The sequence below is a fragment of the Pseudoalteromonas sp. S2721 genome, assembly GCF_005887425.1.
Taxonomy (GTDB): domain Bacteria; phylum Pseudomonadota; class Gammaproteobacteria; order Enterobacterales; family Alteromonadaceae; genus Pseudoalteromonas; species Pseudoalteromonas simplex.
Genome location: NZ_PNCZ01000075.1, coordinates 1 through 57,671, shown reverse-complemented (window position 1 = coordinate 57,671; position 57,671 = coordinate 1). Strand labels below are relative to the sequence as shown.

The following is a 57,671-nucleotide window of genomic DNA, read 5'->3' as shown; positions in this document are numbered from 1 at the left end:
TGAGATTAAATCATCTAGCGATTGATAGATAAGACCATCTGCACCAATACTGGCGTTGATATCTTCAACTTCACGGCCATGAGCAATTAGCTCAGCTGCCGATGGCATGTCAATACCGTAAACGTTCGGGAAACGAATCTCTGGCGCTGCTGATGCGAAGTAAACGTTCTTGGCACCTGACTCTCGGGCCATTTCAACGATTTGCGCTGACGTTGTACCACGAACAATTGAGTCATCAACAAGTAATACGTTTTTACCTTTGAACTCACGGTCAATGGCATTCAGTTTTTGACGAACTGACTTCTTACGCATTTCTTGGCCTGGCATGATAAACGTACGGCCAATGTAGCGGTTTTTAACAAAACCTTGGCGGTATGGCAGGTTAAGGGCTGATGCAATCTCAAGTGCTACGTCACATGATGTTTCTGGAATTGGAATAACCACGTCGATGTCTTTGTCAGCCCATTCACGTGCGATTTTCTCACCTAACTTAGTACCCATGTTTACACGTGTTGCATAAACAGACATACGGTCAATTGTTGAATCTGGGCGTGCAAAGTAAACAAACTCAAAGATACACGGCGAGTAAGTTGCTTTTTCAGCACACGCTTGTGAGAAAAGTTGACCATCTTCAGTTACGTAAATTGCTTCACCTGGTGCAACGTCACGAACAAACTCAAAGCCATCTGTTTTTAAAGCAACGCTTTCTGATGCAAACATGTACTCAGTACCATTTGCAGTTTCACGCTTACCAAATACTAATGGGCGAATACCGTTCGGATCACGAAACGCAACAATACCGTGACCGATGATCATTGCAATCGTTGCATAACCACCGGTTACTTTATTATTCACTTCAGTAATCGCAGTGAAGATATCTTCAGCATCAAGTTTTAGCTTATTAGATTTGCTTAACTCATGTGCCACGATGTTAAGTAAAATTTCAGAGTCAGATGTTGTATTAACATGACGGCGAGCTTCTGAAAATAATTGCTGCTTTAATGCTTCTGCGTTCGTTAAGTTACCATTGTGCGCAAGTGCGATACCAAATGGCGAGTTAACATAGAAAGGTTGCGCTTCAGACGAGCTAGAAGAACCAGCTGTCGGGTAGCGAACATGGCCAATACCAATTGTACCTTGCAGACGTTTCATATGACGGGTATGAAAAACATCTTTTACAAGGCCATTGGCTTTACGTAAGCTAAACGTGTTGTTTTCAATGGTAATGATGCCAGCTGCATCTTGACCGCGGTGTTGCAAAACAGTTAAGCCGTCATATAACGCCTGATTAACAGGAGAAGTTCCGACTATGCCAACGATACCACACATTAAATTTATCCTCGCCGATTAACGGTTTACAGAATTTAAAAAGCTCGAGTTGTTTTCGAGGTACGAGAAGAACCACTCAACAACAAAGCCAAATTCTGGAATCAAAATAGAGTTGCCCCACCAATGCGTATTAGGTGCACCGGTAAAAGCATCAAGAAAGAAGAGTAACGCGCTTACGACCAACACGCCACGAAGAGCACCAAACACTATGCCGAAAACACGGTCTGTGCCAGATAAACCAGTACGTTGTACAAGTTCACCTAAAATATAGTTTAGTAACCCACCCAACAGGAGTGTCGCAAAGAATAATATGGCTATTGCGGCTGCATTTCTTAAAAGGGGTTCTGAAATACTTGTTAGGAAGGATGCTAAATATTGGTAAAACAAACTAGAGATGATAAATGCGCCAGCCCATACAGCTAATGACATTGCTTCTTTTACAAAGCCACGTATTAAGCCGATGATAGTGGATAGTGCAATAATGCCAAGTATGGCGTAATCAACCCAGATCATAAGAACCAACTAGTCGTTAATTTGGGGCGCATTCTATAAGAGGTATACTCAAAATGCCAGATCATTTTGTAATTTCAAACTGAGTAACTTTGCCGTTTAACTTGGTTAACTGCTTTAACTCAGTAAGCTTACTTTCTAACTCTTTCTTGCTAAGTGAAGGACCTACAAAGACTTTTGTCAGTGTGCCGTTCGGGGTTTTGATTGGACGCGTAAAGGTTTTGAAACCATTCGCTTTTAATTTTTCTTGCAGTGATTTCACATTAGGTGCGTGAGAAAAACTACCCAGTTGAATAACATAAGCCATTTGTGTGAGGTTTTCTTCTGGCTTACGGGTTGGCTCAGGGGTTTTAGCGACTGGCTTGGCAGGCTCTTGCACTGCAACTTTTGGCTCAGCTTTGTTAATTACCGGCTCATCGATAGAAGCTTCAACCATTTGCGGCGCAGTATCAATTTGCTGGGTTTCATTTGCGACAAGATCAGCGTCGTTTGCTTGCGTATCTTCAACCGGAATTTGCGAAGGTTGCTCGGCAGAGGCGACTTTATTATCAATCACCTCTTGCAAGTCTATCGTAGTGAACTCAGGGCGTTCAGGAATGGCTTTAAAGCCTTCTTTATAATGAACCTTCTCACCATCCAAAATGTTTGGAATGAAGACAATAGCCGCCACAACCACAATCGTGGTGCCTACTAAGCGATTAATAAACCCTGCGTTCACCGATTTCCTCTCTATTTTTTAAAGTAATTGATGGCTGCAGCCACAGTTATAAACGAGCCGAACACAATCACTAACGTGTTTTCATCAACATTTGGTAATAACGTATCTAGCGCAGTTTCAACACTCTCATAGTGCGTACTAGGCGCTGTTGATGTGGTTTCGGCTAGTGCTTTAGCAAGATTCTCAACTTTGTCGCCACGGAAACAATCTAAGCTTGCTAACGACCACTGGTCAACAACATTTGCCACGGCTGACATAGCAGCCACCTTATCTTTATCTGCAAGCATAGCGACTAATGCATGAATTTTAAACCCTTGATCTTTATACACGCTTAATTTGCGTGCCAAATATCGAGCTGACTCAGGGTTATGCGCAACATCGGTAAAAATAAGCGGCTGCTCACTTAACTGCTGAAAGCGCCCTTCTACAGTCAGATTCGCTAAGCAATCACGCACTTGTTGCTCGCTTGGTAGTAGCTCAAGCTTTGCAAGTAAGGTCAACGCGGTTGCTGCATTTTGACATGGGATAGCAGGCTTAGCTAAGCGCCAATCGTTACCTTGGTACCGCCAGTTAAAGCCTTCACTGCCTTCTGTGAATATGAAGTCACGGCCTGATAACACCATATCAGCGTTAATTTCATTACCATAATCAGTCACTGTATGCGGAATCGCTAAATCGCCAACAATAGCCGGTGTATTGGTACGGAAAATACCGGCTTTATCGTAACCAACAAGTTCTCGAGTATCGCCTAGGTATTCTTTATGGTCTAAATCTATGGTGGTGATCACACAAGCATGTGGGTTCACTATATTAGTCGCATCAAAACGGCCACCCAGCCCCACTTCTAGCAGCACATAATCAACGGCGTGACGTTTGAAAATAGCCAGTGCGCCTAAAGTACCGTACTCAAAATAAGTAAGCTGCGTGTCACCACGGCCTTTTTCAAGCATATCGAAAGCATCAACGTGGAATTGATCGTCAAGCTCTTGGCCATTAATACGTACGCGCTCGTTATAACGAATAAGATGCGGCGAAGCATAAGTACCCACACTGTAACCCTGTGCAAGTAATAAACTTTCTAGGCAACGGGCTGTAGTCCCTTTACCGTTGGTGCCTGCAATGAGGATTATTTTGCTTGATGTATCGAGTAAGCCGACTTGGTTTGCCACGCGTTCTACGCGCTCTAAACCCATTTCGATATTAGCAGGATGGACACTTTCTAAATAACAAAGCCAATCATCAAGGCTTGATGATTGGCTAGGAAGGATTTCTGTCATAGCGTTTAATCAGTTAAGCTGAAATTTACGCTACTCTATGCTCTTGTTCAGTAGAAGGCAAGTTCATAAATTTCGCTAAGATACGTGCAAGGGTGTCACGCATTTCACGACGGTCTACAATCATGTCGATTGCACCATGCTCTAGCAAGAATTCACTGCGTTGGAAACCTTCAGGAAGCGTTTCACGTACTGTTTGCTCAATTACGCGAGGACCCGCAAAACCGATAAGCGCTTTAGGTTCAGCAACGTTTACATCACCAAGCATTGCCAGTGATGCAGATACACCACCCATTGTTGGATCAGTTAATACTGAAATAAACGGTAAGCCTTTTTCGCTCATTTTTGCAAGTGCAGCACTTGTTTTAGCCATTTGCATTAACGACATAAGTGCTTCTTGCATACGTGCGCCGCCTGATGCAGAGAAACAAATAAGTGGCATGTTGTGCTCTAAGCATTGATCTACAGCTTCAACAAAACGAGCACCTACTACTGACGCCATTGAACCACCCATAAACGAGAACTCAAAAGCAACAGCAGCAACAGGAATACCTTTTAGGCGGCCTTTCATTGCTACAAGTGCGTCTTTTTCGCCGCTTGCTTTTTGTGCTTGGGTAATACGGTCAGAATATTTTTTAGAATCTTTAAACTTTAATACGTCTTTTGGTTCGTGCTCTGCACCAATTTCTTGGCGATCAGCATCATCTAAAAAGTTTTCAAGACGTTTACGGCCACTTAAACGCATGTGGTGATCACACTTAGGACACACGTTGAGTGCTTTTTCTAATTCTGCTTTATATAAAATTGAATCACAGTCTGTACACTTAGCCCAAACCCCTTCTGGGATTTCTTTACGACCTGATGATTTAGTCGTTTTAGGTAAGATTTTTTCTAACCAACTCATTTGCAACTCTCTTAATGCTGTTCTGTGTCGCAGTCTGTTTAATTGGAAACACTCGCTTGTGTTTCTGATAACAAATAAACAGACAGATTTTTTCAATTAAAACATGAATTACCCGCAGACGATATAAAAAACTGGTCTTAGTAGTAGTCCACTAAAGTCTAACCGTCTGAATCAGGTAAAAACAAAGGCCCTAATGGTGTTTTAGGAATGCCAAAATGTTCAGGGTAATCCACGTCAACTAAGTAAAGGCCAGCGGCTTTTGCTGTTGCACTTGCCTTAGCGCGCTCTTTTAAATCAAGTAATTCTTTTAACCACACAGGTTCATGCTTATGTAAACCTATGTCCATCAAACACCCGGTAATGTTTCGTACCATGTGATGTAAAAACGCATTGGCTTTGATATCAATGATCACATAATCACCTTGGCGTTTTACTGATAAATGGTGAATAGTACGATTTGCTGTATTTGCTTGGCAGTGTAGTGCTCTAAACGAAGTAAAGTCATGCTCACCTATTAAATACTGACAGGCTTCTTGCATTTTAGTTTCGTCTAATGGGTGATGAAAATGGGTCACCCCTTCACTCATGATAGCGCCGCGATAGGTGTAATTATAAATCACATAGCGATAACGACGCGCTGTGGCACTAAAACGAGCGTGAAAGTCTTCGCTTACAGGCTTGGCAAAGCGAATAGCAATATCTTTTGGCAGTAAGGTATTCATACCCATCGTAAACGCGACCATTTCACGCTCAGCGTGAGTATCAAAATGGATCACCTGCCCAGTGCCATGTACACCCGCATCGGTGCGGCCTGCACAAACAATTTCGACTGGATGATTACAAATACGCGACAACGCCGTTTCTACTTCTTGTTGTACGCTATTGACGTGTGATTGACGTTGCCAACCACTGTAACGCGCGCCGTTGTACTCTACTCCAAGTGCTACTCGCATAATGCTCTATTTACCTACTGTACTAAATGACGGGGCATTTTATGCGATCTACGAGCGCAATAAAAGCCACTGTCGTAGATCACATTGTTCTGGTTACTCAGATATCACACCAACTCGCTTAACTATTGTTGCGAGCTAGTATTAATCTTCTTCGATGTTATCGAGGCCCTTGGTGCCATCTTTAGCACGAAGCTTATGGTGGATGGCTGATTTGATCAGCATATAGCCGCTAATAGGTGCGGTGATCAGTAAGAAAATTGAAATCAAAATTTCTTTCACACTGATGCCATCGTGGGTGTAGCTAAAATACACCATGGCAGCAATTAGCAGTGATGCCATGCCAAGCGTTGTCGCTTTAGTTGGACCGTGCAAACGCATAAAAAAGTCAGGCATTTTCACAAGTCCGATTGAACCTATAAGAATAAAGCAACCACCAATTAATAATAAGATTGATACAATCCATTCACTCATCATTTGCTACCTTATTCAATAATATCGCCGCGCAGCAGGTATTTACATACCGCTACAGTGCTCACAAAGCCAAGCATGGCGATTAATAATGCGGCTTCAAAATATAAATCGGTGCCCATGCTCATGCCATACAGAATAATTAAAGCAATGGTATTTATGAACATAGTATCTAAAGCCAATATACGATCAGGTACTGACGGCCCAACAATTAAGCGCCATAGGTTTAACAATAAAGATATGGCTATCATTGCAAAAACAATTAGAAAAACGGTATCTAGCATCGAAAAATCTCCTTAAGCGGTGCTTCGTAGCGCTGCTTAATAGTATTAATTAACGCTTGTTCATCAGCTAAATCGAGTACATGAATCAATAAGTAGCGCTGCTGAATTTCTTCGCCCTCTTCGAGTGATTCAGGAATAGGATAAACCTCTGCGCTCACTGTACCTGGTGTTAAAGATACTGTGCTGGCCAAAATAGTGATTGGCATTTCATGGCTTAAATCCAACGGTACTTTGATAAAACCTGGGCGTAACTTTTTCGTTGGCCCAAGGATCAACAGGGCTACTTGTAAGTTAGCAGTCACAATATCGTACAGCACTAACAATAAGTGCCTAAACGCAAGACCTGGCCTAACAATAAGCGGCTGAGGATCACGAAATGGGAATGTGATCCACGGAATAGTAATGGCAAAAAATGCAGCTAAAAACAGGTGTCCTGGCGACACACTGTTATTTAACAACAGCCATACAATGAATAATAAAACACTGCGAAATGGTGTTGGCAACCAACGAAAGCGAGCTTCTAAACGCATTATTGGCCTCCTTGTAATACAGCGTTGATGCTAGTGTTGATATCAAACAACTGCTCTGATGTTGCTAACATATAGTCTGAAATCGGTCCTGCAAACACAACCATTAAAGGTGAACACGCAAGTAATGCAACTACAGATATCACTTTAACAGGATGTGCTTTAGTGCCTTCAATTGCTTCACTGTCTTTATGGGTGTGATCCCAAAATAAGCTAGTACCAGCTCGTGAAACCGCCACTAATAACGCTAAACTAGACACTAGATAGATTGGCCAAAACAACATGGCTTTTTCGCTATCTAGCGTGCTCTTTAAAATCCATACCTTGCCTACAAAGCCAGATAACGGTGGCATACCAACAACAGCAAGCGCAGCCACGACAAAACAAGTACCAAGTAAATATGGCTGTGCAACGGCGCGCCCTGCGACTAACCGGTCAGCAACTTTACCGCGCTGTTGAGCAATTAAATCAGCAATTAAGAATAGTGCTGCGCAAATAATGGTTGAATGCACTAAGTAGTATAGTAATGCCGCGGTTGCAGCAACATTTTGAATCGCAACCAGTGCCACTAAAGTACCGACAGATACAACCACCAGATTCGCAATAAGCTTTCTAAAATCTTGACTCGCTAATACACCAATACCACCCATTACAATGGTCGCTAGTGCTAAGCCCCATAACCAAGGCTGTGCCATATGAGCAAGCTCACCAGCATTATCACCAAATATTACGGTATACACGCGCAACATGGCATACACACCGACCTTGGTCATAATCGCGAATAATGCAGCAACTAATGGCATTGCACTGGCGTAGGTATTCGGTAGCCATAAATGTAACGGTAATAACGCGCCTTTTAACGCAAATACCACAATTAACAGCAAGCCACCAATTTTAGCAAGGTAAACATCATCACCCGTCAGCTGTGGTACTTTTTGCGCTAAATCAGCAATGTTCAATGTGCCTAGCACACCATAAAGTACACCCAGCGCAATTAAGAATACGCTTGAACCAATCAGGTTTAAAATGACGTACTGCAGTGCAGCTCGGGTACTATGTTTATTGCCGGCATGCATCAATAATGAATACGAAGCAATCAACAGCACTTCAAAAAATACGAACAGGTTAAATACATCGCCCGTTAAAAAGGCGCCATTTACACCTAACACTAAAAAGTGCACTAACGGATGGAAAAAGCTCCCTTTTTTATCATCGCCAGCACAGCTGTAAAGCACTACGACCGCACCAAGGAAACTGGTAAGTAGCACTAGTAGCGTTGCTAGCCTATCGGCAACCAGCACAATACCAAATGGTGCAGACCAATCACCAATTGCGTAAACAAGCGGGGCGGTACTATTAACGTGGAATAATAAATAAGCACTTACCAAGAGTGTGACAATCGACAATAAAACCGACGAAACACGGCGGATATGTAAGTTTTTACCACATGGCGGCATGAGTAAAATAACCCCTGCCAACATCGGAATTAAAATCGGTAAAGAAGCTAAATGCTGAATCATTTTTGCTCCTTCGATGACTTAACAAGATGGCCATCAACATGGTCATTACCCAAGTCAGCACGACCACGAATCGCTAAAATAACCACAAAAGCGGTCATCGCAAAGCCAATTACAATGGCGGTTAAAACCAGCGCTTGAGGGAGTGGATCGGCATACTCACTACCTGTACCAAGTACAGCGGCTTTGTTAATAGTTAAGCGACCTGAAGAGAATAAAAACAGGTTAACTGCATACGACAACATAGTCAGGCCGAGTACCACCGGGAAGGTACGAGCCCGCAATATTAAGTAAATTCCGCATGCAACCAGCACGCCGACGCATGATGCGTACAATACTTCCATTAAATATTTACCTCTTGCTTGGGTGTATCAGCAGTTAATTTACCTAAACTTGCTAAAATCATCAGCGTTGCACCTACAACAGTTAAATACACACCTAAATCAAATACGATAGCACTAGCAAGTTCTGTCTTGCCGACTAGCGGAATATCAAAATAATCAAACCAGGTTGTTAGGAATGGACGTTCAAAGAACCAACTTCCAATACCTGTAAACAATGCAATAGCAATACCTGACGCAATAATCTTACGATAATTTACGTCAAATCTGTCTGCAATCCAGTGCGAACCATTAGCCATATATTGCAAAATAAATGCAATCGCGGTAACCAGTCCTGCAATAAAGCCACCACCTGGTAGGTTATGACCACGTAAGAAAATATACGCAGACACAAGTAATGCTAGTGGTAACAAACTTTGTGAAATGCTCGACAGTAGAATTGGGTAACGCTCTCTTGCCCATGGGCGCCCTTCACTATCACTTGCTGGCATAAACAGCGGCAAGTTAATAAGAAGCTTATAAATACCTAACGCAGCAATACCCAATACGGTAATCTCACCTAGGGTATCAAAACCCCTGAAGTCAACGAGGATAACGTTTACAACGTTTGTACCACCACCGCCAGTTTTTGCATTAGCAACAAAGAAGTCAGAAATTGACTCAAGTGGTCTTGTCAGCAGTGCATAACAAATACTAGCCACGACCACACCAATTGCCGATGAAATACCTAAATCACGCAGAATACGCAGTGAGCTTGATTCTTTCGGAGTACGCTGCGGTAAAAAGAACAGTGCAAGCATCAGTAGCATTACGGTGACAACTTCAACGGTTAACTGAGTCAGCGCTAAATCTGGCGCAGAGAATCGAGTAAATGCAACAGACACCATCAGGCCTACGATTGAAATCATAATCAAAGATATCATTCGTGAGCGGTGCCAAATAACCGTTGCCAGCGCACCAATTATTAGTAAGCCAGCACCAATAGCATTATGGAAATCGATTGGCGTTAACTCACTTGCTCCTGCTAACTGGCGCATTTCAAATAAAGGCCAGCCCGCACACATAAGCACCACCGCAATCATTACAAAGGCATAGCGCTGTAACGAGCCATTTTCGATTCGTTTAATCTTTTCTTGTGACCACTTAATTAAGCTATATAAGCCACGCTCAAAGCCTTTCTTAGCATTCAAAGTTGGCAATGAAGCTTGGAAGTGGAACAGGTGCTTACGCTGCACATAAATCATCACGCCCACGCTTGTAGCAATAAAGCTCATTAACAGTGGTAAGTTAAAGCCATGCCATACTGATAGCTTATAATCAGGGGCTGCATCACCAAGCACAGCATAAGACGCCGCAGCTAAAATATCGCTTACTGCAAAGTGTGGGAACATACCAACGAGTAAACATAGCACAACCAAAATTTCGATTGGTACACGCATATAGCGCGGTGGCTCATGAGGCTGTTTTGGCAAATCGATTGGGTCGCCATTGAAAAACACGTCATGAATAAAGCGTGCTGAATACGCGACAGAGAGTGCACCAGCAATCGTCGCTAACACTGGTATTAACCACGACATAGAGCCAAGCACTTGCTGGTGTAGTGTTTCGGCAAAGAACATTTCTTTCGACAAGAAACCATTTAACAGTGGCACGCCCGCCATGGCTGCCGCTGCTACCATAGCAAGTGTGGCGGTATACGGCATAAATCGCCACATACCATTAAGTTTACGCATATCACGGGTGCCAGTTTCATGGTCAATGATACCCGTTGCCATAAATAACGACGCTTTAAAGGTTGCGTGGTTAATGATGTGGAAGATAGCAGCCACTGTAGCAAGCTCAGTGTCTAAACCTAAGAGTAATGTAATTAAACCGAGATGGCTGATTGTTGAATAAGCCAGCAAGCCTTTTAAATCATGCTTAAATAACGCGATGTAAGCGCCAACCAATAAAGTCGCCAGACCCGTCATTGCCACTAAGATAAACCAAGTATCTGTGCCTGATAGCGCTGGATAAAAACGCGCTAATAAAAAGATACCTGCTTTAACCATGGTTGCAGAGTGCAAGTAGGCACTGACTGGTGTCGGTGCCGCCATCGCATGGGGTAACCAAAAATGAAATGGAAATTGTGCAGATTTAGTAAATGCACCCAAAAGCACTAATACCAGCGCAGCTTCATAAAGTGCATGAGATTGAATAAGTGCTTTGCTTGCTAAGATAACATCAAGATTATAGCTACCAACAATATCACCAATCAGTAATAAACCTGCTAGTAACGCAAGACCACCGGCACCGGTAATAGCAAGTGCCATGCGTGCGCCTTTGCGAGCTTCTGACTTATGCCACCAATAGCTAATCAATAAGAACGAGCTAATACTGGTGAGCTCCCAGAAAAACCACAGCTGGATCACATTATTCGACATCACGATGCCGACCATTGCGGTCATAAATAGCATTAAATAGCAGTATAGCTTTGGCATTGAGTCGCTACTACTCAAGTAATAACGCGCATAAAAAATCACCAGGGTACCGATACCCAAGATCATATATAGAAAGAGTAAAGTTAAACCATCAAGTCGAAACGAGACTTGCATGTTTAAAAGAGGGATCCACTCAGCAGTGTAGCGAATTGTTTCGCCAGAAAAGACTGCAGGGGTATACGAAAATACAATTCCAAGGGCAATCAAAGGCGCTAACATGGTCAAAGCAGTGCTTTGGTTACGTGTTAGTTTTGAAGTGCAGGATGAAATAACACTGCCGATTAAGGATAACAGGGGTATCCAGAGCAAAGTCATAATTAGGAGCCTTTTAGTGTCATAAGAATATCAATACCGCTCTAGTTTTAATTAGTTGCGTACTGTTCATTTGGATGGTTAAAAGTTGGCTTAAAAAAAGCTTACAATGCGTATAGTTATACTGATCAGGTGCTATTTTGTCTATAGGAGACACACCTATTCGCACAACATTTAACCACTTTGCATACTAAAATAGCAATAAATAGACGATTAGTCAGAAAATTTATGCTCTTTGGAAGCTGTTGTAAACACTGGCTTTAAGCCTAAAAAGGCAAAATATTCAGAAAACCGAATCGGCTTTGTTAAGGGCTGGTTAATTTGTTTTTGCCAAAGCTCTCGGTATTGCTCAGACAGGCTCATAGTTTGGTATTGCATTATTGACCAATTAGGGCTTGGTTTATAGGCTTTTTTGTTGCCACAAGCGATACTTTTTTGCCACCCTTTTGGCGGAGAAACCTCATTTGCAATAAATAGATTTGGCGCAACTAGCCCCTGTTGATTACACAGCCACTGTTGTTTTTGCTCTGCTAAAACATATTCATCTTCAAAACCATTAAAATGCATTAGCTCATGTAGAAATACCGCGTAGGATTGCGATGAATTAATATGCATAATCCCGCCAAGCACATTAGCAGCCCCTTGCTTTGACATCATCACAATAAAGTCAAAACCTTCAGGCCATGAATACTCAGCCGCATTTTGCCAGTTACATTCAAGCGCCCCATCGTTGCCATCACAGCTAAACTTATCGGCAACATAAACAACCTCAGTAAAACAAAAGCTGCCTTTTGCAGGCTCAGGCGCTTTACTGTATTGCTGCTTATACTGCTTTAAAGTATCAATGCCTTTGTAATGATCTGTCATCATTAAAACATTAAATTGGCACTGACTGCTTGCCTGTACACTTGATGTTGATAAGGCTAATTGCTGTTGCTGTGCATAAGCTGGGTCAATTTGAGCTGGCGGCATTTGTTGCTGCAACAGCCAAGCTTGCTTGGCATCTCCGTCAGGTAACTTGCCAGCTTTACCTAGGTAACTTATATCGAGCCACTGGTTTGCTCTAACTAGCTGCTCCGCTAAGGTTTGTTGCTGCGCTGAAGTGAATGTAGCAAAGTAAGGCTGCCACCATAATTTTGCTGCGTTGTAATCTAGTTGCTGCAAAAATCTGAGCGCAAGCTGATACGCCGCATTACTATCATTTAGCTTTGCTAACTGGCGAAGCTGTGAGTTGCGCAGCACTAAATGCTGCAAATTAATGGCGCTGGGCGCCAAGTGATAGATAGCCGTTGCTTGTGAAGGAGTGGTATTTGCGTAAAAAGCGTAAGCGGGAATAAAACGAGACACTGAGCTTGAAACAAAACCCAAGCTCAGCAATAGAATAACAGTAAAAAAAACCTTAGCTTGCGTTTTCACCAGCCATTAACTCAAGCTCTAAACGGGCATATTTGTATTCAACAAACTCATGCACATTGGTGGCAAGTGCAAGTCTAAAGTAATCGGCAGCAAGGTAGTTATCACCCGCCGCTTGATGCATCTTCGCTAGGTAGAAATAAGCTTCGCATAAGCGGTGCGCATACTCTTGCTCTGAAGTCACACCTTCAATAATGCCAGATAAAAACTCAAACTCACTAATGTCACCTAAATAAAGTGCCAATAGTTGGTAACCCCATTGCGACTCATCAACACCCTGCGAGTTAGCTTTTAAATCAACTAAGGCCTGCGCTTTATCAGCTTCTGATTGAGCTAAATAAAGCCATAGCACACGGTAAGGGTCGCTTGGCGAACGATTTAAAAACTGCTGTAAATCATCTTGTGCAAGTGATGGACGGTCACCATAGTAAAGGGCAATACCACGATTTAAATAGGCATACTCATGTTGCTCGTTAAGCTCAAGTGCCGAATCAAAAAACTCATAAGCTTGTTCATACTGCTGCATTAGTGTGTGATGAATGCCTAAGAAGTTATACACTTCTGCTAGGTCTGGTTTGAGCTTAACCGCACGGTTAAAGTCAATACGCGCTAAGGTCGACATACCTAAGCTGTCAAATAATACACCGCGATCGTAATAAAGTTTGGCTTGTTGCTCGGCACTTAAATCAGCACGGTTTAGTAATTCAGAATAGCGAGCAATCGTAATTTCGTTACGAAAATCAGGCGCTAATGGTGCGGTAAAAGGCACATTAACAATAGGGACTGACTCAGGTTGTGAAGTTGTTTGACATGCACTTAAAGAAAAAATAGCCACAGCGGTCAATGCTAAGTGTTTAAAAATCATTAAATTCCTTAATACCTGAATTCTCTGTAGACAAAGGCGAAGCGGATAGGTTTCATTAAAGCATAAAAAAAGGGGCTAAACAGCCCCTTTTTCTTATATCCAGCAAATAACTGGTTATTCAATCATCATTAAGCGTCTTTAGACTCTTCTGCTTTTTCTTCAGCAGCTGGTTCCATAGCTTCTTTGATGCTTAGACGTACACGACCTTGGCGATCTACTTCAAGAACTTTAACTTTAACTTCTTGGCCTTCACTTAAGTGGTCAGTTACGTTGTTAACACGCTCTGTGCTGATTTGTGAAATGTGCACTAGACCGTCTTTACCCGGAAGGATATTAACGAACGCACCAAAATCAACGATACGTACAACTTTACCAGTGTAGATAGTACCTACTTCTAGTTCAGCAGTTAATTGCTCGATACGCTTGATTGCATCGTTTGCGCTAATGCCGTCAGTGGCAGCGATCTTGATTGTACCGTCATCTTCGATTTCAATCGTTGTGCCCGTTTCTTCAGTAAGTTGACGGATAGTTGCGCCACCCTTACCGATAACTTCAGCAATTTTCTTCGCAGGGATTTGCATAGTGTAGATGCGTGGTGCGAATTGAGATAACTCTTCAGAAGGTGCTGCAATCGCTTCGTCCATAACACCTAAGATGTGTAGACGTGCTGCTTTCGCTTGTTTAAGGGCGATTTGCATGATTTCTTTAGTGATACCTTCGATCTTGATATCCATTTGTAGTGCAGTGATACCGTTTGAAGTACCTGCTACTTTAAAGTCCATGTCACCTAAGTGATCTTCATCACCTAAGATATCTGAAAGAACAACGAAATCGTCGCCTTCTTTAACTAGACCCATCGCGATACCAGCAACAGATGCTTTTATTGGTACACCTGCATTCATAAGTGCTAGTGATGTACCACATACTGATGCCATAGACGATGAACCGTTTGATTCAGTGATTTCTGAAACAACACGGATTGAGTATGGGAAGTCAGTAAGTGTAGGTAGTACCGCAGCGATACCACGCTTAGCTAGGTTACCGTGACCAATTTCACGACGCTTAGGAGAGCCTACAAAACCTGTTTCACCTACGCAGAACGGAGGGAAGTTGTAGTGAAGCATGAAGTGATGCTTGTTAGTACCTGTTAAGTCGTCGATTAACTGTGAATCACGCTCAGTACCAAGCGTTGCAGTTACAAGTGCTTGCGTCTCACCACGCGTGAAGATTGCAGAACCGTGAGTACGTGGTAAAACACCCGTCATTACGTCTAGTGCACGAACCATATCTGGTTCACGACCATCGATACGTTTCTCACCAGCGATGATACGGCCACGAACGATTTCTTTTTCTAAAGAACCGAATAGTTTACCAACTTCTTGCGTATCTAGCTCTTCGCCTTCAGCAAGTTCAGCTGTTAATGTAGCAACCACTTCTTCTTTCGCTGCACCTAGTGCTTCTTTACGCGCTACTTTGTCAGTGATGCGGTATGCTTCACCTACTTTATCAGCAGCAATTGCAGAGATTTTCTCAGCAAGTGTTACGTTTTTCTCTGGTGCAGTCCAATCCCAAGCTGGTTTACCCGCTTCAGCTTTGAACTCGTTGATTGCGTTGATGATAGCTTGAGATTGCTCATGACCATAAACAACCGCACCTAACATTACGTCTTCAGATAGTGTTTCAGCTTCTGATTCAACCATAAGTACTGCGTTATCAGTACCAGCAACAACTAGGTCTAATTGGCTTTCTTCAAGCTCAGCGAGTGTTGGGTTAAGTACGTATTCACCGTTGATGAAACCAACACGTGATGCACCGATAGGACCATTGAATGGGATACCAGAGATAGCAAGTGCTGCTGAAGTACCGATCATAGCAACCATGTCAGGTTGGATTTCTGGGTTAACAGAAACAACTGTCGCGATTACTTGTACTTCGTTTACGAAGCCGTCTGGGAAAAGTGGACGGATTGGACGGTCGATTAGACGAGCGATAAGTGTTTCGCCATCGTTAGGACGACCTTCACGCTTAAGGAAACCACCAGGGATACGACCCGCAGCGTACATACGCTCTTGGTAGTTAACTGTTAGTGGGAAGAAGTCTTGGCCTGGTTGTGCATCACGCTTACCAACAACAGTAACTAATACTGAAGTATCGCCAATGCTTGCTAGTACTGCGCCGTCAGCTTGACGAGCGATAGCACCTGTTTCTAGGGTCACAGTGTGTTGACCTAGTTGAAATTCTTTAATAATTGCTTGCACTTAAAAATGTCCTTTAAATGTAAAAGCAACTCAGAGCTATGCTCCGAATTGGTAAAAAATAGTCCATCAAAGTACCAATTACAGTACTTAATTGTGCTTATGAAAACACGATTAAGTACTACAATTGGCAATGATGTTTTTTAATATCTAAGCAGTATCCACTACCTAGGTGTGCGCTAGTATACCTTTCATGCGCGCACAAAAAAAGGGGCTAAATAGCCCCTTTTCTCGTAATCTAGTTCTTAGCGACGTAGGCCAAGCTCTTGGATTAACGCAGTGTAACGTGCAATGTCTTTACCTTTAAGGTAGTCAAGCAGTTTACGGCGTTGGCTTACTTTGCGAAGAAGACCACGACGTGAGTGGAAGTCGTGCTTGTGGCTAGCAAAGTGACCTTGAAGCTTGTTGATATCGAAAGTTAGAAGTGCAACTTGTACTTCAGGTGAACCAGTGTCGCCTTCAGCGCGTGCAAATTTAGCGATGATTTCAACTTTTTCTTGATTGCTTAGTGACATAGTAACTCCAAAAATTAATTTAAATTGTGTTTTAGCCGATCACTAATTCAGCCAAAACGATTGAGCGGGGCGTATTCTACCCAGCTTTGCTAATAACTACAAGGTAATCTTTACTCAGGCAGTTGATTTGATAAGCCACGCTTTGATTTTAAATGACCGTCTTTATGACGCTCACCAGTACCAATGAACACCCCATCAGCCATTACCTTTACCACACCATCTGGTACAGGCTTACCAATCACGACTGTTTGACCATGACTAAATGCTACGCCCTGCTCTTGGGTGATCTCAATCACAGGCAAATCAACCAAAGCAGTATCCATTGGCAATAGAAGCTCATCTAGGTAGCTTGAAGGCGCAACATCGTCTGCTTTTGCCTGCTGTAGCTTTTCTTCAAGTTGCTCAAGAGTGACCATTTTTTCACTTGGGTAATGGCCAACTGCACTGCGATGTAACATGATGACATGCGCACCACAGCCAAGCTTTTCACCTAAGTCGTCGACAATAGTACGAATATAAGTGCCTTTAGAGACGTGTGCCGTCATTTGTACTTCGTTATTAGCTTCATCAAACTCATCAAGCGTTAAACTAAATACATTAATTTTTCGACACTTACGCGGCACTTCGATACCTTCGCGAGCATATTTATACAAAGGCTGACCTTGGTATTTAAGCGCAGAGTACATCGAAGGATATTGATCCGACTCACCTAAAAAACTGGCAATTTGCTCAGCTAATTGTTCACGGGTGACCGATACGTCGCGCGTTTCAACCACTTCACCATCTGAATCAGAGGTCGTGGTTCGCTCACCAAGTTTGGCGCGTACAACATAGGTTTTGTCAGTATCAAGCAAGAACTGGGTAAACTTAGTCGCTTCACCAAAACAAATAGGCAGCATACCCGTCGCGAGCGGATCAAGCGCACCGGTGTGGCCTGCTTTTTGAGCAAAGTAAATTCCCTTTGCTTGCTGCAATGCTTTGTTTGATGAAATACCTTGCGGCTTATTAAGTAATAAGATGCCGTCAATAGCACGACCTTTACTGCGTCTAGCCATTAGTCTTTAGTGCCTTCTTCGCTGTCATCTTCGTCTACATGCTTGGCATTGTCTTCACGAATAACTGAGTCAACCAAGTTTGAAATACGCATACCTTCCATAAGCGAGTTATCGATCACAAAACGTAACTCAGGCATGATGCGCGCACGAATGCGTTTACCTAATAAAGAACGAATATAACCCGTTGCTTCATTTAAGATTTTAGCGCTTTGCTTGGCTTTATCTTCATCGTCAGTATTAAACACTGTGATAAATACTTTTGCGTAAGATAAATCGCGAGATACCTCAACCGCAGACACTGTCACCATGCCTAAGCGTGGATCTTTGATTTCGCGTTGAAGAATAACAGCAATCTCTTTTTGAATTTGCTGTGCAACACGATCAGTGCGAGAAAATTCTCTCATTTCATTTCACTCTAAAATAATAACTTATTGATGTTAAAGAATAAGTTAATTTAATTACGAATACACAAATGGGGGCTAGGCCCCCATTTAAAATAGTGACTTAAACGAAATTAAAGTGAACGTTGTACTTCAACCGTCTCGAATACCTCGATTTGGTCGCCAACTTTAACATCGTTGTAGTTCTTAACGCCGATACCACATTCCATACCGTTACGTACTTCTTGAACGTCATCTTTAAAGCGACGTAGTGACTCAAGTTCACCTTCATAGATAACCACGTTATCACGAAGTACACGGATAGGCGCGCTACGCTTAACGATACCTTCAGTAACCATACAACCTGCGATTGCACCAATCTTAGGTGACTTGAACACGTCACGAACTTCAGCAAGACCAATGATCTCTTGCTTGAATTCTGGTGCAAGCATACCTGACATCGCTTGTTTAACTTCTTCAATCAGGCTGTAGATTACGCTGTAGTAACGTAAGTCTAGGTTTTCTGACTCAATTACTTTACGAGCTGATGCATCAGCACGTACGTTAAAGCCAACAACGATTGCGTTTGACGCCGCTGCAAGCGTTGCATCAGTTTCAGTGATACCACCTACACCTGAACCAACAATTTTCACTTTAACTTCATCAGTAGAAAGCTTAGTTAATGAATCAGCAATTGCTTCAATTGAACCTTGTACGTCAGCTTTAAGAACGATGTTAACTTCTGATACATCGCCTTCAGCCATGTTCGTAAACATGTTTTCAAGCTTCGCTTTTTGTTGACGAGCAAGCTTCACTTCACGGAACTTACCTTGACGGTAAAGTGCTACTTCACGCGCTTTACGCTCATCTTTAACTACTGTTGCTTCATCACCAGCAGCAGGGATACCAGACAGACCTAAAATCTCAACTGGGATAGACGGACCCGCAGACTTGATGTCTTTACCGTTCTCATCTTTCATCGCACGAACACGGCCATATTCAAGACCACACAGTACGATATCACCTTGGTTAAGCGTACCAGACTGAACTAGGATTGATGCAACTGGACCACGGCCTTTATCAAGACGCGATTCAATTACAACACCTGCAGCCATACCTTCAGCTGGTGCAGTTAGCTCTAGGATTTCAGCTTGCATTAGTACCGCTTCAAGTAGGTCATCAATACCTAAACCTGTTTTTGCTGAGATATGAACGAATTGCGTGTCACCACCCCACTCTTCTGGGATAACGTCTAATTGTGCTAGTTCGTTCTTAACGCGATCTGGGTCGATGCCTTCTTTATCCATCTTGTTTACTGCGATGATTAAAGGAACGCCTGCAGCACGGGCGTGCTGAACCGCTTCTTTAGTTTGTGGCATTACACCATCATCCGCAGCAACGACTAGGATTACGATATCCGTTGCTTTAGCACCACGTGCACGCATTGATGTAAACGCGGCGTGGCCCGGAGTATCTAAGAACGTGATCATGTGACCATTTGTTTCAACGTGGTATGCACCAATGTGCTGTGTAATACCACCTGCCTCACCTGAAGCAACTTTTGCTGAACGAATGTAGTCAAGTGTTGACGTTTTACCGTGGTCAACGTGACCCATTACTGTTACAACCGGCGCACGAGGAATCGCTTTACCTTCTTCGCTACGGTCGCTTAGTACTTTCTCTTCTAATTCGTTTTCTTTAACGATAATAACCTTGTGACCCATTTCTTCAGCTACAAGTTGTGCTGTTTCTTGGTCGATCACTTGGTTGATGGTAACCATGTCACCCATCTTCATCATCGTTTTAACAACTTCAGCACCTTTAACAGCCATACGTGACGCAAGCTCAGCAACAGTGATTGTTTCACTGATACGAACTTCGTTTTTCACGTCTGCTGTTGGTTTTTGGAAACCATGTTGTAAAGATGTTGGTGCTTTCAGCTTACCTTTCTTGCCTTTAGGACCAGTAGGCTGTTTCTCTTTTTGAGGTCCTTTTTTCTTTTTCTTACGACGAGCGCTTTGCTCTTCACGTGCATCAGATTCATCTTCTGCTTCACGTGCGTAAGTAGAAGTCGTAAGGTGGTGATCAGCGTTTTCTTCACGCTGCTTACGCTCTTCTTCTTCCTTTTTCCAGCGAGCTTCATTTTCTTCAGCTAGCTTTCTTGCCTCTTCTGCTTGACGTTTCGCTTCTTCTTCAGCTTTTCTCAATGCGGCCTCTTCTGCTTCTTTTTGCAGACGCTCAGCTTCGGCGCGATCTTGTTCAGACTTAGCACTTTGCTCTGGGGTCATCTGCTTCTGTTTCGCTTTACGCTCAGCTTCAGCTTTACGTTTAGCCTCTTCTTTGGCTTTACGCTCAGCTTCTTCTTTCGCTTTGCGCTCTGCCTCTTGTTTCGCTTTAAGCTCTTCAGCTTCTTGCTGGGCTTTAAGCTCTGCTGCTTTACGTGCAGCTTCTTCTGCAGCTAAACGCTCTTCTTCTTGCTGTTGCTCAATGGCGCTTTTCTTAACGTAAGTACGTGTTTTACGTACTTCAACTTGCACAGACTTCGCTTTACCTGTAGAGCCAGTTACGCTTAGCGTACTTTTGCTTTTACGTTGCAAAGTCATGCGAGCTGGGCCTTCTGAGCCCGTGCCGCCGTGCTGCTTGCTCAAGTGATCTAATAACGTCGACTTTTCAGACTCAGTTACCATATCACCTGCTTTTTTAGAAATACCGGCTTGTTCTAGCTGCTGTAGTAATTTATCAACAGTTGTACCAATATCTCCGGCTAGTTTTTCAACATTTACTTCTGCCATAGTGTGTAATACCTCCGTTAATAAATTACTCGTCTGCGAACCAACAAATGTTACGCGCAGCCATAATTAGCTTGCCAGCTTCTTCTTCTGAAAGTTCAGTGATGTCTACTAACTCATCAATGCCTTGCTCAGCTAAGTCTTCAAGTGTTACTACACCTTTACTTGCCATAACAAATGCAAGGTGACGCTCTAAACCTTCAAGTGCTAGTAGGTCTTCTGCAGGTTCTGCACCTTCTAGGCTTTCTTCTGTTTTAAGCGCTTTCGTTGTTAATGCGTCTTTTGCACGTGAACGTAAGATATCAACTGTTTCTTCATCTAAACCGTCAATTTCTAAGAATTCTGATGCTGGTACGTAAGCCACTTCTTCAAGTGTTGAGAAACCTTCGTTGATAAGTAAAGTTGCAAACTCATCATCAATATCTAGGTATTCAGTGAATAAGTTGATTAACTTATCTGATTCAGCTTCGTTCTTCGCACGCATGTCATCAACGGTCATTACGTTTAATTCCCAACCAGTTAACTGGCTAGCAAGACGAACGTTTTGACCATTACGACCGATTGCTTGTGCTAGGTTATCGGCTTCAACAGCGATATCCATTGAATGTGTATCTTCGTCCATTACGATTGACGCAACTTCTGCTGGCGCCATTGCATTGATAACGAATTGCGCTGGGTTGTCATCGTAAAGAACGATATCAACACGCTCACCACCAAGCTCAGTTGAAACTGCTTGTACACGTGCACCACGCATACCAACACACGCACCTACTGGGTCGATACGTTTGTCGTTAGATTTTACCGCGATTTTTGCACGAGAACCTGGATCACGTGCAGCTGCACGTAGTTCAATCATCTCTTCGCCAATCTCTGGCACCTCAATGCGGAAAAGTTCCATTAGCATTTCTGGCTTAGAACGCGTTACAAATAACTGCGCGCCACGTGCTTCTGGCTTAACTTCATAAAGAAGACCACGGATACGGTCACCCGGGCGGAAGTTTTCACGCGGTAACATATCATCACGGTAGATAACCGCTTCAGCATTGTTACCTAGGTCAAGTACGATAGCATCACGGGTTGCTTTTTTAACAACACCTGTTACTAATTCGCCTTGTTGATCTTTGTATTCTTCAACCACTAATGCACGCTCAGCTTCACGTACTTTTTGTACGATAACTTGCTTAGCCATTTGTGTTGTAATACGGTCAAACTTGATTGACTCAATTTGTTCTTCAACGTAATCGCCTAATTGTAGGCTTTCGTCTTCAACCTGTGCCGCTTCAAGTGTGATTTCGCTGTAAGGGTTTTCTAAAGAACCATCTTCAAGAACTTCAGCAATCTTCCAACGACGGAATGTGTCGTAATCACCTGTTTTACGATCGATTGATACGCGAACTTCAATTTCGCCATCGTGTTTTTTCTTTGTCGCAGTCGCTAATGCGAACTCTAACGCTTCAAAAATCTTTTCTTTTGGAACCGCTTTCTCATTGGAGACGGCTTCAGCAACCAATAATATTTCTTTTGCCATGGGTTATGCCTCGCTTGCCCTATTCCTTCGCACTCGAATTAAAACTTTGCGATGATGTTCGCACGTTCAATGTTACTGATCATAATCATATGCTCAGTGCCATCTGCTGAAAGTGTGATCATATCACTGCTAACTGATACTAAATCGCCTTTAAAGTTACGACGACCATCTTGCGGAAGCTTAGTACGCACGCGTACTTCTTCTCCTTGCGCCTTCTCGTAGTGATCTTGTTTGAATAATGGACGATCAACACCAGGAGACGAAACTTCCAAATCATATTCATTTGTAATTGGGTCTTCGACGTCTAAAATTGCGCTAACTTGACGACTAACGTCGGCACAATTGTCAACCGTAATCCCTGCATCGTGATCGATATAAACACGTAATGTAGAGTGGCGACCAGCTTGCACAAACTCAAGACCATGTAACTCAAAGCCTAACATTTCAACGGCCGGTGAGAGCATGGCTACTAAATCTTGCTCAAGTTTTGTCACGAAAATCCTCCATACAAACAAAAAAAGGGCATATAGCCCTGAAATACTGAGTTTAATAATGATTTAAAATCACCGCCAAGCAGATACAACAACGCCCCGAACCAAGCGGGGCGTCACACCTAAAGCATAAAACTGTGTGGCCTAGGGCCAAGCTTGGTTGCGAGTCAGTCACCTGACTAAATTAAACTAGATAGCCTAAACGCAAAACGCGCATTACCAGAATGCGCGACTTCATACAGTAAAAATTACTGTGCATACTAAGTACACTTACAATGCCTTAGCATGTATTTGGTTGCGGGAGCCGGATTTGAACCGACGACCTTCGGGTTATGAGCCCGACGAGCTACCAGGCTGCTCCATCCCGCGCCAATAGATATTAAAAGTAACTTAATATCGTTTAATCGAGTGCTAAACACCTCAATTCAATGGCGGCTATTATAAGCATGTAGCGCTCAATTAGCAACCTTCCTACATGAATTAGTTAGACTATTTTTTGCCTAAAAATTTTATGACAACCTTGTCATAAAATTTCCCATAACTGAAAATTCTCGCCTATATTTAGTCATATAATAAGAATAACCTATAGCCTTGGCTATTAAGCGATTTACTATGAGTCTATCTTCATTTCAAAAAAGACTGTTACTACAAGATATTGAATTGCTAAAACCAGATTTCCATCAGTTTACAAGCGCATATCATCGCAGTCTTAATGCTCGTCAGTTAACCATGACAGTTCCTGAGCAAGACAGCATAACTAAGCGTAGCTATATTCTTTACTGTGCGCTCAACAAAGTAGTAAGTCACCTTGATGACTTACAGCAAGTCACGCCGTTTATTCATTATTTAGCGAATAACCTGAGCTTTTTAAACGTAGCGTCAAAAGATATTGATATTCTTTGTGAGGCTTTTATTGAGACTCGTCTACTCTTTATCAAGACCTACAATAGCCATCAGCAACAAGCTTGGGAGCTGGCTATTCGTATTTTTTCTAATATTGTGAAAAGTTACTTATTTTCACACTCTACCGTGGTTTCTATTAAAACAAGACGCTTCGTTTATAAAGCTCACAATTGACTCAGTTCATTTCGAAGTCTATCAATTTGCCTTTGCTCAACAGAGATAAGTGTATTGAAGCGGCTTGTCAACGCACTCATTTTATCAACTAAAGCTTGATCACTATTTGCGTCAGCTAAGTTATTTGGTCTATGGCTAACTTGCTTTTCTAGTAGGCTAATCTGTTGGTTTAGTTGTTCGTTATAAGTATCGATCTTATTTTCATGCTCAGCGATTTGTTGCATGATTTGTTTGCTACGAATAAAGCTATCAACCTCATCGTTATTTGATAGTTCATTGAAACTATTGTTTATTCTGTTATTTTCGGCGATTAGTCTGTCAATACTTCGCTGTTCATTGTCAATAAGAACAGCATAACGCTCAGATACAGCACTCATTTGCTTTGCAATAGCGGCTTGTTTTTTTGCACCAACTAAGTTTTGTAACTGCGCATCGGACTGATTATTTAATGCTGCAATTTCATTATTCATACGAAGCTTAAAGGTATCTATTTTATTATTATGCTCAGCTATTTCTACTGCTATTTGTTTGGTCCTGATATAGCTATCAACTTGACCAGTCGTTTGAGAATATACTGACTCAGTACTTTTTCCTTGTACAGCATTGGATAGGAAAGGGTTTTGCTCTTTTATTGTTATTAATTTAGCATCTTCCCCACATGGCAACTGACTAAACTCAACCACACCATTTTTTTCGCACTGATACACTGATGCACTCGCCGCAGTGCTTATAAATAAACATGTAGCCCAAATAATATGAGTATTAATAGTGTTAGATTTCATTTTTTGCCTTCCATAGTTATACCTTATTTATACACTAACTTTATCGATCTATCTCCTAGTTTGTTTCGTAGTTAATTCAATTATGATCCACTAAGGTTTTTAGAAGTGCAATATGCCACCCTGAGATTTATCTTTGGCGATCAACTTAATGCAAGTCATAGCTGGTTTAAAAATAAATCACAACCAGACACACTGTACGTGATTGCCGAATTGAAACAAGAAACAGACTATGTAAAGCATCATTTGCAAAAAGTGACCGCTTTTTTTGCTGCAATGGAAAACTTTGCTACAGCACTCAAAAATGCCAACTTGAACTGCCTGCATTTAACACTTGATAATACAGAAGATGATGCCACGCTACCTGAATTGCTCACCCGCTTAGCGAAGCAGTATCAATGCCAAAATATTGAGTATCAATATCCAGACGAATACCGCCTTAAAAAGCAACTTGCAGATTTTTCACAGCAGAGCGAATTTAATGTCAATGCAGTTGATTCGGAACACTTCTTGTTACCTTTTAACGATATTGACCAGCACTTTAAGCCAAATAAACCGGTAAAAATGGAGTTTTTTTATCGTGCTATGCGCAAACGTTTTAATATTTTAATGGACGATGATAACCAACCTCGTGGAGGCAAATGGAATTTTGATCAGCAAAATAGAAACAAGTTAAAACCAAGCGATCTTAAAGAAATTCCCGAACCTTTGTGCTTCGGTCACGATGTTAGCCACATCCTTAAACGGATAGAAAAGCACAAAATAAATACCTTTGGTGAGTGCAGCGATACCTTAATTTGGCCAACCACGCGCGCTGAAGCAAAGCTGTTACTTGATTTTTTTTGCGACCATTTACTGGTGCATTTTGGTCAGTTTCAAGATGCCATGACATGCCAGTCCCAGTACCAATGGTCTTTGTATCACAGCCGTTTATCGTTTGCTCTTAATACGAAAATGCTGCACCCGATGCAGGTCATCGAACAAGTGTTAACTAGCTTTGATAAGCAACCTATTGATATTGCTCAAGTTGAAGGTTTTATTCGGCAAATTCTCGGTTGGCGCGAGTATGTACGTGGTATTTATTGGCAAAATATGCCTGATTACGCCAGCAAAAATGCCTTAAATGCAAAGCGTGCCCTACCCGACTATTTTTGGCACGGCAAAACAAACATGAATTGTATGCACCATGCCATTACACAAAGCCTGCAAACGGCTTATGCACACCACATACAACGTTTGATGATCACGGGTAACTTTTGCTTATTAACCGCTATTAAGCCTAGTGAAGTAGATGAATGGTATTTAGGTATTTATATCGATGCCATAGAATGGGTAGAAATGCCCAACACTCGGGGAATGAGCCAATTTGCTGACGGGGGATTAATTGCCACTAAACCTTATGCTGCCAGTGGAAATTACATCAACAAAATGAGTGATTATTGCAAACACTGTAGCTACAACATTAAAGAAAAAACCACTGAGGATGCTTGCCCATTCAACAGCCTATATTGGCATTTTATGTTAGAACATGAACAGCAGCTATCACAAAACCCTCGTATCGGTATGATTTATAACAACTGGTATAAGCAAGATGAATCTGTTCAGCAAGCAACTCTTAAACGTGCTAATTGGTGCTTGGATAATTTAGAAAAACTGTAATGACAAAGTACCATATTGGGTAAACTTGTTAATTAAATGTTTAATTATTTTGTCACTCTAGTGTAACCACGCTCTTTTTTAATAGCGCTGCATATTAAATAACACTTTGAGGACACAATGAAAAAAACACTTATTAGCGCAGCGTTTTTAATTGCATGCTGCAGTAACGTACATGCGTTTAGTCAAGAAACCCACAAACGTATCGTGATTGATGCCGTTAACTACATGCAACAACACCCAAGCACAACACAATACGCTGCGTTAGTCAGCTATGCTCAGCAAAATAATATGACTGTCGCTCAGCTTGGCGAGCTACTTGGGCAAGCAGCCTATGACGTCGATGATTTTGAGGACACGTTTTTTTGTGGTGCTATTACAGGTTCTTGCGTACAAGCACCAGTTTGGGGTGCTGCAGAAAGTATTGTGAAATACACCAGTTATTGGCACTTTCAAAATCACACCCAAGGTGCTGATCAACATGGCAACGACTTTGGCGGCTACAACTATCAAAAACTAACAGTATGGGGAGCTGTTGATAATCTTGCCGCAACGTGGCTCAAAGGTGATTACCTTGATGATGGTAAAGGTGGTGAAACAGGCTGGTTCAATGCTGACTCTTCAAAATATAATAGCTATGGCGTTACTGAAGCCCATTACCGTATAGATAGCCAATCAAGTTACACCATGTATGATGACTTTGAGGAAATGCCATTCCAACCTATCGATAACTTAGGGCAATACTGGTATCAAAGTTACTTACAAAGCGGTAATCCACAGATTTTAGGTTTTGTATTTCACACCACCGATTTACTCCAACCTCATCATACTTGGACAACCTCCGATCTAAATCACTCAAGCTGGGAAAGTTGGGTGAATGACTACTACGACCAAGAAAACCTCAACGATCCAGCACTCGTTTCACAAGCCATGGCAACCTTTGCTGCATTAGATACACAATCAACTGATGTACGCCCTTTGTTAACCCAAGGCGGTGCATTTTCGTATGCACAAGGTGGGATCGTGTTAAATTCAAAAGATCATTACGACCGACTCGATACTGCAAAACAAGTGGTTCCCCATGCGATTGCAATGGTGGTTCACCTACTTAATCATGCCATGGTTGCTCGATAATGCGTGGGCTTTACATTTTGACAGCACTGCTAGGTTTGCTTTTTAGCAACCTAGCAGTTGCTGCGTTTAATCAATACACAGAATCTGAAATTGATCTCATGTGGCAGGTCTACAAAGAACAAAGCCCAGATATTAGCAAACAGCAAACACGTGAACGCCTTTACGAAAATCAATTTTTACTTAAGTACGCACAGAAAAGCATGCCTGAGCTTGTAGAGCGCCAAGCGAGTGTTGGCTTTTCAACTCATTACCATGTAATGCGCTACTTAGATAATCTGTTTATTCATCAGTTAAATCTCACCGGTAAAGCAGCTATAACTGGGCTTGAACCATTTGATAAACACTGGCTGAAAACCAACTTAGGGCTATATCCTCTGGATGGTCAGTACAGTGATGCCCAAATCAAACAGTTCAATGCTATTAAACTCGATTTGTTTGAAAACCCAATGACGCTGTACGAATTTATTGCACCTCTTTCTATGCAGACTCGCTTTCGTTTGCATCAAGGAGATAGCGAACTGTTCAAAACCGAAGTTTTAAAACATCGACAATTTCTTTTGCATTTAAAGCAAGCTGATGCGGTCATACAAACACAGCAAATTTCGCTACCCCATCTTTATTCTATAGCCAAGGGCGATATCCTAAGGCCTTCGATTCAAAGCTGGTTAGGGGTAAAAGGTATTATGCATGTAGAGAGCCCAGTGTTAACTCGCTTAGAGAATAAGGTTACTGACGCTGAAATCCAGCAATATTACCAACAACACAAAGAAAGATTTCATTATCTAAAATCGGTTAAGGCCCATGGCGGCGAATTTACCGATAGAGAAGCGGCTTTAGCATTTAAAAAGCAAGCTGAAACAAGCTCAATACAACACGCACTAAAGCAATTAAATCAGCCCGATATTTACGCTCAATATAATAACTACTTAACCCGAGAGCATAAACGAAATTGGGCAGTACAATTAGCATTCACACAAAAGCCTCAACAGTTAAGTGAGGTAATACGCTCACCGAATGGTTTATGGGTGGTAGTAATGAGCTATGATCATGCGTTTGGCTACTTTGACGCAAATGACGAAACAGTACGCTATCAAGCCAAAAAGGCCATCGCAGTTGAAAAAGCCATAATTAACTACCAACAGAGTTGGTTGGCGTGGCAAAAAGCGCATGGGATTAAGTTATGAAATGGCTAGCTTTAGCACTTTGTGTGCTTTTTAGTGCTGCGGTTATTATGCATGTGCAATCAAAACATATTGCTTTAGTGCCTGCTGAAAAAGCACTGCTGCCCGTTGAGGTTGAGAAAAAAGATGTTCGTAATCAACAAGCAATGACCAGTATGCACGTAAAGCCAACTTTAATTACCAGTGAAACAATCGATGAGGCCGTTACAAATGCGGCAATCACAACTCCCGATTACTTTCCACCCATTGCAAAACAACCCCAACAGACGAAGCGGTTTACAGGTGATCTTAATGACCATAAAGCGTATCAGGCATACCATCAAACACAACAAACTGAATTAGAACTTCGCTTTATTGATGCCGCAGAAAGTAAAATTGCTACTCTCGAATCCCTTTTAGAACGTGGTAAGCAAGCGGGATTGTCAGAAGATAAGCTTAATGAAGCCGAAGATAAAATTGCGGCTTTAAAGACGCTGCAAGCGGAATTAGTTGCTAAACATAACGAAAAAAGCCGCCTCAAATGAGGCGGCAAAACTAACTAGGGGAAACAATGCTGTTGGAAATTACTTGTTTTCGAGTAATTTACCATTACCGATTTCAATTTTACGTGGTTTTAAAGCTTCTGGAATTTCACGCTCTAAATCGATACTTAGTAAGCCATTTTCAAGGTCAGCGCCAAGCACTTTAACGTGGTCACCTAATTGGAACTTACGCTCAAAGTTACGCTCTGCAATGCCTTGGTGAATGAACTTACGTTCAGCATTATCTTGTTTATCAGCTTTAGTACCGCTGACTTTCAATGTGTTGTTTTCTGACTCAATGGTCAATTCACTGTCACTAAAACCTGCTACAGCCATAGTGATACGATATTTGTCTTTATCGAGTGCTTCGATGTTGTACGGAGGAAAACTTGGCTGCTTGTCTGTGCGAGCTGCCGCATCCATTAATGATGCTAAATGATCGAAACCGATGAATGAACGATAAAGTGGTGATAAGTCTACTGTACGCATAATTATATCCTCATATTTAAGCGATATTTTGTTAGTACTCTTCTATTGAACCAGTGCTAACAAAGTTAAATTAATACTATATATTTCAATTACTTTAGTTTGTTTGGGACCCATCAGGCGTCCTCACTAAACTATTTATGGGCGGGTAAAATCTTTTCAAGATTTTTAGCAAAAAAAATTGTAATTTTTTTAAATTAAATGAAAGTTAAGTGCTCTCAAACTGGTCTGAATAAGTTGATTTTAAAGGGCTAACAACGTACAAAATAACAATGAAAAAAAATCCAACTTTTTTAAAAAAATTTATCAGTGTGCTAAAAAATGTCGTTTTAATGGCAGTCGTTGTGTATGCCGTGACCGCATTTCAGCAACGTAATTTACTCTCAACTGATAAAACCCCTGCCCCCTATTTTAATTTAGCCACGCTAAAAAACCCGACAGAGCGGATGACCATTGCACAATTACAAGGCAAGCAAACAGTGGTGTATTTCTTTGCGCCTTGGTGCTCAATTTGTCGTTACAGTATGCCAAATTTAGAAAAGGCTCATCAGCAAGGTAAGTTAAATGCCATAGCAATTGCCCTTGATTACCAAAACATTACTGAAGTAAAACAGTTTACTAATTCACTCGAATTAACAATGCCGGTGCTACTTGGCAGTAAAAGTACAGGTCAAGATTATAAAATCAGTGCCTACCCAACTTATTATGTTATTGATGAACAGTTGGCCATTACTGCGCATTCTATGGGTTACTCAACAGAACTAGGCCTTAGAATGCGAACTCTAGATTAGCTCAATCGCTAATAATGAGAAAAAACAGAATAGTGCAATCGATTTTATGCGCTGTTTTTATTCATTTAATCCGTTAAGATGATAATCAGATAAACCATCGAGGAGAGCGATATGTTAACTGTAATTTTTGGCCGTGAAGGCTGCCCATACTGTGTTCGTGCAAAAGACGTTGCTGAAAAACTAGCAAATGAGCGTGACGATTTTAAATACCGTTATATCGACATCATTAAAGAAGGCATCAGCAAAGCAGATTTAGAACAGTCTGCAGGCAAACCTTGCCCAACCGTACCACAGATTTTTATTGACCAAGCCCACATTGGTGGCTTTACTGAATTCGAAGCGTACGCTAAAGAAAATTTAGGGTTATATCAATAAATTGTAAACGTGGTTGATTTTGGTAAATTTAAACTGATTAAATTATGACCAACATCAACCACATACAAATTAGTTGTAATTTATACAAGCAATTGCCTTGTATTTCCTATACAATGCGCGCCTCTTTAAATTCGTTGAGGCGTATTAATGTCAGAACCAGTCACGTTTGAATCTCTAAATCTTTCTCCTGCAATCCTTAAAGCAGTTGAAGAGTTGGGTTACAAGACTCCATCTGAAATCCAAGCTCAATGTATACCGTTATTGCTAGAAAGAAAGGACGTACTGGGACTAGCGCAAACGGGTACAGGTAAAACAGCAGCATTTGCACTGCCGTTACTAAATAATATTGACCCGTCTGTGAAGCAGCCACAGATCCTTGTTTTAACGCCTACGCGTGAACTTGCGATCCAAGTAGCTGAGGCATTCGAACAATATGCTAAGCATACTCGTGGTGTTGAAGTTTTAGCCCTTTATGGTGGCCAAAGCTATAGCATCCAACTAAGTGCACTTCGTCGTGGCGCGCAAATCATTGTTGCAACGCCAGGTCGCTTAATTGACCACATTAACCGTGGCACAATCAAGTTTGAGAGCTTACAAGCCCTTGTTCTTGATGAAGCAGACGAAATGTTACGCATGGGCTTCATTGATGATGTAGAAAGCATCATGGAGAAAACGCCACGTGAAAAGCAAACATGTCTTTTCTCTGCGACCATGCCTAAGCAAATTCAAAATATCAGCAGCAAGTACATGAATGAGCCTGAGCAAGTTCATATCTCTGCGCGTAACTCAACTGTATCAACGGTTGAGCAAGTATTTTGGAATGCACACGTACACAAAAACAAAGCTATCGTTCGCTTCTTAGAAGCAGAACAATACGATGGTGCAATTGTTTTCGTACGTACACGTAACGACACGGTACAGTTAGCTGAATTACTTGAGCGCGAAGGTTTCTCTGCGGCACCACTTAATGGTGACATGAACCAACAAGCACGTGAACGTACAGTAGATCGTTTGAAAAACGGCCTAGTTGATATCGTTATTGCAACAGACGTTGCTGCACGTGGTCTTGATGTAGACCGTTTAAGCTTAGTAATTAACTACGATATTCCACAAGATTCAGAAGCCTACGTTCACCGTATTGGCCGTACTGGTCGTGCGGGTCGTCAAGGTAAAGCGATTCTTTTCGTAAAACATAACGAGCGTTATTTACTTAAAAATATCATTCGTCATACGAAATCTGATATCGCACAAGTTGATTTACCAACAGCTAAAGTTGTTGAAGAAAAGCGCATTAAAGCGCTTCAAGACAAGCTTACAATTGCGCTTGAAAACAAAGACATCACTTTCTTTAATCAAGTTGCTGCTGATATGGCAGAAAAACTTGAATTAAGTGCTGAAGACTTAGCAGGTGCATTACTTTGTTTAGCGCAGCAACAATCACCAATCAAGGTTGAAGAAGTTAAAGTTCAACCGCGTGGCGAGCGCAACGAGCGTCGTCGCAATGACCGTGGTGATCGTGGCGACCGCCAAGGACGCGAGCGTAAACCTCGTGAGCCGCGTGAGCGCAACAGCCGTAACATGGGTCCTATGGATACTTACCGTATCGAAGTAGGTCGTGAGCACGGTGTACAAGTTAAAAATATCGTTGGTGCGATTGCTAACGAAGCTGATATCTCAAGCAAGTTCATTGGTGATATTCGCTTACATGACAATCACAGTACGGTACAGTTACCACAAAACATGCCAAAAGATGTGCTTGATCACTTCCAAAAGGTATTTATCTGTAAACGTCCGATGAATATGACGCTAACGCAAGACCAAGGTCCTGCGGCTCCTCGCTCAGAGCGCCCAAGCGGTGATCGTGGTGATAAGAAGCGTAACTTCAAAGACCGGGGTGAAAAACGTGGTGGCCCTCGTAAAGAGCGTCGTCCAGTGAGCTTCACTGCCAACTAATTGAAGCTTAAGCTTTAAGCAATAAAAAACCTTGTCATGCGAGTGACAAGGTTTTTTTGTGTCTGTAGTAAAGCTATCAGACTTCAGTTTTTTAAAGCCTCACGCTGGATGGCTGAGGCTTTGTTACTCTAATTGTTATGAGCCGATGGCTGGGTATGCGTAGCTTGATTGAAGACCTAGTGGAATACCTAAGCCCCAGTACGCGAGTAAGAAGATGCTCCAACCGATTAAGAAGGCAATTGAGTACGGTAACATCATCGCGATTAAGGTGCCGATACCGGTGCCTTTAACATACTTTTGGCAGTACACAACAACCAGTGGGAAGTATGGCATTAGTGGCGTGATGATATTCGAGCTTGAGTCACCTACACGGTACGCAGCTTGCGTTAAATCAGGTGAAATACCCAGTTGCATCAGCATGGGTACAAAGATTGGCCCTAATAGCGCCCATTTTGCCGAGCTTGAGCCAACAAATAGATTCACGAACGCCGTTAAGAAGATAATACCGACCACAGTGACTGAGCTTGGCAGAGCCATTGCTTTTAATAGTTGCGCCCCTTCAATCGCAAGTAATGCACCTAGGTTTGATTTACTAAATGCAGCAATAAATAACGCACAGAAGAACGCCATGACAATATAATAAGCCATACCGCTCATCGCTTTGCTCATTGCATCGATCATATCTTTAGAGCTTTTGAAGGTACCCACGGCAAAACCGTATACGGCACCTGGGATCCAAAACAGTAAGAAGATAAGCGGTACAATTGATTGCATTAACGGTGAACGGAAATTAGTTAATGAGCCATCACTGCTTCGCATCGCGGAGTCTGCTGGGGCCGAAACAAACCATAGTAGCGCAAGGCCTGCAATCATCACTGTGCTTGCAATATAGAACGCACGCTTTTCATCACTGCGTGCTTCATCAAAGGCAGGTAGGTCTTCGGTATCTCCATCAAGTGGCGTGTTTTGTAAACGCGGCTCGATGATTTTATCTGTGATATACCAGCCTAATAAGATAATAAATAAGCTCGAAGCTGAGGTGAAAAACCAGTTATTGAGCGGGTTAATCGCCATATCTGGGTTAATAATTTGCGCCGCACTTTGGGTAAAGCTTTGCAGTAACGGATCAATCCCTGACGGAATAAAGTTTGCGCTAAAGCCACCACTTACCCCAGCAAACGCTGCTGCAATACCAGCAAGCGGATGACGCCCCATCGCATAGAAAATAACCCCAGCAAGTGGGATCACTAACACATAACCGGCATCAGTTGCGGTATGGCTGACAATCGCCACTAAAATAATAGACGGTGTTAAAAGCTGCTTAGGCGTTACTTTTAACATTAATTTAAGGCCGGTATTGATAAAGCCAGAATGCTCAGCAACACCAACACCTAACATAGCAACCAGCACCACACCAAGCGGCGCAAAGCCAGTGAAGGTTTTAACCATCGAAGATAAGAAGGTGGCAAGGGAGTCCCCTGCTAATAGGTTATTTACAACGATGGCTTCGCCAGTGCGCGGGTCGATTGCATCAAATGTAGTGCCCGAGAAAAGCCAAGATAAAAACCAAATAAGTAGCATGGCGACTAAGAATATAATCGCCGGATCAGGCAGCTTATTACCCACCCTTTCTATGGTATTTAGAAAACGTGCGATTGCACCACTTGGTGCCTGCACATCATTATTGTTATTCATTTTCAAATTCCCTGGAAAAATATCTCGTTAACCTTAACGTATCTAACTACTAAGGTAAATTTTAAGTTAATGAAATTACCTGATAAAGGTAAAGTGATAATGTAAAAAAAGCGACACAGGTCGCTTTACAGAGTTTTATTTAATTAGATTAAGCTGCAAGTGCTTTCACTTCATCCCATAGGCGCACAACAAGCTCTTTATCTTCTTCGTTTAGCTCACCGTTGCGGTAAGCTTTAACTAGGCTAGATTCAACTTGATTGTTTAACTCATCAATCGATAAGTTTAATTCTTCTACTTGTGCATAGCCTACTGCTAAGTCAAAGTGACCACGTAAATAGCCACCAGCAAATAGCTCGTCGTCTGTTGCTTTATCAACTAAATCATCAAAATATTGCTGCGCTGCATCAATATAACTTACTAAACTCATTGTTACTTCTCCTCTGGGTGCAGCCCATCTTGATGACCCACTGCATACATAATATGGTCATTGAAACCTGTGGTTACGCGAATATAACCACTTAATTCATCGTCTAACTCACTGTCACCCGTATCGGCAATCAGTGGTCGGCCATTCAAGGCCTGTAATTTAGTTTTAGTGGCTACAACAATAATGTTGTCGCGGCCAATAGCACGAATAAGTGCAGGGCTTAATTGCTGATTACCTCGGCCGAAGATATGGCCTTGGCCACCAATTAAGGTGATCACCAATTTGGTTTCTTTACCTTGTGTGAGCTCAAGTAATTGCTGAGCAGTTAAATCCTGCGCGATAAGCTCTTGGTCTGCCACTAAGTCTACACCTAGCAAGGTATTTTCAAGACCCATTTCTTCCATAATTGCCGCGACTGTAGAACCACTGCCCATCACATATAAGCAGTCTTCATCCATTTCACTAACAACATAGGCAGCTATATCGGCAAGCACTAATTCATCGGTTTCTTTACCGCCATTTTTAACTGCCTGTACATAACGTACTTCACTCGGCACTTGCATTTCACCATAGCGCTTAGCTTTTACCGTGCCTTCGCGAAATGCTTCTTCGTCGATATCCATCACATCAGCATCGCCAAGGCTGACAAGTTCACCTTTAACTAGCATCTCAACAACACGCCCAGCTGCTTTTGGGGTAATAGCATAAACCCCAGAATGAATTTTGCAGCCTGCAGGAATACCTAATACAGGAGTGCTATCGCCAACCGCATGACAAACATTGCGGGCAGTACCATCGCCACCTGCAAATAAAATTAGGTCGACACCTTGCTCAACTAATAGCTTGGCAGCCTGCTCTGTGTCATCTGGGGTGGTGATATCGTTTGTTTGGTAAATAACGTGGCTTTGAAAGCCTAGCTGCTTTGCCGTTTGCTCGCCCATTTCACCGTTTACAGTGTAAATGGTTAAATCATCTTGATGGGCAAGCAGCACTTCAAGTGCCGCTCGGGTACGTAAGTTTGCTTTTGGCTCAGCACCAAGTTGCATTGCTTTTGCGGCGGTATCTGCGCCATCACTGCCCTTTAGTGCGACACTGCCACCTAAGCCGGCAACCGGATTTACAATCAAGCCTAATTTAAACTGCATCAGATAAAGCTCCTGGGTTGCCATGAAAATCGCGCTGCCACGTAAACTGTGCAGCCGTTAGTGGCCATGGGGTTTTATAGAAATCACTCAATGCTTTAAGCAGTGCTGTCGTGCGCTGGTTAAAACCAGATGCTAAAAAGCTCAACACTTGCTGGTGAACGCGCGCTTGAAAATCGAATCGGCAGGTTTGCTCGCCATTTAAATTATCAACCGATACATTAAAATCGAAACCTGCTGCAGTACTGAGCGCCCATTCAATAGCTTGGGGCTTTACTTCAACTGCTTCAAATTCAGCTTGCTGGTGCTTATCACGACCATCTGGGCAATACCAATAGCCATAATCTTCTTTTAACCGACGTGCCTCACCAGCCACCAGCCAATGGGCAATTTCGTGTAAGGCGCTGGCATAAAAGCCGTGGGCAAACACAATTTGGTGATAAGGCGTTTGCTCATCAGCAGGCAGGTAAATTGGTTCATCATCACCCTTTATCAAACGCGTGTTATGGCTTTGATAAAAGGTGTTTTCAAAAATAGCGATTAAGTCAGCAATCTGATGCATACGGCTTGAATTCATCTCGTTAAAAGCGTCACTAAAAACGAGGCGAATTGTACGGACTTTTCACTCCAAAGTAAAAGCAACCGCCCTCAGTTACAGGTATTTTGCGATATCAACATCATCGATTTGCTCTGGGTTTAAATAGCGTTTTGCATACTTTAGGTAAATACCTGATGTTAAGAATAATTTGAATACATCTTCATCAACATGCTGATCGGCTACCATCTTGGCTAAAATATCAATGGCAACACTGAGTGGCTTGGCTTTTTTATAAGGCCTATCGGCCGCGGTTAATGCTTCGAAGATATCAGCAAGTACTAACACACGTTCGGGTATTGATAACTGCTCAGCGGTTAATTTTCGCGGATAGCCTGTCCCTTTTAAAGTTTCGTGATGAGTAGAAGCATAGCGCGGAACTTTCGCTAATTCTTTCGGGAATGGCACACTACCTAGCATACGAATTGTGCTGATCACATGCTCATTGATCTTAAATCGGTCTTCCGCTGTTAACGTGCCTCGTGCCACAGATAAGTTATACACTTCACCAAGGTTATATTTATACTCAGGAATTGCCATGTTAATGCCTAAACTTTCTGGGTACTCAACGGCTTTTTCGTGTGGAATTAAATCACTTGGCTTATCGCTCAGGAGTGACTCTTCAACAGGTAAATGCTGATTTTTCAAATCAGCCATACGCATTTCTTCAAGGGGCGATAAACCTAAACTTGCGTCAAAATGACGCTGCCACTTGATGCTAGCAACCTCATGTAAACGAGACAACTGCGCTTCATCCATAAACTCACCACCAACATTACAAGCGGCAATGAAGCTAAAGTCTGCGTGTAACTTCTCTGTTTGTTGCTCAAGCTTTTGTTTAAGCACAGATTGCTGCTCTGGATGCGCTAATAGTTGCTCATAGTAGGTAATTTTTGCATCACGTAGTAGCACTTCAAATCGGGTGCGTACCTCATGAATACGGTTATAAATGGTTTCGAGCTTAGTGCCTTTATCAACAATATGCTCTGGTGTAGTGATTTTACCGCAGTCATGTAGCCACGCTGCTAAGCGGAATTCTCGTCGCTCATCCGGGGTTTTAAAACTGAACTCAGAAAACGCCTCATCTGTTGAACCTGATGCTGCATCAGCAAGCCAAATACCCAACTCAGGCACCCGCTCACAATGCCCTGCCGTATATGGCGATTTATCATCAATGGCTTGCGCTATAAGCTCTACAAACGACTCCATCAACGCTTTTTGTGAGTTTTCATGTTGCTCAATCGAGCGACTCATATCAACCATCGAACTAGCTAAATAATGAATTTCTAAAATATGACTCGAAAGCGTTGAAACCTCATTGTAGTCACGCTGTTGAATTTTTTTATTCTCACCCACTAATTTAAGTATTGGGTTAACGATTGAAGAGGCAAAAAACCAAGAGACAGGCAGCAGCAAAAGCAAACATAACCCTGTAACTAATATTGAGATCTGAATCTTTTCTTTAATAATTGCTAGCACATCGTTTTTAGCCACAAGAACCGCAAAATAATCAATTTCATCAGATTGCATTTCACTACTGAGTGGCAGTTGCAATACAAACATATATTTCTCAACACCATCCTCATTCACACTTAGCATTTTACCAAATTGATGTTGTTCATTAGCGAGTCCTATGGTTTGCTCATTTGTTTTGATTATCTTGGATAAGTCATCAAACGAGTGATGATGACCTTGTGTTTTACTTTTAGCAATTATTTCTCCATCTCCACGATAAACGTACATTTCGGAAGAAACTAGAAACTGCATTTTTTGCTGTTGTTTAATTAAAAATGCACTCAAGCTAGAACTTGCAACATCAATAGCGAGCACTCCTCCCGTTTGTTCAGATTTTATTGTGTACGTATAACCAGGTATCTTTAGTAGATTAAAAATATACTGTCGAGTTTTGGTAACTGTGCCAACTTTTGCATCGTTAAACCATAACCGCTTTCGAGGGTCGTAATCTGGGGTTTGTTTGTATTTCCTATTTAATGATAGGTTTTCATCTAAATAATATGTAGTTTGATGACGAGACTCACCCTGCCCTAACACCTTAAAAATAAGCCATCTATCTTCAGCTCTAAGATCGTTAGGTTTTGGTAATTGAGCATGACCACGTAAATTCACAACTTCGATGAAGTCACCATTAGCATACCCTAACAATAATGAATGAAAGTCTGGGTGTTTGTTTAATACTTCTATTAGAATATTTCGCAAAGAATTATTTTCATCAAAGTTCTCTGAAAACAGTCTGTTATCGTGGATCATAACACTTAATGTATTATCTACCCGCTGATTAATTCGAGTGATGTGGTCAGCTATTTGTTGGCTGGTTGATTTGAATTGTTCGGTTTTGGTTTGAAGGACTAATTTTTCACTGAAATAATAGTGCAGACTGATCGCCACAATTCCAGTTAGCAAGCTCGCTAGTGCAAATATTAATAACACACTTACGCGTATTGAAATTTTAAATCTTCTTTCATTCTGTGAAAACAATGTGCGACTCCCTGCTAGCTCTAAATAATTATCCAGATATAAATAAATCTAATACATTTTGCTAAACTTACACATAAACCAAATAATCTAGACTCGTTAAATTTTTACTACTAACTGATTTCTACCACTACCTTTTGCTTCGTAGAGTGCAGCATCAGCTCTAGCTATCACTGATTTTTGCTGCTCCTCTCGCATTACTGTTAAACCAAAGCTAGCTCTAATTAATAATGAAAGCTCTCCAACTTCAAATGGTTCAGTATTAAGCTTGGTGATCATATTTTCGATTATTTTTGCAGCATCAGACACCGAACAAAGCGGTAAAACAATAACAAATTCTTCACCACCAAAACGATAAACATCATCGGAAGTGCGTAATGACTGAGTTAAGAAAGTAGAAAAAAGCTCAAGTATGCCATCGCCAACTTCATGACCATGGTTATCATTGACCTGTTTAAAATAATCAATATCAGCCAAAATAACGCACACTTGCTTCATTTTTTGCTGCTGTTGCTTAGTTATCCGTTGATAGTCTTCATAACTATTATCAAAGGCTCTTCTATTCGGTAATTGAGTCAGTGCATCTTTAAATGCTTGGCTCTGCATTTCTTGCGCTAATTGACCTAGTTGCGTATTTCGAACAAAAAGTTCGCGGCGCATTAGGTGCTGATGGGCTGACATGATCATACCAGTTAAATTTACAGCTACATGCGCTAATATGACCATATATGAAGTATGGCTATTAATATCCTTGGTAAAAAAAATCACTAACAAGGCAACTACACTATATGAAAGGCCAAGAAAAGCTGACAACCTAAATGATACCAAAGTTGAAAAATAGAAAGTAATCAAAATTATTACATCGAAAAAAAGGTGCAGTATGTAAGTACGCTCATAGGTATACGCCATTGATTGCATACTTAGAGATAAAAAAGCCATAAACAAAACTGTGATGTACTTAAATTGTTTTAAGCTCTTTACAAAACTAAGCCCTATTCCACCGATAATACAAATAGAAACAATAACGGTTCGACCTATCAAAGCAATGTTAGGCCAAAATTCAGCTTGAATAATCAATTCATCAAAGAACGTAACTAATGTTGTGACCAATGCAACTGTAAAACATAAAAACTGCGCGACCCTTCTATCCTGTTTAAATTTGCTTTGCAAAAATATTTGCTCGACCTGCAATGAATTAAACTGGCAAGCAAAGCGCTTTATTGTCAGATCTTTGTTTAATAACTTTGCAGCAAATGCGCCCATAAATACGTGCCTAATGAAATGAGTAACAGAGGAATGTTCAAATAAAGAGCTATTCCCCTATTATAGAATGATAGTTCATTAATTAAACTAGTCATTTTGTATAAAAATACCTCAAATTAGCCATTAAAAAGCAGGGATTAGTTACAAAGCATTAATAAAATACTCTTTATTTTTTTACCAAGCATTCTCGCCGGCCTCATCAGACTTGACTATATCGGTTTCTTTTAACGCTTCTCGAATCCAGGTTTGCATGACTGGACACGCAAATACATGCTGACAATAAGCTTGTGCAGCACGCGAAAGCGTAACCTGATACGTTTTAAAGCGCAGTACCACAGGTGCAAACATTGCATCAACAATAGAGAATTCGCCAAATAACCACGCATTAGGATACCTTTGCTGTTGAGCCGAAAATATCTCATCGATACGGGCAATGTCTTTTTTAGCTTGCTCTGATAATTCAACATGCCTGTTAGCGCGAATATTCATTGGCATTTCATTACGAAGTGCAGCAAAACCAGAGTGCATCTCAGCCGCTAAACTGCGTGCTTTTGCTCTTTGGGCTATTTCACTAGGCCAAGCAGCACCATTTAGATAAGCATCATTGATGTATTCACAAATAGCGAGTGAATCCCACACGATTAACTCAGCATCAATAAGGGCCGGCACTTTTTGCACGGGAAACTTACTTTTTAATGCTTCATAAAACTCAGGCGTGTCTAAAACTAATTGTTGCTCTGTAAAAGAAACATTGAATTTACTCAGTAAATACCACGCTCGCAATGACCAAGTTGAGTAGTTTTTATTGCCAATAAATAATTGCATTGTGCTTCCTTTAACGTTTAGATTAGGCTCACTATAAAACAGCAATTGGGTAATTACTCGCCAATTGTTTTTATGCTACCTATAAGAAAAGCTGATACATTATGGATATTGATGCCCTCAGAACTTTTTGTGCCTTTGTTGATACAGGCAGCTTCACACGCGCTGCAGCACAAATTTGCAGAACCCAATCTGCAGTAAGTATGCAGATGAAAAAGCTTGAACAAGACCTCGCAAGTCCGCTATTTGAAAAGCAAGGTCGTCAACTGGTGCTAACCCATCAAGGCCACCAGCTAGCAAGCTATGCAAAGCAATTAATAGCGCTTCATGATGAAGCCTTTAAGCAATTAAAAGCAGGCACTGGCAATTTACGTGTGCGCATTGGCTGCCCTGACGATTATGCCCACTCTTTACTACCAGAGCTTGTTGATGCTTTACACCAACAGTTTAATGCACTGGATTTACAAATAAGCTGCGCCCCAAGTACTGAGCTTAGAGCCAAACTAGACCAAGGTATGCTCGATTTGGTGATTGCCACTCGCTCGCCAGACAGTGAAGAAGGCTACTTATTGCAATCAAGCCAAGGCGTGTGGGTGAAAAGCCCTGCTTTTGAGATTAACGATTCAACCCCACTTCCAATCGCCTTGTTTCAACGAGACTGTAAGTTTCACCAAGCCAGTATTGAGGGTCTATTAAAGGCCGATCGTCGTTTTAATATTATTGCCTGTTGTGGCTCAGCGGGAGCGTTACATGGCTTGATTAAACAGGGACTGGCAATTGGCAGTATGGCGCGAATAAGCATGCAATCGGGTGTGGAAGAGATCAGCGATAACTCACTTCCGGTACTGCCTGTTATTGATATCGTCCTGCTATACGGTAATCATGCCCACAACCCTCTCAGTCATGAACAGCTTAAGCAGCTTGTAGGACTGATAGCAAACACAGCCTACTCCCCTTATTAAAATTCTAACAGGCATAAAAAAGAAACAATCAACTTTACATCTGTTTTTCAATCTATTAGTGTTCCCTAAATACGCACGGATTGCTTATGAAAAAATCAATTACAAACAAAATTACCCACATTATTCTAGCTCTCTCTACGTGTGTAATTATTTCCACAGCTATAGGTCAAGGAGACGATATGTTTAGCTGGTTCAGAAAGAAAAAAGAAGTATTTTTAAGCCCAGAAGTCAATGGTATTGTGACTGAAAATGGTCAACCTGTTGCTAACTTAGAGATAATTCGCTCATTAATCTACATAGATGAAAAAGTTCATCGCGACACTGCAATAACCGATGAAAACGGGTGCTTTCACTTTCCTAAGAAAACAATTTTATCTTCAATACCTAATAAATTGATTGCTGAGCATCGTGTTTCTCAAGAAATTTTTATTGAAAGAGATAATGAGCTAACTCCTTTATGGGTTGCAACTCAGTCTGGGATTGATGAAATTCCAGAGTACAGCAAGAAGTTGTCATTCTTGAACTGCCAGATGACCGCTCCTCATGTTGTATTTGAGTTCAAAAATCAAAAAAATAAGCACCGTAACTTCGTAGCTCAAAGCATCTGTAGATGGGAAGAAGATTTTCTACCCTATAAGCTTTTAAAGAATGGTAAACAATACCGAATAAATAATTATGACCTAACAGATTTAACTGAAATATAAGGAAGATTGACATGGAAAAAGTCAAAACAGTTCTACCACCTAATATAGCTGCTTTAATAGCTAGTAGAGTATACGACATAAGAAAATCTACATCTTTTAAAGAAGAGTTCGGGCAAAACTTTGACAGCAGTTTCAAAATCACCAGCAATCAAATCAAAGGCGTCAGTGGTGGCTTAATTAACCAACTTCTAAATCGCAGTACTGGGTTTGCCTTAACAGCAGAAGGTGCATCCCCCCAATTTAAAGGCCATCATATTATAGGTATCCGCGGAACTGTTTTTACCTCCTGTTCTGATTGGCTAACCAATTTAAATGTAGCCATTACCCATGGACCTAAAAACTTAGAGGTACACTCTGGTTTCGAAAAAGCATTTACCAGTATGAAGCCCATGTTTGAGGCTTATGTAAAAAGTCATAAACCTAAGTGCTTGCACCTTGTTGGGCATAGCCTTGGTGGTGCAATCGCACAACTCACGGCAATTTGGGCAAGTGAAAAAGGCATTCCTGTAAATTTATATACCTTTGGTGCGCCGCGGGTTGTATTGAACCACTCCGTACATTCTGCCGCGCATAATATTGGCCAGTATCGCGTTACACATGGCGCAGACCCCGTCCCATGCGTGCCTGCTTGGCCTTTTAGCCATACATCTAGCGAATATCAAACGGCAATGAATGAGGGGGCTTTTTTTAATATTGCAGCTCATTCTATGGAAGGTGATACTCCTGGTTACGCTAATACTGTTGCCGCCTATCAAGACTACGCCAGCATGGAAAGCTCAATTAAACCCCTTCACTACAACCATACTGTATTAAAGTATGAACAGCGCTTTAATGTTAGATTCTCGCTTAACTGGCAGCGAGTAATTACCAATGGCTTAATTACTTTTTTAAAGAAAACAGGACAATACGCCTTCATCTCTGCACAGGCAGGTTTAACTGTCGGGTTAACTTTTTATGATATTTTAGCCCGCTGCCTATATGAATCAGTGGTTAAATTTGTCGAGCTTACAGAAGAGTTAAAAGGGTTAATTGGCCATATGCTCGCGTTTGTTGGTAAAGCATCGTATGAAGTCAAAGAGCTTACCGCTCAATTTATTCGTTGGGTATTAGGTTTAATGATCAAAAAGCTATACATGGTAGCAAAGCAGGCAATTGATCGTATTTAAGTTTCTTTATTGACCTTCTGCAATCAAAAACGCGGCAAATCAAGCCGCGTTTTAAGTTTATAGTTCTTTGCTAAATCAAACTAAGTTAATCAATCGAACCTTTGATTGGTCCATGTTCGTGACTTACATGTGGGTTTTGACCACGTTGGCGCAATAAGTGATCCATTAAAGTAATCGCCATCATCGCCTCAGCAATAGGAATTGCACGAATACCTACACAGGGATCATGACGTCCTTTGGTGATCATCTCTACCGCTTCGTTGCTGGTATTAATGCTGTTACCCGGTATGGTAATGCTTGAAGTTGGCTTAAGTGCGATAGAGGCAATGATATCTTGCCCTGTCGAGATACCTGCAAGTACACCGCCCGCGTGATTTGATGTAAACCCGTCTGGAGTTAACTCATCACGGTGTTCAGAGCCCTTTTGCTCAACCACATCAAAGCCATCACCAATCTCAACGCCTTTTACCGCATTAATACTCATTAATGAGTGTGCAAGCTCTGCATCTAGGCGATCAAATACTGGCTCACCAAGACCAACAGGCACATTTTTAGCAACCACTTTAACTTTAGCGCCTACCGAATCACCTTGTTTTTTTAGGTCGCGCATATATTCATCAAGCGCATCTAATTTACTCGGATCAGGAAAGAAAAATGCATTGTTTTCCACTTCATCCCAGTTGTAATCTTCAGCTTTAATTGGTCCAAGCTGGCTCAAACAAGCACGCACTTCAATATCGTGAAATTGTTTTAGGTATTTTTTTGCAATTGCACCCGCCGCTACACGAATCGCCGTTTCACGGGCAGAAGAGCGACCACCACCTCGGTAATCACGGATACCGTACTTATGCCAATAGGTATAATCACCATGACCTGGGCGAAATACATCGGCAATTTTGCCGTAATCTTTTGAACGTTGATCGGTGTTTTCAATCAGTAAACCAATGCTAGTACCAGTGGTTTTACCTTCGAACACACCTGAAAGAATTTTTACTTCGTCACTTTCGCGGCGCTGTGTTGTATATCGACTTTGCCCCGGCTTGCGACGGTCTAAATCAATTTGTAAATCGGCCTCGCTAATCTCAAGACCTGCTGGTGTGCCATCAACAACGCCGCCTAATGCAACGCCGTGGCTCTCACCAAAGGTGGACACTTTAAATAGTTGCCCGATGCTATTACCTGCCATTAATTTTCCTCATTCCTAATGACTACTGAGACCGAGCCCTCAGGCTCGGCTTTTAAAATCTGCTGTTAATCTGCGAAATAGTTAACAAGCTGTTGTTTGCTGATCACAAACACGCCAAGTCCACCTTGTTCGAATTCAACCCACTCAAACGGAGCGCCCGGGTACAGCTCTTCCATATGTACCATAGAGTTACCAACTTCGACAAATAACAAACCGTTATCAGTTAGATGCTCAGCGGCTTCAGCTAGGATGGTGCGAGTAACATCAAGACCATCATGCCCTGATGCTAAACCAAGCTCTGGCTCGTGATGGAATTCACGAGGTAAATCAGCCATATCTTCAGCATCAACATACGGTGGATTAGCTACGATCAGGTCATATTTTTGACCCGGAACACCACTAAACACGTCTGACTGAATTGGCAGTACACGGTCATTTAGCATGTAATCGCTAATATTAATATCAGCAACTTCGAGCGCTTCATATGAAATATCAACCGCATCAACCTGTGCATCTTCAAATGCTTGCGCAAGTGCAATAGCAATACATGCAGAGCCGGTGCATAAATCAAGAATGCGCGTTACTGAGCTTGGCTCTTCTAACCAAGGTGCAAAGCGATTGTTAATTAGCTCAGCAAATGGCGAGCGTGGAATTAACACGCGCTCATCAACATAAAACGGCATACCTGCAAACCACGCGGTGTTGGTCAGGTACGGTACTGGCGTACAATCATTAATACGCTCTGCAATTAGTTCAGCTAAGCGGTTTTTCTCGGTGCTGGTTAAACGCGCATGCATAAGCTCTTTTGGCGCATCGATTGGCAAGCTTAGTGCTGGTAATAGTAAGCTAACTGCTTCATCCCACGCATTATCTGTGCCGTGCCCAAAGAAAATACCACTGCTGGCAAATTGACTGGTTGTCCAACGTAACCAATCATGCAACGTTGAAAGTTCTGCAATTGCCTCGTCTAAAATTGCGTCTTCTATCTGGAAATGGTTCATGTATGTTCCTTAACTTTCAAAGTCTGTTCTGACGCGTATTGTACCGTCTTTTCAGTTGGTTTTTACTCGATTTTTAGCGTTTTTTTGTTTAGACTGCCGCCATGAAAAAAGATCCCCACGCCAACAACCACATTAGCACTGACGATATTGACTTATTTCGTCAGAGTATCAGTGGTGCCAAAGCATTTAAACAAGACACTATTCGATTCACCAATAAGCCTAAAGTGTCACAAGCGAAGCAATTTTCCCAGCAAAAAAAGCAACATCAGGCAGAATTTTTCTTTTCTGATGAATATGTACCAGACATCGACACTCATGGCACCGTAAGTTATGTCAAACCAGGTCACGATAGCTTTTTAGCAAAGCAACTTCGCCGTGGAGATTACCCACCTGAGTTAACCCTTGATTTACATGGCTTAAATAAAGAATTAGCCAAAGATGAGTTGGCGGGTTTAATTCATGAGTGTAAAAAACAGCATTACTATTGCGCTTGTGTTGTGCATGGCATTGGTGAGCGCATACTTAAACACAAGGTACCGCAATATTTAGTTCAACACCCTGATGTGATTGCTATGCACCAAGCGCCTCTTGAATTTGGTGGTAAAGGTGCTGTACTTATTTTAATTAATCTTCCACAAAGTGATGAGTTCAGACGCTAACGTCTTCTTGTCATAAGGCCTAAAGTGCATATTTTATCGATTATCTTTCCACTGATTTTTATCGTGTTAAGTGGTTACATCAGCTCGCGAAGCACGTTTTTATCGAAAGAGCATATTGCAGGGTTAAGTAAGTTTACTTTTTACATTAGCGTGCCTGCTTTTCTATTTTTAAATATGGCCCAAGCCGATTTACAAAATAGTGTATCTATTGCAGGCTTTTTGAGTTTTTACATCCCGGTATTGGCCATTTACGCCCTCGGCTATGTGATTGACCGCTACCTCATTAGCAAGCAATCTGCGCCGTCACGTCATGCTGTATTTGCCCTTGGCAGTAGTTACTCAAATACGGTACTGGTAGGTTTGCCTATTATTATTGCAGCACTTGGGCAACAGATGGTCGGTATTGTATTTATGATCATCACTTTTCATAGCGCACTTTTGTTTACCCTCACCTTTTTGCTCAGCGCTAAATCGAAGCAAACATTCTCTTGGCGAGCATTTGCTAAAAACATGCTGCTCAATCCAGTCGTGTTAAGCATCAGTAGCGGCTTGGCTGTTAACCTACTTGGCTTTACACTTTTTGATGATTTTGCAAATGGCCTGAGTCTACTTGCGAAACCTGCCATTGCCTGTGCGTTATTTGTATTAGGGGCAAACCTTGCATTTTATAAAGTGGCCGACAACTTACAAGCATCACTCATTGCAACCATCATCAAGCTTTTAGTGTTACCGTGCGGGGTCTACTTTTTTGCAGGCAGCGTATTCAACCTAGAGCAATCATTACTGAACGTGTTAGTACTTTTAAGCGCCTCTCCTTTAGGGGTCAACGCTTATCTAATCGCCAATCAAATTAAGCAACACCAAGCGACACTGGCAAGTAGCGTCGTGCTTTCAACAGTATTGAGTGTAGTGAGCTTTAGTGCTTGGTTAAACGTGTTACTCTAGCTAGAAGTCATTACTAAAAATATTGAAAAAGCAGTATTTAATATATTCGCTATAATGAACTTGACTTATAATTGCACAACATCGTCTTTTAACTAATCACAAATTTATAAGCACCACTTTAGAAAGGCTTTCAGTGAAAACGATTTTACGGCATCAACGAAACTTATATAGCATTTTAATTTGCATCATTTTCGTCATAGGTTACGCATCTTATCTCACTATAAGTAATATAGTGGCTGAACAAAGTCGCTTACAACAACAGTCTATTGCCCCTGTTTTTTCATTGGTTGTCGAAGAACTCTACAAGCCTGTTCATACTGCCCAAGCCTTAGCGAGCACAGGAAGCTTAAGTAACTTACTTACTGATAGTGAACTAGACCAAGCCGCCATTCTAAACCACTTAGAACAGCTTCAGGAAAATTTAAATATGCTCGTTTTTGTAGCAAGTGAGCAACAACAAATGCAATTTAATTCTGATGGCACAACGATTGATTTACAAAAAGAGAATATCGAGTGGTATCCAAAAGTAAAAGCAATGCAAGGCGATACCGTTGCTATCTTAGGAAACCGCGAGAACGTACATTTATACGTAGATATCAAAGTTTATTCTGAGCAAGGCAACTTTTTAGGCTTTATAGGTGTAGGTAAAAGTCTTCAGTCATTTTGGGAAGCTTTTCAACAATATAAAGCTACACATGGCTACGACTTACTTTTTGTCAATAACGTTGACGAGGTGGTGCTTTCATCTCATCGAGACTTTCAAGCACAGTTTACTGATATTGTTAACTTAAATGAACTTAGTTGGTTCAAAAATGCGGCACAAGAGCTGGCCAACATGGAGAATTTGAGCAGTATCATTATCCAAATAGAACAGGATGATCATGTTGTTACGCAATTCAACTTGCCCCAGCTAGATTGGCGAGTTTTTTTAATATCGCCTATGGCTAAAAGACAAGCAGAAATTAACTATGCATTTTTCAGTCACAGCGCTCAATTGGCTGCAATTTTGTTTTTCTTATTATTGTTTATTTATGCTGCATTTGCTTATCAGCGTAAAAGTATTGAGGCGAGAATAAACATAGATCCACTCACAAAACTGGCGAATAGAGACAAAATAAACCACTGGTTTGAAGAACACACCGAAAAAGAGAATAGCCTCGCTTTAATCATGGTTGATATTGATCATTTTAAGAACATTAATGATCTGTATGGCCATAATACCGGAGATAAGGTTATTAAAGAGGTAGCAAAAATACTCAGAAGCAACCTAGGAGAGCAAGATGTTGCTAGCCGTTGGGGAGGTGAAGAATTTATTATTTTGATGCCTAACACAAGTCTATCGGTTGCGAGCCAGTTAGCTGAAAAGATTAGAAAAGACATTGAGTTAAATTTATTTACCGTAAATAGTCAATCATTAAAGGTGACGGCAAGTTTCGGAGTTACTCAAGCACAAAGAGCTGAAAAACTTGAGAGCATTGTAGCTGATGCTGATAGAGCGTTGTATGAAGCAAAGCAGCAAGGCCGCAATCGTGTGTGTAAAGCTTTTTAACTTAACGACTTAAAGCCCGCCTGATACATCGATAAAACTGCCTGTTGTGAATGAGGCTTGCTCACTTGCCAAAAAGTAAATCGCTGAGGCGACCTCTTCTGCTTCACCACCGCGCCCTAGCGGCAACTTAGATTTTAACCTATCAACTCGGTTTGCTTCACCGCCATCGCGGTGCATATCGGTATAAATAAGGCCTGGTCTTACCCTATTAACCCGAATACCTTTACTCGCGACTTCTTTAGCAAGGCCTATCGTGAAGGTATCAAGCGCTCCTTTTGATGCGGCATAATCTAAATATTCATTTGGTGAACCTGTGCGTGAAGCACCCGATGAAACATTCACAATACTGCCTTTGTCCATACGCTTTATTGCTTCGCGCGCACAGAAAGGCGCCAGTAACATTACAGCTTAAAATAGCGTTGATACGCTTAGCATCCATCTCTAATAACGGCATTTGTGGCATCATCATCGCTGCGTTATTAACTAACACATCTAACCGCGAAACCTGAGTATCTAATTTAGCGAACATGGCGAGCACTTGCTGCTCATCGGCTATATCAGCTTGCAACAAATAGGCATTCACGCCAAGCGCTTTTATCTCATCAGCGACCTGCGCTGCACTTGCGTGATCTGACTTATAGTTAATACACACATCATAACCATGTTTAGCAAACAGTTTTGCTGTCGCTGCCCCTATACCGCGGCCGCCTCCGGTAATAAGAACCACTGGATTCGTATTCATTCTGACTCCTTGAAAACTAACCTAAACTGCTCACACACCAACGGCATCTCAGGGTGACATTGATAGCCTGTACCTGCGAGCTCTCGCTGATAATAATCCCAATGCACATGCTGCCAGTACTCAAGGCTTTTGTCGCCCTCACCTTCTAATGCGGCGTAATCGGCGCTTATTTGATTATATGGGGTAATAGTTACAGAGACGGTTTCAATAATACCGAGGGGCTGCCCCTGCCAATTGGTAAAAATGGCTAAATCACCAACTTCAGGAAGGGCTTCATTATTGGCTTTAAACCAATAAAGTGAAGGGGTTGTGGCTTGTTTTACGCCATTTAAAACCAGTAATGCGCATTCATTAGCATCTTGCTCATTGTCACAAAAATGCCAACTTGGTAGTTCAGTCACTGTGCGGCCTGATTGCTCATTAAAGCGAGCAATCAGCTGCGCGATACGCTGCTCGTTACTTAACTGCTGCAACGACAGAAATCTCTACAAGTAGTGCGTCACGCGCCATTTTTGCCTCAACACAAGCGCGAGCAGGCGCATGACCCTGTGGTACCCATGCATCCCAAACAGCGTTCATCTGTGCAAAGTATTCCATGCTTTTCAAGTAGATTGTGGCGCTTAGCATGTGCTCTTTGCTACTACCTGCTTCAATAAGTAGCGCTTCGACCTTATCCAGCATGGTTTGAGTTTGTTCGGTGATATCTTTTTCGGCATCAGCACAAACTTGGCCGCATAAGTAAACTGTGCCGTTATGCTTAACGATACGGCTCATACGCGCACCGGTTTGTAAACGTTCGATAGTCATAGTAATAGCTTAAAAAATTAACAGTAGCGCTAATTTAGCAAATCCACTGTTAGATTTCGACGTTATTTGGCGAGTGAATACTAAGGTAGTGACTGCGCTGTTTGTGTTCATCATATTCGATAACAGCAATCGCCCCGGTATTGAAAATAGGCATATGGCCTGGACTTAACTGATCAACTAAATAGCTAACAATAGGCATATGAGCAACGACCAACCAGGTATTGCAGTCTGGATGCATAGCAATCAAGGTTTCGAGGTAATCAGCGGCAACTTGCGGCACACCATCAGGGGTAATGTCGTTACAGGTTTCATTAAATTGTAACGAAATATGTTGCGTAGCATCGGCAGCTGTTTGTTGTGCGCGAATGTAAGGACTTACCAACAGAGCATCTGGTTTATGATGTGTTGCTAACCATTGCCCCATTCGACTAGCTTCTTGGTGACCGGTCTCGGTCAGTTGTCTTGCTGCATCATCTGCTTGCATTGGCGTAGCTTCGCCATGGCGCATGATTAAGATTGTTTTCATAAAAAATCAACCGATTAAAGAATATAAAACAGTAGCCAGTTTGCTTGATTGTTCGCTATATTAGAATATCATCACTAGATACATTAAACATCCGCTTATGATATTCAGGTAGATTTTCGTAGCTCTGTCTTTTTAGCTTTCCTGAAAATATCATCTGTTGTTAGGACATTAACGCACTCTTTCAGGAGCATCTTTTGAATATCAGCCGCAATGATAACAGAACATATCAACCCCTAACACTGGACAATGGTCTAAAAGTACTTTTAGTGCAAGACTTAGAGTCAACAAAATCAGCGGCTTCTATGGCAATTAACGCAGGCCATTTCGACGATCCTCTTGACAGACAAGGCCTTGCGCACTTTTTAGAGCACATGCTTTTTTTAGGCACTGATTTGTACCCAGAATCGGGCGGTTTTTCTAATTTTGTATCACAATCTGGTGGCAACACCAACGCCTGGACTGGCACTGAGCACACTTGCTACTTCTTTGATATAAACAGCCAGCAGTTTGCTGAAGCACTAGCACAGTTCAGTCGTTTTTTTATCGCACCACTACTAAATCCTAAAGAGACTACAAAAGAACGCAATGCCATAGACGCAGAATTCAAACTAAAAATAAAAGATGATGGCCGACGAATTTATCAGGCTCACAAAGAAACGGTGAACCCAGCACACCCTTTTGCAAAGTTTTCGGTTGGTAACCAGCAAACCCTCGCGGATCGTGAGGGCTGCATCAGTGATGAGCTACGTGCTTTCTTCGATAGTCATTATCAGGCTCAGTGGATGACACTGGTGGTCTGCAGCAATGAAGATATTGCGACCATGACCACCTGGGTAAAACAGTTATTTAGCGAAATAAAAGGTCAGCCAAAAAGTAAAGAGATTATAGAGCAGCCACTTTACCGTAAACAAGACTTAGGTAAGGTGTTACACATTGAGCCACATAAACATATGCAAAAGCTCATTATTAGCTTTGCGATGCCAAATATAGATGACTTTTATCGTCACAAAACCGTTAGTTTTATCGCTCACTTACTTGGATACGAAGGCAAAGGATCGCTGTACTCTATTCTAAAAGAGCAAGGCTGGATCAATGCCCTCTCAGCAGGTGGTGGCATTAATGGCAGTAACTTCAAAGATTTTAATATCAGTATGGCGTTGACTGATGAAGGTATTGAATACTATGAAGATATCGTCGAAATGGTGTTTGAGTATATCTGCTTAATTAACCAAAACTGCGATAAATTGCCGCGTCTTTATCAAGACAAAAAGAACCTCTTGCAAATTGCCTTTGATAACCAAGAAAAAGCACGTTTAATTGATTGGGTGAGTAACTTAAGCATTAATATGCAGCATTACGATGAAGCCAATTATGTGCAAGGCGATTATTTAATGGAAGGCTTTAACCGCTGCGCTCATGAAATTGCCATGCAATGGCTAACACCTGATAACATGCGCTTGGTACTCATTCATCCAGGTGTTGAGCCTGAGCACACTACAGCTTGGTACAACACCCCTTATAAAGTAGAGGACATTTCAACAAGTTGGTTAGAAGCGCTAAGCGAAATAAACACGCCATTACCACAGATGTGCTTACCAAGTGCTAACCCATACCTCACCAAAGAGGTTGAGTTATTGCCTTTAGAAAAGCCAACTAAATCACCAGAGCTTTTAGTCAAAAGAGAGGGCTTTGATTTTTGGTTTAAACAAGATGCGACTTTCAGAGTGGCAAAAGGGCATTTTTACTTAGCGATGGACTCAACCTTTGCGATTAAAGATGTTAAGCACATGGCCCTTACCCGCTTATTTGCAGACTTGTTTATGGACAGTGTAGCTGAGCAGTTTTATCCGGCTGAGCTTGCTGGCCTTAGTTATCACTTAACCTCTCACCAAGGCGGGTTAACTCTACACACTGCCGGTCTTTCATCGAGTCAGTTGGAGCTAGTTAATGAGTTATTGGAAGCGCTATTTAATGTTGAAATCTGCGCAAAACGCTTTGCTGAGTACAAAAAGCAGCTAGTTAGACACTGGCGAAACAGCAATCAGAACAAACCTGTTAGTGAGCTATTTAGTATTTTGGGTGCGCAAATTATGCCTTGGAACCCAGAGCCGAATGCCTTAGCACAAGCTTTAAAAGATACGAGCTTCCATCAGTTTAATTGCTTTAGAAATGAGTTTTTTAAAGCCTTGCACGTTGAGTCTTTTTTACATGGTAACTGGCAACGCTCTGATGCGCTTAAGTTCCAAAAACAAGTGACTGAGCACTTAGCTGGCAGCACCACAATTATTGATTTAACGCGACCACTAAACGATATAACCGAAGTAGGTCAACAGCGCTTCATGTTAAATTGCAGCGATCATGCAATGGTACTGTACTATCAAGCACAAACGGATGACACCAGAGAAAAAGTGCAAATGATGGTACTTAACCATTTAATAAATCAAGATTACTTTAATGAGCTAAGAACAAAGCAACAACTCGGCTATTTAGTTGGCGCAGGCTATGCTCCGTTTAATACCCGGGCGGGTATCGCATTTTATGTACAGTCACCTAAGCACAGTGCTGATGAGATACTTCAGCGTCACCAGCAATTTATTAATAATTATGTATCACAAGTAAACAGCATTTCTGAGCAGCAATGGTTAGATACCAAAGCGGGTCTTGTCACACATATTGCTGAAAAAGATAAAAATTTACGCTTACGCTCGCAACGTTTATGGTTGGCAATCGGTAATCGCGATACTGAATTTAATATGCAACGGCAGCTTTTAGAGGCACTTGATAAGTTAAGCCTTGCTCAAATGCAGCAGTATATTACCGAAACCTTTAGTGAAAACAGGCCAAGAATAGAACTTTTAAGTGAGCCAAAGGCCAAAAAACAGCCAAAAAAAACCCTTTCTTCGCATTCTCTTTGACTCGAACGCGAGCTTAGATTAGATTAATTGTTGCGAATTAAAGTAATGCATTAATGACAAAAATAATAAAAATGATTTCTGCTTTTTTAACAATAAGTATGGCTGGGGTTTTTTCTGCATCCGCCAGCCCCATAGAGCTTGAACAGAGCACATTGTTGCTTATTCCAAGTGCTATCATGATGCTGTTATTGCCATACTTATTATTCATAATTTTTAAACTAAAACGCTCTCGACAGCAACTTCGTATCTCAGAACATCGTTTAAAAAGTACCGTAGAAGGTAGTGGTGACACCCTCTGGGACTGGAATATTAAAACCGGCGAGGTGCTACGAATTAATGATAAATACACTTCAGATACAAATAGTAGCAGCGGCTTTCCCCCTAATCGCGAATTAATTCACCCACACGACTTACAACACGTCGAAACAGCCCTTAAAAAACACTTCGCCGAGCATACCGCTTTTTTTGAAGCGAGTTACCGCATTAAAGACAGCTTTGGTCGTTGGCACTGGGTACTAGATCGCGGCAAGATCATCGAAAAAGACGCAAACCTCAACCCTTTGCGTATGACTGGCACTGTAAGAGATATTTCTCAGCTGAAATCAACAGAAGCACGTTTAAACCTATTCGCTAAATGCGTTGAGTCGCTAACTGACGCCATCGCTATTTACGATAAAAACTTCAAATTGGTTGACTTAAACCCAAGTTTTTTAACACTATTTGGTGGTACACGAGAGCAATACTTAAAGAAAGATTTTACCTTAAATGGCTATGACCAAAGCTATGTAGATGAAATTAAAGCCACCGTAAAAGCGACAGAACACTGGCAGCAAGAGGTAAAACTTCGCAATGCGAAAAGACAGCTGTTACCAATTGAAATTTCAATTGATGAAATCAAAAATGAGCACAATCAAATATGTAACTACGTAGTTGTTTTTTCAGATGAAACTGAGCGTAAAAAAGCGGAATCACAATTACATAACTTATCAAACCGTGACCGTACAACGGGCTTACCTAACCGAAACTTGTTTTTCACCAATCTGAAAAAGCTCGCTAAGCAAGATAATCATCACGCTTTGTTAGTGTTTGACCTAGATAACTTTAAGAAGATTAACGACTCTCTGGGTCACCAACTTGGTGATAGCTTATTGTCTAAGCTTGCGATGCGCTTGAATAAGTTAACCCGCGAAAAAGATGTGTTTTACCGTCTTGGCGGGGATGAGTTTGCGCTCGTAATGTCGGGCACCAACGATATTCATACTATCACTCGCATGGCTAAACTCTTTTTAGCCGCAATTGCTACACCTTTTAATATGGCAGGCCATGAACTGGTGATCACCTCAAGTGTCGGTATTGTGCTGTTTCCTGAAGATGGTAATACCCCCGAGTTATTACTTAAAAATGCGGATACAGCCATGTATCACGCTAAGAAAAAAGGTAATAGCTATCTGTTTTTCAACGACACAATGAACCGTGAAGCGGTTAAACGCTTACAAATCGAAAATTTAATGCGTTACGGTCTAAAAGAAGACCACTTTGAAGTGTACTACCAGCCAAAAATGAATATTCGTACAGGTAAACTAGATGGTATGGAAGCCTTGGTACGCTTCATTACCCCGAAAAAAGGTGTAATTAGTCCAGGTGTGTTTATTCCTATTGCTGAAGAAACTGGGCAAATTATCGAAATTGGTGAAGTTGTTTTAAACAAAGCATGCCGCGATGTAAAGGCGTGGATTGACCAAGGGTTATTCAACGGTCGTGTTGCAGTGAACTTATCCGCTAAACAGTTCAGCTTGCCCGATTTAACCACCCGTATTGATGTGATTTTGCAAAAGAATGAACTGCCCTCTTACTTCCTTGAACTTGAGATCACCGAAGGTACGGTTATGGACGACCCAAACGAAGCTATTTCTGTCATGCGCTCACTCAGTGCCCGAGGTATTCACCTTGCAATGGATGACTTTGGTACAGGCTACTCATCGTTAGCTTATCTAAAACAGTTCCCGCTTAATACTTTGAAAGTTGATAAAGCCTTTATTGACGACATGCAAACAGAACGTGGCCGGAATATGGTCGACTCGATTGTAACCATTGCTCATAACCTTGATTTACATGTGGTTGCAGAAGGCGTTGAACAAGCCGAACAAGTCATGATGTTAGAGCAGTTAAAATGTCAGACGGTACAAGGTTACTATTACTCAAAGCCACTATCACAGCCAGAATTTACCGCCTTCTTACAAAAGCAACTCGATAAATCTGCGCCTAGCCTACTAAAAACAGCAAAAGCTTAAGGTCGCCAGCCACACGATTGATGGCCAACGTGACGCACAAATGCGCGGCGGTAGTGCATGTTAAATAAACACCAAGCAACAGGCCCAAGCACACCGCCTAACAGCATCCAGCGCTTTACCGGCATTCCTTTAGACAGAGACTCTAAATACATCACCAAAATAAATACACAACTCAAAAAGATAAATAACACACAGCACCTCATAAAAATCAGCGGCAGTGTACATAATTTCAGCAAGCTTTAAAACTTCACTCATGCTATAACCTCTATAAGGCTTATTTATACTGGCCTTTATGTTACAAAGCTTTACTTTCTAGGCTGTTGAAATGATGTACAAAAAGCAACCTCACTGTTATTATCGATGCGTGCTATCAGCACAAAGGAATATAAAAAATAATTATGAGGAATCGTTATGTCTGAAGAATCAGCTAACATCTATGAAGCACCAGAAGCTGAGCTTACTCAGCAAAACAACGGTGGTAATAAACCTATTTTAAACTTTGACCGCTTCTCTGCTTGGGGCGTGTTCTTTTTATGCCTTTTCACATTTGGTATCTATAGTGTTTATTGGTTAGTGAGCCGAACTAATAAAGCCAATGCATTAGCAGAAAACCAGATAAGCCAAGGCTTAGTTTATGGCTATGTTGCTTTGTACATTGTGAATATTGTGTTGTCTTTTGCAGGAGTTTCACCTGAAATTGGTGGTATTGTGTCACTGATTTCGTTTGTTGTTGCCATTGTATTAATTTTCTCTCTTCGTACATCGATTAAAGAGTTAATTAATGAAGGTAGCAATGAACCAGTTCATTTAGGTGGTATTTTAACGTTTTTCTTTAACGTTATTTATTTCCAATACAAAATTAACGAAGCTATTGATAATCAAAAATAATCGTTTCGTTATTTAATAAAAAAGGCATTGAA

The 57,671-nt window shown here is 41.6% G+C and carries 52 protein-coding genes, 1 tRNA gene and 2 pseudogenes (1 of these 55 running past the window's edge); 17 read left to right on the top strand and 38 right to left on the bottom strand.

All coding sequences use genetic code 11. The features are described 5' to 3' along the window. The 22 genes from purF to CWC02_RS19690 form a co-directional block, all read right to left on the bottom strand. Positions 1-1,329: the 5' portion of an amidophosphoribosyltransferase gene (gene purF / locus CWC02_RS19795; protein ID WP_054553158.1), read on the bottom strand. 198 nt of this gene lie to the left of the window's left edge; the window shows 1,329 of its 1,527 coding nt (coding positions 1-1,329); its start codon is at positions 1,327-1,329; the stop codon falls past the left edge of the window. Positions 1,330-1,347: 18 nt separating this feature from the next. Next, positions 1,348-1,842 carry a CvpA family protein gene (locus CWC02_RS19790; RefSeq protein WP_036969851.1) on the bottom strand — a complete coding sequence of 165 codons (495 nt, stop codon included), beginning with the start codon at positions 1,840-1,842 and terminating at the stop codon, positions 1,348-1,350. A 61-nt stretch (positions 1,843-1,903) separates the two neighbouring features. Continuing rightward, on the bottom strand, positions 1,904-2,557 hold the full coding sequence (locus CWC02_RS19785) for an SPOR domain-containing protein (protein WP_138619869.1): 654 nt from the start codon (positions 2,555-2,557) through the stop codon (positions 1,904-1,906). An 11-nt stretch (positions 2,558-2,568) separates the two neighbouring features. Continuing rightward, entirely contained in the window at positions 2,569-3,834 is a 1,266-nt protein-coding gene (folC, locus tag CWC02_RS19780; protein WP_138619868.1) for a bifunctional tetrahydrofolate synthase/dihydrofolate synthase, read from the bottom strand. Positions 3,835-3,859: 25 nt separating this feature from the next. Next, positions 3,860-4,735 carry an acetyl-CoA carboxylase, carboxyltransferase subunit beta gene (gene accD, locus CWC02_RS19775; RefSeq protein ID WP_054553161.1) on the bottom strand — a complete coding sequence of 292 codons (876 nt, stop codon included), beginning with the start codon at positions 4,733-4,735 and terminating at the stop codon, positions 3,860-3,862. Positions 4,736-4,893: 158 nt separating this feature from the next. Continuing rightward, entirely contained in the window at positions 4,894-5,688 is a 795-nt protein-coding gene (gene truA, locus CWC02_RS19770) for a tRNA pseudouridine(38-40) synthase TruA (RefSeq protein ID WP_138619867.1), read from the bottom strand. Between the two features lie 141 nt (positions 5,689-5,829). Further along, complete coding sequence (locus CWC02_RS19765) at positions 5,830-6,162, bottom strand: Na+/H+ antiporter subunit G (protein WP_054553163.1); 333 nt, start codon at positions 6,160-6,162, stop codon at positions 5,830-5,832. A gap of 8 nt (positions 6,163-6,170) precedes the next feature. After that, complete coding sequence (locus CWC02_RS19760) at positions 6,171-6,440, bottom strand: K+/H+ antiporter subunit F (RefSeq protein ID WP_054553164.1); 270 nt, start codon at positions 6,438-6,440, stop codon at positions 6,171-6,173. Beyond that, positions 6,434-6,970, bottom strand: coding sequence for a Na+/H+ antiporter subunit E (locus CWC02_RS19755; protein ID WP_054553165.1), 537 nt, complete (start codon positions 6,968-6,970; stop codon positions 6,434-6,436). The genes CWC02_RS19760 and CWC02_RS19755 overlap by 7 nt, the downstream gene beginning before the upstream one ends. After that, entirely contained in the window at positions 6,970-8,487 is a 1,518-nt protein-coding gene (locus CWC02_RS19750) for a monovalent cation/H+ antiporter subunit D (protein WP_138619866.1), read from the bottom strand. Before CWC02_RS19750 ends, CWC02_RS19755 begins: the two co-directional genes overlap by 1 nt. Continuing rightward, on the bottom strand, positions 8,484-8,828 hold the full coding sequence (locus tag CWC02_RS19745) for a Na+/H+ antiporter subunit C (RefSeq protein WP_054553167.1): 345 nt from the start codon (positions 8,826-8,828) through the stop codon (positions 8,484-8,486). Before CWC02_RS19745 ends, CWC02_RS19750 begins: the two co-directional genes overlap by 4 nt. Next, positions 8,828-11,620, bottom strand: a complete 2,793-nt coding sequence (locus tag CWC02_RS19740) for a monovalent cation/H+ antiporter subunit A (protein ID WP_054553168.1) — start codon at positions 11,618-11,620, stop codon at positions 8,828-8,830. The genes CWC02_RS19745 and CWC02_RS19740 overlap by 1 nt, the downstream gene beginning before the upstream one ends. Positions 11,621-11,830: 210 nt before the next feature. Then, positions 11,831-13,033 carry a hypothetical protein gene (locus CWC02_RS19735; protein WP_138619865.1) on the bottom strand — a complete coding sequence of 401 codons (1,203 nt, stop codon included), beginning with the start codon at positions 13,031-13,033 and terminating at the stop codon, positions 11,831-11,833. Beyond that, positions 13,017-13,895 carry a lipoprotein NlpI gene (nlpI, locus tag CWC02_RS19730; RefSeq protein WP_138619864.1) on the bottom strand — a complete coding sequence of 293 codons (879 nt, stop codon included), beginning with the start codon at positions 13,893-13,895 and terminating at the stop codon, positions 13,017-13,019. Before nlpI ends, CWC02_RS19735 begins: the two co-directional genes overlap by 17 nt. 128 nt (positions 13,896-14,023) lie before the next feature. Next, positions 14,024-16,153 carry a polyribonucleotide nucleotidyltransferase gene (gene pnp, locus CWC02_RS19725; protein ID WP_054562096.1) on the bottom strand — a complete coding sequence of 710 codons (2,130 nt, stop codon included), beginning with the start codon at positions 16,151-16,153 and terminating at the stop codon, positions 14,024-14,026. Between the two features lie 242 nt (positions 16,154-16,395). After that, entirely contained in the window at positions 16,396-16,665 is a 270-nt protein-coding gene (rpsO, locus tag CWC02_RS19720) for a 30S ribosomal protein S15 (protein ID WP_054553172.1), read from the bottom strand. Positions 16,666-16,775: 110 nt separating this feature from the next. Continuing rightward, on the bottom strand, positions 16,776-17,720 hold the full coding sequence (truB, locus tag CWC02_RS19715) for a tRNA pseudouridine(55) synthase TruB (RefSeq protein WP_054553173.1): 945 nt from the start codon (positions 17,718-17,720) through the stop codon (positions 16,776-16,778). Further along, complete coding sequence (gene rbfA / locus CWC02_RS19710; protein WP_054553174.1) at positions 17,720-18,124, bottom strand: 30S ribosome-binding factor RbfA; 405 nt, start codon at positions 18,122-18,124, stop codon at positions 17,720-17,722. Before rbfA ends, truB begins: the two co-directional genes overlap by 1 nt. A gap of 110 nt (positions 18,125-18,234) precedes the next feature. Next, entirely contained in the window at positions 18,235-20,892 is a 2,658-nt protein-coding gene (gene infB, locus CWC02_RS19705) for a translation initiation factor IF-2 (protein WP_054553175.1), read from the bottom strand. A 25-nt stretch (positions 20,893-20,917) separates the two neighbouring features. Then, on the bottom strand, positions 20,918-22,417 hold the full coding sequence (nusA, locus tag CWC02_RS19700; RefSeq protein WP_054553176.1) for a transcription termination factor NusA: 1,500 nt from the start codon (positions 22,415-22,417) through the stop codon (positions 20,918-20,920). 38 nt (positions 22,418-22,455) lie between these two features. Beyond that, positions 22,456-22,911, bottom strand: a complete 456-nt coding sequence (gene rimP, locus CWC02_RS19695; RefSeq protein WP_054553177.1) for a ribosome maturation factor RimP — start codon at positions 22,909-22,911, stop codon at positions 22,456-22,458. A gap of 289 nt (positions 22,912-23,200) precedes the next feature. Beyond that, positions 23,201-23,277: transfer RNA gene (locus tag CWC02_RS19690), tRNA-Met, on the bottom strand. A gap of 243 nt (positions 23,278-23,520) precedes the next feature. On the opposite strand from CWC02_RS19690, the gene CWC02_RS19685 reads away from it, so the two are divergent. Further along, a complete protein-coding gene (locus CWC02_RS19685) occupies positions 23,521-23,985 on the top strand; it encodes a globin family protein (protein ID WP_138598988.1) in 465 nt (154 codons plus the stop codon). Here CWC02_RS19685 and CWC02_RS19680 read toward each other — a convergent pair. After that, positions 23,976-24,767 (bottom strand): DUF4124 domain-containing protein, encoded by a 792-nt coding sequence (locus CWC02_RS19680; RefSeq protein ID WP_138619863.1) that lies wholly within the window; start codon positions 24,765-24,767, stop codon positions 23,976-23,978. The two genes, CWC02_RS19685 and CWC02_RS19680, sit on opposite strands and share 10 nt — an antisense overlap. A gap of 105 nt (positions 24,768-24,872) precedes the next feature. Between CWC02_RS19680 and CWC02_RS19675 the strand changes: the two genes are divergently transcribed. The 4 genes from CWC02_RS19675 to CWC02_RS19660 all read left to right on the top strand — a co-directional run bounded on the left by CWC02_RS19675 (position 24,873) and on the right by CWC02_RS19660 (position 29,259). Then, positions 24,873-26,423, top strand: a complete 1,551-nt coding sequence (locus CWC02_RS19675) for a cryptochrome/photolyase family protein (protein WP_138619862.1) — start codon at positions 24,873-24,875, stop codon at positions 26,421-26,423. A 117-nt stretch (positions 26,424-26,540) separates the two neighbouring features. Then, positions 26,541-27,554, top strand: coding sequence for a phospholipase C/P1 nuclease family protein (locus tag CWC02_RS19670; protein WP_138619861.1), 1,014 nt, complete (start codon positions 26,541-26,543; stop codon positions 27,552-27,554). Further along, a complete protein-coding gene (locus tag CWC02_RS19665; protein ID WP_249364144.1) occupies positions 27,554-28,738 on the top strand; it encodes a peptidylprolyl isomerase in 1,185 nt (394 codons plus the stop codon). Before CWC02_RS19670 ends, CWC02_RS19665 begins: the two co-directional genes overlap by 1 nt. Further along, complete coding sequence (locus CWC02_RS19660) at positions 28,735-29,259, top strand: hypothetical protein (protein ID WP_138619860.1); 525 nt, start codon at positions 28,735-28,737, stop codon at positions 29,257-29,259. The genes CWC02_RS19665 and CWC02_RS19660 overlap by 4 nt, the downstream gene beginning before the upstream one ends. Before the next feature lie 39 nt (positions 29,260-29,298). On the opposite strand, the gene CWC02_RS19655 is transcribed toward CWC02_RS19660, so the two are convergent. Continuing rightward, positions 29,299-29,745, bottom strand: a complete 447-nt coding sequence (locus CWC02_RS19655) for an Hsp20 family protein (RefSeq protein ID WP_054562102.1) — start codon at positions 29,743-29,745, stop codon at positions 29,299-29,301. Between the two features lie 329 nt (positions 29,746-30,074). On the opposite strand from CWC02_RS19655, the gene CWC02_RS19650 reads away from it, so the two are divergent. The 3 genes from CWC02_RS19650 (at position 30,075) to CWC02_RS19640 (ending at position 32,861) form a co-directional block, all read left to right on the top strand. Beyond that, positions 30,075-30,533, top strand: a complete 459-nt coding sequence (locus CWC02_RS19650) for a TlpA family protein disulfide reductase (RefSeq protein WP_228290524.1) — start codon at positions 30,075-30,077, stop codon at positions 30,531-30,533. Between the two features lie 111 nt (positions 30,534-30,644). Then, positions 30,645-30,908 (top strand): GrxA family glutaredoxin, encoded by a 264-nt coding sequence (locus CWC02_RS19645; protein ID WP_054553185.1) that lies wholly within the window; start codon positions 30,645-30,647, stop codon positions 30,906-30,908. Positions 30,909-31,055: 147 nt separating this feature from the next. Then, positions 31,056-32,861 (top strand): DEAD/DEAH box helicase, encoded by a 1,806-nt coding sequence (locus CWC02_RS19640; protein WP_138619858.1) that lies wholly within the window; start codon positions 31,056-31,058, stop codon positions 32,859-32,861. 135 nt (positions 32,862-32,996) lie between these two features. Here the strand turns inward: CWC02_RS19640 and CWC02_RS19635 are convergent, their stop codons facing one another. From CWC02_RS19635 to CWC02_RS19605, 7 genes and pseudogenes are all read right to left on the bottom strand, one after another. Then, on the bottom strand, positions 32,997-34,556 hold the full coding sequence (locus tag CWC02_RS19635) for an AbgT family transporter (protein WP_054562105.1): 1,560 nt from the start codon (positions 34,554-34,556) through the stop codon (positions 32,997-32,999). A 148-nt stretch (positions 34,557-34,704) separates the two neighbouring features. Then, positions 34,705-34,983, bottom strand: coding sequence for a YfcL family protein (locus CWC02_RS19630; RefSeq protein WP_054553188.1), 279 nt, complete (start codon positions 34,981-34,983; stop codon positions 34,705-34,707). Between the two features lie 2 nt (positions 34,984-34,985). Then, positions 34,986-36,128, bottom strand: a complete 1,143-nt coding sequence (locus CWC02_RS19625; protein ID WP_138598994.1) for an ATP-NAD kinase family protein — start codon at positions 36,126-36,128, stop codon at positions 34,986-34,988. Next, entirely contained in the window at positions 36,118-36,687 is a 570-nt protein-coding gene (locus tag CWC02_RS19620; RefSeq protein ID WP_138598995.1) for an elongation factor P hydroxylase, read from the bottom strand. Before CWC02_RS19620 ends, CWC02_RS19625 begins: the two co-directional genes overlap by 11 nt. Positions 36,688-36,777: 90 nt before the next feature. Next, positions 36,778-38,385: pseudogene (locus CWC02_RS19615) on the bottom strand (HD-GYP domain-containing protein); the annotation flags it as partial. A 927-nt stretch (positions 38,386-39,312) separates the two neighbouring features. Beyond that, positions 39,313-40,476 carry a GGDEF domain-containing protein gene (locus CWC02_RS19610; RefSeq protein ID WP_138619856.1) on the bottom strand — a complete coding sequence of 388 codons (1,164 nt, stop codon included), beginning with the start codon at positions 40,474-40,476 and terminating at the stop codon, positions 39,313-39,315. 174 nt (positions 40,477-40,650) lie between these two features. Then, entirely contained in the window at positions 40,651-41,301 is a 651-nt protein-coding gene (locus CWC02_RS19605) for a glutathione S-transferase family protein (RefSeq protein WP_138619855.1), read from the bottom strand. Positions 41,302-41,402: 101 nt separating this feature from the next. On the opposite strand from CWC02_RS19605, the gene CWC02_RS19600 reads away from it, so the two are divergent. The 3 genes from CWC02_RS19600 (at position 41,403) to CWC02_RS19590 (ending at position 44,130) form a co-directional block, all read left to right on the top strand. Then, entirely contained in the window at positions 41,403-42,260 is an 858-nt protein-coding gene (locus CWC02_RS19600) for a LysR family transcriptional regulator (RefSeq protein ID WP_138619854.1), read from the top strand. 86 nt (positions 42,261-42,346) lie between these two features. Further along, entirely contained in the window at positions 42,347-42,964 is a 618-nt protein-coding gene (locus tag CWC02_RS19595; protein ID WP_138619853.1) for a DUF6795 domain-containing protein, read from the top strand. A gap of 11 nt (positions 42,965-42,975) precedes the next feature. After that, positions 42,976-44,130, top strand: coding sequence for a lipase family protein (locus CWC02_RS19590; RefSeq protein ID WP_138619852.1), 1,155 nt, complete (start codon positions 42,976-42,978; stop codon positions 44,128-44,130). An 85-nt stretch (positions 44,131-44,215) separates the two neighbouring features. Here CWC02_RS19590 and aroC read toward each other — a convergent pair whose 3' ends face one another. Continuing rightward, positions 44,216-45,316, bottom strand: a complete 1,101-nt coding sequence (gene aroC / locus CWC02_RS19585; RefSeq protein ID WP_138619851.1) for a chorismate synthase — start codon at positions 45,314-45,316, stop codon at positions 44,216-44,218. 65 nt (positions 45,317-45,381) lie between these two features. Further along, on the bottom strand, positions 45,382-46,317 hold the full coding sequence (prmB, locus tag CWC02_RS19580) for a 50S ribosomal protein L3 N(5)-glutamine methyltransferase (RefSeq protein ID WP_054553196.1): 936 nt from the start codon (positions 46,315-46,317) through the stop codon (positions 45,382-45,384). A 101-nt stretch (positions 46,318-46,418) separates the two neighbouring features. On the opposite strand from prmB, the gene smrB reads away from it, so the two are divergent. From smrB to CWC02_RS19565, 3 genes are all read left to right on the top strand, one after another. Next, the gene (gene smrB, locus CWC02_RS19575; protein ID WP_054553197.1) at positions 46,419-46,976 is read left to right on the top strand and encodes an endonuclease SmrB; all 558 of its coding nucleotides are present in this window, start codon (positions 46,419-46,421) and stop codon (positions 46,974-46,976) included. A 24-nt stretch (positions 46,977-47,000) separates the two neighbouring features. Then, on the top strand, positions 47,001-47,921 hold the full coding sequence (locus CWC02_RS19570) for an AEC family transporter (RefSeq protein WP_138619850.1): 921 nt from the start codon (positions 47,001-47,003) through the stop codon (positions 47,919-47,921). A gap of 232 nt (positions 47,922-48,153) precedes the next feature. Next, on the top strand, positions 48,154-49,470 hold the full coding sequence (locus CWC02_RS19565; protein WP_138619849.1) for a sensor domain-containing diguanylate cyclase: 1,317 nt from the start codon (positions 48,154-48,156) through the stop codon (positions 49,468-49,470). A gap of 9 nt (positions 49,471-49,479) precedes the next feature. On the opposite strand, the pseudogene CWC02_RS19560 reads toward CWC02_RS19565, so the two are convergent. From CWC02_RS19560 to sixA, 4 genes and pseudogenes are all read right to left on the bottom strand, one after another. Then, positions 49,480-50,212, bottom strand: a pseudogene (locus CWC02_RS19560) (SDR family oxidoreductase). Next, the gene (locus CWC02_RS19555; protein ID WP_171043877.1) at positions 50,209-50,685 is read right to left on the bottom strand and encodes an ASCH domain-containing protein; all 477 of its coding nucleotides are present in this window, start codon (positions 50,683-50,685) and stop codon (positions 50,209-50,211) included. Before CWC02_RS19555 ends, CWC02_RS19560 begins: the two are co-directional and overlap by 4 nt. Next, a complete protein-coding gene (locus tag CWC02_RS19550) occupies positions 50,669-51,019 on the bottom strand; it encodes a RidA family protein (protein WP_054562122.1) in 351 nt (116 codons plus the stop codon). Before CWC02_RS19550 ends, CWC02_RS19555 begins: the two co-directional genes overlap by 17 nt. A gap of 49 nt (positions 51,020-51,068) precedes the next feature. Further along, complete coding sequence (gene sixA, locus CWC02_RS19545) at positions 51,069-51,545, bottom strand: phosphohistidine phosphatase SixA (protein ID WP_054553202.1); 477 nt, start codon at positions 51,543-51,545, stop codon at positions 51,069-51,071. Between the two features lie 194 nt (positions 51,546-51,739). Between sixA and CWC02_RS19540 the strand changes: the two genes are divergently transcribed. Both CWC02_RS19540 and CWC02_RS19535 read left to right on the top strand, forming a co-directional pair. Beyond that, positions 51,740-54,460: an insulinase family protein gene (locus CWC02_RS19540; RefSeq protein WP_138619847.1), complete on the top strand. Its 2,721-nt coding sequence runs from the start codon at positions 51,740-51,742 to the stop codon at positions 54,458-54,460. A gap of 176 nt (positions 54,461-54,636) precedes the next feature. After that, a complete protein-coding gene (locus CWC02_RS19535; protein ID WP_371352126.1) occupies positions 54,637-56,751 on the top strand; it encodes a sensor domain-containing protein in 2,115 nt (704 codons plus the stop codon). Here the strand turns inward: CWC02_RS19535 and CWC02_RS19530 are convergent. Next, positions 56,748-56,954, bottom strand: coding sequence for a hypothetical protein (locus CWC02_RS19530; RefSeq protein WP_228482643.1), 207 nt, complete (start codon positions 56,952-56,954; stop codon positions 56,748-56,750). The two genes, CWC02_RS19535 and CWC02_RS19530, sit on opposite strands and share 4 nt — an antisense overlap. A gap of 208 nt (positions 56,955-57,162) precedes the next feature. Here CWC02_RS19530 and CWC02_RS19525 point away from each other — a divergent pair, with 208 nt between their 5' ends. Then, entirely contained in the window at positions 57,163-57,639 is a 477-nt protein-coding gene (locus CWC02_RS19525; RefSeq protein WP_138599010.1) for a DUF4234 domain-containing protein, read from the top strand. The last annotated feature ends 32 nt before the right edge of the window (positions 57,640-57,671 follow it).

What these genes read in the sequence shown, in the direction of transcription:
- CWC02_RS19790 (WP_036969851.1), bottom strand. Translation starts at nt 1,842, where the DNA reads ATGATCTGGGTTGATTACGCCATACTTGGCATTATTGCACTATCCACT.
- folC (WP_138619868.1), bottom strand. Translation starts at nt 3,834, where the DNA reads ATGACAGAAATCCTTCCTAGCCAATCATCAAGCCTTGATGATTGGCTT.
- accD (WP_054553161.1), bottom strand. Translation starts at nt 4,735, where the DNA reads ATGAGTTGGTTAGAAAAAATCTTACCTAAAACGACTAAATCATCAGGT.
- truA (WP_138619867.1), bottom strand. Translation starts at nt 5,688, where the DNA reads ATGCGAGTAGCACTTGGAGTAGAGTACAACGGCGCGCGTTACAGTGGT.
- CWC02_RS19765 (WP_054553163.1), bottom strand. Translation starts at nt 6,162, where the DNA reads ATGATGAGTGAATGGATTGTATCAATCTTATTATTAATTGGTGGTTGC.
- CWC02_RS19760 (WP_054553164.1), bottom strand. Translation starts at nt 6,440, where the DNA reads ATGCTAGATACCGTTTTTCTAATTGTTTTTGCAATGATAGCCATATCT.
- CWC02_RS19755 (WP_054553165.1), bottom strand. Translation starts at nt 6,970, where the DNA reads ATGCGTTTAGAAGCTCGCTTTCGTTGGTTGCCAACACCATTTCGCAGT.
- CWC02_RS19750 (WP_138619866.1), bottom strand. Translation starts at nt 8,487, where the DNA reads ATGATTCAGCATTTAGCTTCTTTACCGATTTTAATTCCGATGTTGGCA.
- CWC02_RS19745 (WP_054553167.1), bottom strand. Translation starts at nt 8,828, where the DNA reads ATGGAAGTATTGTACGCATCATGCGTCGGCGTGCTGGTTGCATGCGGA.
- CWC02_RS19740 (WP_054553168.1), bottom strand. Translation starts at nt 11,620, where the DNA reads ATGACTTTGCTCTGGATACCCCTGTTATCCTTAATCGGCAGTGTTATT.
- nlpI (WP_138619864.1), bottom strand. Translation starts at nt 13,895, where the DNA reads ATGATTTTTAAACACTTAGCATTGACCGCTGTGGCTATTTTTTCTTTA.
- rpsO (WP_054553172.1), bottom strand. Translation starts at nt 16,665, where the DNA reads ATGTCACTAAGCAATCAAGAAAAAGTTGAAATCATCGCTAAATTTGCA.
- truB (WP_054553173.1), bottom strand. Translation starts at nt 17,720, where the DNA reads ATGGCTAGACGCAGTAAAGGTCGTGCTATTGACGGCATCTTATTACTT.
- rbfA (WP_054553174.1), bottom strand. Translation starts at nt 18,124, where the DNA reads ATGAGAGAATTTTCTCGCACTGATCGTGTTGCACAGCAAATTCAAAAA.
- infB (WP_054553175.1), bottom strand. Translation starts at nt 20,892, where the DNA reads ATGGCAGAAGTAAATGTTGAAAAACTAGCCGGAGATATTGGTACAACT.
- nusA (WP_054553176.1), bottom strand. Translation starts at nt 22,417, where the DNA reads ATGGCAAAAGAAATATTATTGGTTGCTGAAGCCGTCTCCAATGAGAAA.
- CWC02_RS19685 (WP_138598988.1), top strand. Translation starts at nt 23,521, where the DNA reads ATGAGTCTATCTTCATTTCAAAAAAGACTGTTACTACAAGATATTGAA.
- CWC02_RS19680 (WP_138619863.1), bottom strand. Translation starts at nt 24,767, where the DNA reads ATGAAATCTAACACTATTAATACTCATATTATTTGGGCTACATGTTTA.
- CWC02_RS19670 (WP_138619861.1), top strand. Translation starts at nt 26,541, where the DNA reads ATGAAAAAAACACTTATTAGCGCAGCGTTTTTAATTGCATGCTGCAGT.
- CWC02_RS19665 (WP_249364144.1), top strand. Translation starts at nt 27,554, where the DNA reads ATGCGTGGGCTTTACATTTTGACAGCACTGCTAGGTTTGCTTTTTAGC.
- CWC02_RS19660 (WP_138619860.1), top strand. Translation starts at nt 28,735, where the DNA reads ATGAAATGGCTAGCTTTAGCACTTTGTGTGCTTTTTAGTGCTGCGGTT.
- CWC02_RS19655 (WP_054562102.1), bottom strand. Translation starts at nt 29,745, where the DNA reads ATGCGTACAGTAGACTTATCACCACTTTATCGTTCATTCATCGGTTTC.
- CWC02_RS19650 (WP_228290524.1), top strand. Translation starts at nt 30,075, where the DNA reads ATGGCAGTCGTTGTGTATGCCGTGACCGCATTTCAGCAACGTAATTTA.
- CWC02_RS19645 (WP_054553185.1), top strand. Translation starts at nt 30,645, where the DNA reads ATGTTAACTGTAATTTTTGGCCGTGAAGGCTGCCCATACTGTGTTCGT.
- CWC02_RS19640 (WP_138619858.1), top strand. Translation starts at nt 31,056, where the DNA reads ATGTCAGAACCAGTCACGTTTGAATCTCTAAATCTTTCTCCTGCAATC.
- CWC02_RS19635 (WP_054562105.1), bottom strand. Translation starts at nt 34,556, where the DNA reads ATGAATAACAATAATGATGTGCAGGCACCAAGTGGTGCAATCGCACGT.
- CWC02_RS19630 (WP_054553188.1), bottom strand. Translation starts at nt 34,983, where the DNA reads ATGAGTTTAGTAAGTTATATTGATGCAGCGCAGCAATATTTTGATGAT.
- CWC02_RS19625 (WP_138598994.1), bottom strand. Translation starts at nt 36,128, where the DNA reads ATGCAGTTTAAATTAGGCTTGATTGTAAATCCGGTTGCCGGCTTAGGT.
- CWC02_RS19620 (WP_138598995.1), bottom strand. Translation starts at nt 36,687, where the DNA reads ATGCATCAGATTGCTGACTTAATCGCTATTTTTGAAAACACCTTTTAT.
- CWC02_RS19610 (WP_138619856.1), bottom strand. Translation starts at nt 40,476, where the DNA reads ATGGGCGCATTTGCTGCAAAGTTATTAAACAAAGATCTGACAATAAAG.
- CWC02_RS19605 (WP_138619855.1), bottom strand. Translation starts at nt 41,301, where the DNA reads ATGCAATTATTTATTGGCAATAAAAACTACTCAACTTGGTCATTGCGA.
- CWC02_RS19600 (WP_138619854.1), top strand. Translation starts at nt 41,403, where the DNA reads ATGGATATTGATGCCCTCAGAACTTTTTGTGCCTTTGTTGATACAGGC.
- CWC02_RS19595 (WP_138619853.1), top strand. Translation starts at nt 42,347, where the DNA reads ATGAAAAAATCAATTACAAACAAAATTACCCACATTATTCTAGCTCTC.
- CWC02_RS19590 (WP_138619852.1), top strand. Translation starts at nt 42,976, where the DNA reads ATGGAAAAAGTCAAAACAGTTCTACCACCTAATATAGCTGCTTTAATA.
- aroC (WP_138619851.1), bottom strand. Translation starts at nt 45,316, where the DNA reads ATGGCAGGTAATAGCATCGGGCAACTATTTAAAGTGTCCACCTTTGGT.
- prmB (WP_054553196.1), bottom strand. Translation starts at nt 46,317, where the DNA reads ATGAACCATTTCCAGATAGAAGACGCAATTTTAGACGAGGCAATTGCA.
- smrB (WP_054553197.1), top strand. Translation starts at nt 46,419, where the DNA reads ATGAAAAAAGATCCCCACGCCAACAACCACATTAGCACTGACGATATT.
- CWC02_RS19550 (WP_054562122.1), bottom strand. Translation starts at nt 51,019, where the DNA reads ATGACTATCGAACGTTTACAAACCGGTGCGCGTATGAGCCGTATCGTT.
- sixA (WP_054553202.1), bottom strand. Translation starts at nt 51,545, where the DNA reads ATGAAAACAATCTTAATCATGCGCCATGGCGAAGCTACGCCAATGCAA.
- CWC02_RS19535 (WP_371352126.1), top strand. Translation starts at nt 54,637, where the DNA reads ATGATGCTGTTATTGCCATACTTATTATTCATAATTTTTAAACTAAAA.
- CWC02_RS19530 (WP_228482643.1), bottom strand. Translation starts at nt 56,954, where the DNA reads ATGAGGTGCTGTGTGTTATTTATCTTTTTGAGTTGTGTATTTATTTTG.
- CWC02_RS19525 (WP_138599010.1), top strand. Translation starts at nt 57,163, where the DNA reads ATGTCTGAAGAATCAGCTAACATCTATGAAGCACCAGAAGCTGAGCTT.